This window comes from Enterovibrio sp. FF113 (assembly GCF_041439165.1).
In the GTDB taxonomy this organism is placed as follows: Bacteria; Pseudomonadota; Gammaproteobacteria; order Enterobacterales; family Vibrionaceae; genus Enterovibrio; species Enterovibrio norvegicus_A.
Genome location: NZ_JBGONO010000020.1, coordinates 1 through 57,671, shown reverse-complemented (window position 1 = coordinate 57,671; position 57,671 = coordinate 1). Strand labels below are relative to the sequence as shown.

At 46.6% G+C, this 57,671-nt stretch carries 51 protein-coding genes (1 of these 51 running past the window's edge); 16 read left to right on the top strand and 35 right to left on the bottom strand.

What is annotated here, in order from left to right:
• The 4 genes from ACED36_RS16150 to ACED36_RS16135 all read right to left on the bottom strand — a co-directional run.
• Nucleotides 1-408: the 5' portion of a DUF1513 domain-containing protein gene (locus ACED36_RS16150; protein ID WP_371733535.1), read on the bottom strand. It extends 705 nt beyond the left edge of the window; 408 of the gene's 1,113 nt are visible here — the first part of the coding sequence; its start codon is at nt 406-408; its stop codon lies beyond the left edge, outside the window.
• A gap of 3 nt (nt 409-411) precedes the next feature.
• The gene (locus ACED36_RS16145; RefSeq protein WP_241819084.1) at nt 412-1,446 is read right to left on the bottom strand and encodes an imelysin family protein; all 1,035 of its coding nucleotides are present in this window, start codon (nt 1,444-1,446) and stop codon (nt 412-414) included.
• A 6-nt stretch (nt 1,447-1,452) separates the two neighbouring features.
• On the bottom strand, nt 1,453-2,844 hold the full coding sequence (locus tag ACED36_RS16140) for a di-heme oxidoredictase family protein (protein ID WP_017002934.1): 1,392 nt from the start codon (nt 2,842-2,844) through the stop codon (nt 1,453-1,455).
• Nucleotides 2,845-2,919: 75 nt separating this feature from the next.
• Nucleotides 2,920-4,176, bottom strand: a complete 1,257-nt coding sequence (locus ACED36_RS16135; protein ID WP_017002935.1) for an imelysin family protein — start codon at nt 4,174-4,176, stop codon at nt 2,920-2,922.
• Nucleotides 4,177-4,484: 308 nt separating this feature from the next.
• Between ACED36_RS16135 and ACED36_RS16130 the strand changes: the two genes are divergently transcribed.
• Nucleotides 4,485-4,976, top strand: coding sequence for a MarR family winged helix-turn-helix transcriptional regulator (locus ACED36_RS16130; RefSeq protein WP_016962342.1), 492 nt, complete (start codon nt 4,485-4,487; stop codon nt 4,974-4,976).
• A gap of 143 nt (nt 4,977-5,119) precedes the next feature.
• Here the strand turns inward: ACED36_RS16130 and ACED36_RS16125 are convergent, their stop codons facing one another.
• Nucleotides 5,120-6,010 carry a DMT family transporter gene (locus tag ACED36_RS16125; RefSeq protein ID WP_017002936.1) on the bottom strand — a complete coding sequence of 297 codons (891 nt, stop codon included), beginning with the start codon at nt 6,008-6,010 and terminating at the stop codon, nt 5,120-5,122.
• A 326-nt stretch (nt 6,011-6,336) separates the two neighbouring features.
• Here ACED36_RS16125 and ACED36_RS16120 point away from each other — a divergent pair, with 326 nt between their 5' ends.
• The gene (locus ACED36_RS16120; RefSeq protein ID WP_017002937.1) at nt 6,337-7,563 is read left to right on the top strand and encodes an EAL domain-containing protein; all 1,227 of its coding nucleotides are present in this window, start codon (nt 6,337-6,339) and stop codon (nt 7,561-7,563) included.
• Nucleotides 7,564-7,657: 94 nt separating this feature from the next.
• Here the strand turns inward: ACED36_RS16120 and ACED36_RS16115 are convergent, their stop codons facing one another.
• The gene (locus ACED36_RS16115; RefSeq protein ID WP_035008454.1) at nt 7,658-8,560 is read right to left on the bottom strand and encodes an aldo/keto reductase family oxidoreductase; all 903 of its coding nucleotides are present in this window, start codon (nt 8,558-8,560) and stop codon (nt 7,658-7,660) included.
• Between the two features lie 211 nt (nt 8,561-8,771).
• Here ACED36_RS16115 and ACED36_RS16110 point away from each other — a divergent pair, with 211 nt between their 5' ends.
• From ACED36_RS16110 to ACED36_RS16100, 3 genes are all read left to right on the top strand, one after another.
• Nucleotides 8,772-9,467 (top strand): aspartate/glutamate racemase family protein, encoded by a 696-nt coding sequence (locus tag ACED36_RS16110; protein ID WP_016962346.1) that lies wholly within the window; start codon nt 8,772-8,774, stop codon nt 9,465-9,467.
• A 12-nt stretch (nt 9,468-9,479) separates the two neighbouring features.
• Complete coding sequence (locus ACED36_RS16105) at nt 9,480-9,986, top strand: GNAT family N-acetyltransferase (RefSeq protein WP_017002939.1); 507 nt, start codon at nt 9,480-9,482, stop codon at nt 9,984-9,986.
• A gap of 327 nt (nt 9,987-10,313) precedes the next feature.
• The gene (locus tag ACED36_RS16100; protein ID WP_017002940.1) at nt 10,314-12,629 is read left to right on the top strand and encodes a methyl-accepting chemotaxis protein; all 2,316 of its coding nucleotides are present in this window, start codon (nt 10,314-10,316) and stop codon (nt 12,627-12,629) included.
• Nucleotides 12,630-12,724: 95 nt separating this feature from the next.
• Here ACED36_RS16100 and mukB read toward each other — a convergent pair whose 3' ends face one another.
• Genes mukB through cmoM form a run of 4 tightly spaced genes read right to left on the bottom strand, consistent with a single transcriptional unit; the run spans nt 12,725 to nt 20,028 of the window.
• Nucleotides 12,725-17,185 (bottom strand): chromosome partition protein MukB, encoded by a 4,461-nt coding sequence (mukB, locus tag ACED36_RS16095; protein ID WP_017002941.1) that lies wholly within the window; start codon nt 17,183-17,185, stop codon nt 12,725-12,727.
• Nucleotides 17,182-17,916, bottom strand: coding sequence for a chromosome partition protein MukE (gene mukE / locus ACED36_RS16090; RefSeq protein ID WP_371733534.1), 735 nt, complete (start codon nt 17,914-17,916; stop codon nt 17,182-17,184). Before mukE ends, mukB begins: the two co-directional genes overlap by 4 nt.
• Nucleotides 17,897-19,219 carry a chromosome partition protein MukF gene (gene mukF, locus ACED36_RS16085; protein ID WP_016962353.1) on the bottom strand — a complete coding sequence of 441 codons (1,323 nt, stop codon included), beginning with the start codon at nt 19,217-19,219 and terminating at the stop codon, nt 17,897-17,899. Before mukF ends, mukE begins: the two co-directional genes overlap by 20 nt.
• 26 nt (nt 19,220-19,245) lie before the next feature.
• Nucleotides 19,246-20,028, bottom strand: coding sequence for a tRNA uridine 5-oxyacetic acid(34) methyltransferase CmoM (cmoM, locus tag ACED36_RS16080; RefSeq protein WP_026023799.1), 783 nt, complete (start codon nt 20,026-20,028; stop codon nt 19,246-19,248).
• A gap of 112 nt (nt 20,029-20,140) precedes the next feature.
• On the opposite strand from cmoM, the gene elyC reads away from it, so the two are divergent.
• The gene (gene elyC / locus ACED36_RS16075; RefSeq protein ID WP_016962357.1) at nt 20,141-20,986 is read left to right on the top strand and encodes an envelope biogenesis factor ElyC; all 846 of its coding nucleotides are present in this window, start codon (nt 20,141-20,143) and stop codon (nt 20,984-20,986) included.
• A 139-nt stretch (nt 20,987-21,125) separates the two neighbouring features.
• On the opposite strand, the gene kdsB is transcribed toward elyC, so the two are convergent.
• Genes kdsB through ACED36_RS16050 form a run of 5 tightly spaced genes read right to left on the bottom strand, consistent with a single transcriptional unit; the run spans nt 21,126 to nt 27,184 of the window.
• The gene (kdsB, locus tag ACED36_RS16070; RefSeq protein ID WP_017007254.1) at nt 21,126-21,878 is read right to left on the bottom strand and encodes a 3-deoxy-manno-octulosonate cytidylyltransferase; all 753 of its coding nucleotides are present in this window, start codon (nt 21,876-21,878) and stop codon (nt 21,126-21,128) included.
• Nucleotides 21,875-22,057: a Trm112 family protein gene (locus ACED36_RS16065; protein WP_016962359.1), complete on the bottom strand. Its 183-nt coding sequence runs from the start codon at nt 22,055-22,057 to the stop codon at nt 21,875-21,877. The genes kdsB and ACED36_RS16065 overlap by 4 nt, the downstream gene beginning before the upstream one ends.
• On the bottom strand, nt 22,038-23,069 hold the full coding sequence (gene lpxK / locus ACED36_RS16060; RefSeq protein WP_017007253.1) for a tetraacyldisaccharide 4'-kinase: 1,032 nt from the start codon (nt 23,067-23,069) through the stop codon (nt 22,038-22,040). The genes ACED36_RS16065 and lpxK overlap by 20 nt, the downstream gene beginning before the upstream one ends.
• Nucleotides 23,070-23,072: 3 nt before the next feature.
• The gene (msbA, locus tag ACED36_RS16055) at nt 23,073-24,827 is read right to left on the bottom strand and encodes a lipid A ABC transporter ATP-binding protein/permease MsbA (protein ID WP_016962362.1); all 1,755 of its coding nucleotides are present in this window, start codon (nt 24,825-24,827) and stop codon (nt 23,073-23,075) included.
• Nucleotides 24,828-24,862: 35 nt separating this feature from the next.
• Nucleotides 24,863-27,184, bottom strand: coding sequence for a DNA internalization-related competence protein ComEC/Rec2 (locus ACED36_RS16050; protein WP_371733533.1), 2,322 nt, complete (start codon nt 27,182-27,184; stop codon nt 24,863-24,865).
• A gap of 32 nt (nt 27,185-27,216) precedes the next feature.
• On the opposite strand from ACED36_RS16050, the gene ACED36_RS16045 reads away from it, so the two are divergent.
• Nucleotides 27,217-27,774: a DUF2062 domain-containing protein gene (locus ACED36_RS16045; protein WP_016962364.1), complete on the top strand. Its 558-nt coding sequence runs from the start codon at nt 27,217-27,219 to the stop codon at nt 27,772-27,774.
• A 187-nt stretch (nt 27,775-27,961) separates the two neighbouring features.
• On the opposite strand, the gene lolE is transcribed toward ACED36_RS16045, so the two are convergent.
• From lolE to lolC, 3 genes are read right to left on the bottom strand one after another with little or no spacing between them, the layout of a single operon-like run.
• Nucleotides 27,962-29,206, bottom strand: coding sequence for a lipoprotein-releasing ABC transporter permease subunit LolE (gene lolE, locus ACED36_RS16040; protein ID WP_371733532.1), 1,245 nt, complete (start codon nt 29,204-29,206; stop codon nt 27,962-27,964).
• Nucleotides 29,203-29,907, bottom strand: coding sequence for a lipoprotein-releasing ABC transporter ATP-binding protein LolD (gene lolD, locus ACED36_RS16035; protein ID WP_016962366.1), 705 nt, complete (start codon nt 29,905-29,907; stop codon nt 29,203-29,205). The genes lolE and lolD overlap by 4 nt, the downstream gene beginning before the upstream one ends.
• Entirely contained in the window at nt 29,900-31,096 is a 1,197-nt protein-coding gene (gene lolC, locus ACED36_RS16030; RefSeq protein ID WP_371733531.1) for a lipoprotein-releasing ABC transporter permease subunit LolC, read from the bottom strand. Before lolC ends, lolD begins: the two co-directional genes overlap by 8 nt.
• Before the next feature lie 341 nt (nt 31,097-31,437).
• Between lolC and ACED36_RS16025 the strand changes: the two genes are divergently transcribed.
• The 5 genes from ACED36_RS16025 to ACED36_RS16005 all read left to right on the top strand — a co-directional run bounded on the left by ACED36_RS16025 (nt 31,438) and on the right by ACED36_RS16005 (nt 39,686).
• On the top strand, nt 31,438-32,004 hold the full coding sequence (locus ACED36_RS16025; protein ID WP_016962368.1) for a PilZ domain-containing protein: 567 nt from the start codon (nt 31,438-31,440) through the stop codon (nt 32,002-32,004).
• 10 nt (nt 32,005-32,014) lie between these two features.
• Entirely contained in the window at nt 32,015-35,479 is a 3,465-nt protein-coding gene (gene mfd, locus ACED36_RS16020) for a transcription-repair coupling factor (RefSeq protein ID WP_371733530.1), read from the top strand.
• 36 nt (nt 35,480-35,515) lie between these two features.
• Complete coding sequence (locus tag ACED36_RS16015; protein WP_016962370.1) at nt 35,516-36,328, top strand: peptidoglycan binding protein CsiV; 813 nt, start codon at nt 35,516-35,518, stop codon at nt 36,326-36,328.
• Nucleotides 36,329-36,425: 97 nt separating this feature from the next.
• On the top strand, nt 36,426-37,004 hold the full coding sequence (locus ACED36_RS16010) for a GNAT family N-acetyltransferase (protein WP_371733529.1): 579 nt from the start codon (nt 36,426-36,428) through the stop codon (nt 37,002-37,004).
• 285 nt (nt 37,005-37,289) lie between these two features.
• Entirely contained in the window at nt 37,290-39,686 is a 2,397-nt protein-coding gene (locus ACED36_RS16005) for an EAL domain-containing protein (RefSeq protein WP_371733528.1), read from the top strand.
• A 41-nt stretch (nt 39,687-39,727) separates the two neighbouring features.
• Here the strand turns inward: ACED36_RS16005 and ACED36_RS16000 are convergent, their stop codons facing one another.
• The 8 genes from ACED36_RS16000 to hinT form a co-directional block, all read right to left on the bottom strand.
• Nucleotides 39,728-41,020: an NAD(P)/FAD-dependent oxidoreductase gene (locus ACED36_RS16000; RefSeq protein WP_016962373.1), complete on the bottom strand. Its 1,293-nt coding sequence runs from the start codon at nt 41,018-41,020 to the stop codon at nt 39,728-39,730.
• Nucleotides 41,021-41,413: 393 nt separating this feature from the next.
• On the bottom strand, nt 41,414-41,956 hold the full coding sequence (gene ycfP, locus ACED36_RS15995; RefSeq protein WP_016962374.1) for an alpha/beta hydrolase YcfP: 543 nt from the start codon (nt 41,954-41,956) through the stop codon (nt 41,414-41,416).
• Between the two features lie 137 nt (nt 41,957-42,093).
• Nucleotides 42,094-42,948: a DUF6279 family lipoprotein gene (locus ACED36_RS15990; RefSeq protein WP_016962375.1), complete on the bottom strand. Its 855-nt coding sequence runs from the start codon at nt 42,946-42,948 to the stop codon at nt 42,094-42,096.
• Between the two features lie 21 nt (nt 42,949-42,969).
• Entirely contained in the window at nt 42,970-43,812 is an 843-nt protein-coding gene (locus ACED36_RS15985) for a phosphotransferase (RefSeq protein ID WP_371733527.1), read from the bottom strand.
• Between the two features lie 3 nt (nt 43,813-43,815).
• Nucleotides 43,816-44,406: a penicillin-binding protein activator LpoB gene (gene lpoB, locus ACED36_RS15980; protein ID WP_016962377.1), complete on the bottom strand. Its 591-nt coding sequence runs from the start codon at nt 44,404-44,406 to the stop codon at nt 43,816-43,818.
• 33 nt (nt 44,407-44,439) lie between these two features.
• The gene (locus ACED36_RS15975; protein WP_016962378.1) at nt 44,440-44,826 is read right to left on the bottom strand and encodes a YcfL family protein; all 387 of its coding nucleotides are present in this window, start codon (nt 44,824-44,826) and stop codon (nt 44,440-44,442) included.
• Nucleotides 44,826-46,271, bottom strand: a complete 1,446-nt coding sequence (locus ACED36_RS15970) for a COG3014 family protein (protein ID WP_017007251.1) — start codon at nt 46,269-46,271, stop codon at nt 44,826-44,828. Before ACED36_RS15970 ends, ACED36_RS15975 begins: the two co-directional genes overlap by 1 nt.
• Nucleotides 46,271-46,621: a purine nucleoside phosphoramidase gene (hinT, locus tag ACED36_RS15965; RefSeq protein ID WP_016962380.1), complete on the bottom strand. Its 351-nt coding sequence runs from the start codon at nt 46,619-46,621 to the stop codon at nt 46,271-46,273. The genes ACED36_RS15970 and hinT overlap by 1 nt, the downstream gene beginning before the upstream one ends.
• Before the next feature lie 440 nt (nt 46,622-47,061).
• Between hinT and ACED36_RS15960 the strand changes: the two genes are divergently transcribed.
• From ACED36_RS15960 to ACED36_RS15950, 3 genes are all read left to right on the top strand, one after another.
• The gene (locus ACED36_RS15960; protein ID WP_016962381.1) at nt 47,062-49,065 is read left to right on the top strand and encodes a methyl-accepting chemotaxis protein; all 2,004 of its coding nucleotides are present in this window, start codon (nt 47,062-47,064) and stop codon (nt 49,063-49,065) included.
• 562 nt (nt 49,066-49,627) lie between these two features.
• On the top strand, nt 49,628-50,503 hold the full coding sequence (locus tag ACED36_RS15955) for a glycosyl hydrolase family 17 protein (protein WP_017007249.1): 876 nt from the start codon (nt 49,628-49,630) through the stop codon (nt 50,501-50,503).
• 66 nt (nt 50,504-50,569) lie between these two features.
• Nucleotides 50,570-51,475 carry a glycosyl hydrolase family 17 protein gene (locus tag ACED36_RS15950; RefSeq protein WP_016962384.1) on the top strand — a complete coding sequence of 302 codons (906 nt, stop codon included), beginning with the start codon at nt 50,570-50,572 and terminating at the stop codon, nt 51,473-51,475.
• A 140-nt stretch (nt 51,476-51,615) separates the two neighbouring features.
• Here ACED36_RS15950 and ACED36_RS15945 read toward each other — a convergent pair whose 3' ends face one another.
• The 9 genes from ACED36_RS15945 to ACED36_RS15905 all read right to left on the bottom strand — a co-directional run bounded on the left by ACED36_RS15945 (nt 51,616) and on the right by ACED36_RS15905 (nt 56,577).
• Nucleotides 51,616-51,918 (bottom strand): YkgJ family cysteine cluster protein, encoded by a 303-nt coding sequence (locus tag ACED36_RS15945; protein WP_083248057.1) that lies wholly within the window; start codon nt 51,916-51,918, stop codon nt 51,616-51,618.
• Nucleotides 51,919-52,038: 120 nt separating this feature from the next.
• A complete protein-coding gene (locus tag ACED36_RS15940) occupies nt 52,039-52,791 on the bottom strand; it encodes a DNA alkylation repair protein (RefSeq protein ID WP_017002952.1) in 753 nt (250 codons plus the stop codon).
• Nucleotides 52,792-52,862: 71 nt separating this feature from the next.
• Nucleotides 52,863-53,195: a hypothetical protein gene (locus tag ACED36_RS15935; protein ID WP_017002953.1), complete on the bottom strand. Its 333-nt coding sequence runs from the start codon at nt 53,193-53,195 to the stop codon at nt 52,863-52,865.
• 61 nt (nt 53,196-53,256) lie between these two features.
• On the bottom strand, nt 53,257-53,448 hold the full coding sequence (locus ACED36_RS15930) for a nucleotidyltransferase family protein (protein ID WP_277814530.1): 192 nt from the start codon (nt 53,446-53,448) through the stop codon (nt 53,257-53,259).
• A 174-nt stretch (nt 53,449-53,622) separates the two neighbouring features.
• A complete protein-coding gene (locus ACED36_RS15925) occupies nt 53,623-54,657 on the bottom strand; it encodes a hypothetical protein (protein ID WP_241819086.1) in 1,035 nt (344 codons plus the stop codon).
• Between the two features lie 71 nt (nt 54,658-54,728).
• A complete protein-coding gene (locus ACED36_RS15920) occupies nt 54,729-54,893 on the bottom strand; it encodes a hypothetical protein (protein ID WP_158008859.1) in 165 nt (54 codons plus the stop codon).
• Nucleotides 54,894-55,022: 129 nt separating this feature from the next.
• Nucleotides 55,023-55,340, bottom strand: a complete 318-nt coding sequence (locus ACED36_RS15915) for a hypothetical protein (protein ID WP_016962390.1) — start codon at nt 55,338-55,340, stop codon at nt 55,023-55,025.
• 130 nt (nt 55,341-55,470) lie between these two features.
• A complete protein-coding gene (locus ACED36_RS15910) occupies nt 55,471-55,851 on the bottom strand; it encodes an MmcQ/YjbR family DNA-binding protein (protein ID WP_016962391.1) in 381 nt (126 codons plus the stop codon).
• Nucleotides 55,852-56,202: 351 nt separating this feature from the next.
• Entirely contained in the window at nt 56,203-56,577 is a 375-nt protein-coding gene (locus ACED36_RS15905) for a VOC family protein (protein ID WP_371733526.1), read from the bottom strand.
• Between the two features lie 451 nt (nt 56,578-57,028).
• Here ACED36_RS15905 and ACED36_RS15900 point away from each other — a divergent pair, with 451 nt between their 5' ends.
• The gene (locus ACED36_RS15900; protein WP_371733525.1) at nt 57,029-57,454 is read left to right on the top strand and encodes a transposase; all 426 of its coding nucleotides are present in this window, start codon (nt 57,029-57,031) and stop codon (nt 57,452-57,454) included.
• The last annotated feature ends 217 nt before the right edge of the window (nt 57,455-57,671 follow it).

The following is a 57,671-nucleotide window of genomic DNA, read 5'->3' as shown; positions in this document are numbered from 1 at the left end:
AGTATTTCCGAGCACATCACCATGACCATAGAAATATCGATTAATATCGGAAAGATAGGTCGAGATTGTTTGTCCCGTATCAATAGATAGCACTTGGACAAATGCCCCGGGTCGACGTGCGAACACAAAGCCGAACCGAGTGAGAGGATCGACCACCAGCCCATGCCCCCGAGAAGGCAGTGGCGAGGTATAACATACCTCCCCCGAATCATTCATTGCCATCACGGCGAACGTCCCATCGCTTTGCCGAGCACAGCCAATATAGGCGGGCGAGGATTGTGCAGCTGACGTTCCGCGAAGGGTTAACCCGCCCGCTATACTCGTTGTTGCCATTACGCCAAGCGCAGACAGCATTACTCTTCGGCGTTTTTGGCTTACTTCTGTTTGCTCTTCATTGTTCGGGCGCACGAGCTAATCACCATCCGTCGAATTAAAACCAACCACCATGCCAAGTGCAGGTGCCGCTTCATCGGCCAACGCGATCTTCAGGTACTCCAAATTGTTCGAAAGCGTCATTAATTGACGATAACCCGTTTGGTTGGTCAGAATGGGTTTCATGCCATTACCTGTCGGCACACTCTCTTGCGCGGCCTTCCAATGCTTAGTTAATCTATCAGCTAACTCAGACTGATCCCTATCACGAAGAAGCGTATCGAGAGTGACAATATAACGCGCATTCAACGCTTCAATACTGCTACGCAGCAAAGCCAATGATTGCGATGAACGCCAGGCTTGCGCTTGATACGGCTTAGGGAAACCTGGTTTCCCCATAGGGAAGGACAACGTTTTGATGGTGGCGTCTAGCTGCCCCGCCAAAATGCTGAGTGCCGCTTTCTCACGTTGATCTTGTGACGAAGTTTCCCAAGGATTAGTTTGCCAGATAGCCTCCATTTCAAGGGTTGATTGCTTCAAACGTGCCGCTACCGCTTGCATCACTTCGCAACGGGTGGCCAAAGCAGAAACATTTGCTTTATCAAACAACAACCATTCCAACGCACCAAGCCCCTGAACCGCAACACTGCTGCCGGCTAAACTCTCTGGCGTGACGTCACCAGCGCTATCAAGTAGCTGCGTAAGTTGTCTACCTGTGGTGTTTTTCTTGTCAGGATAGAATTGGATTTGCCAACTCAAAGACATGGCGGCTTCGTGACCAAAATTGGCGCCTGCTAACGGTTGCCACGCCCTCATGGTTTCCGTCCATTGTGCTTGTGCGTTCGCTAACGTCTCTGGTGTTGCTGTTTTACACAAAGACGACACGTCTGCTTCTAGCTTTTTGGCGTGCAAAGCAAACGTTAACGCAGACTGTTTTTGCATATCCCAAAGCAAACTTGAGGATATTCCAGAATTCGCTGGATTATCACAACCCGACAAAAGTGACAGCGTCATAATTAACGCGAGCCACTTGGTACCATCCGTGTATCCGTTCATCAAAAGACTCTTCATCATTCGTTCCTATAACGACTTTAGAAACGCAATCAAAGCTTCGCGCTGTTGTGTGTTAAATCCCAACACGGCTTGCTTGCTAGCTTGCGCTTCACCGCCATGCCAAAGGATCGCTTCTAATTCATTTCGAGCTCGGCCATCGTGCAAATACTCGGTATGACCGTTCACTTCTTCGGTGTAGCCAATACCCCATAGCGGCGCGGTTCGCCATTCGCGGCCATTCGCAATGAACTCACCGCGGTTATCTGCCAAACCCTCTCCCATGTCGTGCAACAATAAATCCGTGTATGGGTGAATGATCTGATCACTCAGGGCTGGTCTGTCTTTTCGCTCACCGGTTTTTAATGAAGATTGATGACAGCTTGCACACCCTGCACCTAGAAATAGTGCCTCCCCTTCGATGACACGCGGATCATCGATATTTCTGCGCATGGGTACAGCGAGGTGTTGAGAATAAAACTCAACGAAATTGAGGATTTTCTCACTGACTTCTGACTCTCCACCATTGGGGAGCCGCTCACAAAGATCTTGTGACGCTGAGCAATTTTCCTCTGGGAATAATGTGCTGGTTAAGCCTAAATCACCATTGAATGCAGCGGCATTTTGTTGCATTAATGACGGTTGACCCGCTTTCCAGCCAAAACGTCCGATCACGGTCTTAGCTTTTTCCACATCCCAAACGTAGTTGGGTCGACCCGACACACCTTTGCCCGCGTCTTCTTGCGCCACTGCTATCGCCAGTAGCGTCGAATCAGGAATGGATTCCAACAATCCCAACCCAATCATCGGTGGAGCAATGCGTGCCGACATTTCAGTGTCTGGGTCCATTTCACCGTAGTTTAAATCTTGAATACTAATAATTGGCTTACGCAACGTGACAGCGTGACCATCTTTAAACGTTTCGGTGTGGTATTCGTAGTCGACCACAATACGGCCTTCTGGCTTTTCACCAGAAAGCGCAAAATCTTGAAGCTGGCCGCCATAAATAGGCTCAGAGATGTTTCCGGTCATAATCAGCTGTTTTTTCTGCGCATGGGTGATTGCCGGAATACTCAAGCGGATCAACAAGGAAACCGCATTCTGATCGCCCTTCTGCGGCAGGTGTCCGCGACCATCTTTTATGTGACAGTTCTGGCATCCGTTGGTATTGAACAGCGGACCAAGTCCATCTCTTGCATCGGTAGATGCAGGTGAACTCACCCAAGGGTTGCGAAAGAAACTGTTACCGACACTGAAATCAATGCGCTCACTCATCGGTAAATTAGTCGCGGGTTGGGAAAAGGCATTCGCGCCTTGTTTGTTCGTCGTGGTATCGCCGCCAGTTTTAATCGCACTCGCCGCTGACGAAAAAGAGAATGATGAAAAGACAACGAAAGTGAGGAGTAAAAGCGAATATTTCATAACTACAATCCATACAAATAAGCGCGCAGCCAACACAACAGATACTTTGCGTTGGCGACGCCCTAATTGGCGTGACTAAAACTGATGATCAGCGCTGTCTGGGTTTAAGTTGCTAATCTCTAGCAAGCCAGCGATAGACTCAATGCCTCGCGTTTGCTGCACTAACGCGGCAATCGCGTCATTGATCATTTGATGTCCAGCCGTGTTGTTTGAAGCAATCAGTTGGTCAAAATGAACATTGTTCACTTCAGCTGATTCCACCAACTTAAACACAGCGCTTCGGGCTGAATCAAAATCTGATTTGATCGCATTCGCTTTTTCTGGATTGGATTGTTTAACCATGTCGAACAATGAAGGGCCGTTCAAGGTCGAACCATCTGCACGGGAATATGTCCCAGTGAAGACGTTATAAATGCCTTGTTCGTTGTAGTAGTGAGAGTTATGCGTATTGTCAGAAAAGCAATCATGCTCATCTTCAGTCGAATTCGCTTCTAACGCGACTTTCATACGCTCACCCGCCAATTCGCCTAACGAAAGTGAGCCCATACCAAACAACATCTTACGCAGGCCGTTTTCACTGCTTTCACTCAATAATGTTTGACGATAATTATTCGACACGCCCTCTGCCCATTGATTTTCCATCCATGCCAAATCCGTGATCAGCAATTCTGAAGCGGCCTTTAAATACGCTCTGCGACGGTCACAGTTATCATTTGTGCATGACGCTTCGTAAGCAAAATCAGTATATGAGCGATTACCCGCGCCGCTGTTTGTACCGTTAAGGTCTTGCCCCCAAAGTAGAAATTCGATGGCGTGATAACCCGAGGCTACATTGGCTTCAGACCCACCCAATTCGTTTAAGGAAGCAATCAACTCCGGCGTTATCTGCTTAACATCCAGCACGTCATGACCAATGCGAAGCGAATCATTCGCCACAATGTTCGCCACAGCGCCGTCATTACCGAGTTCATATTGATAATCCTGTGCAACATAATCGATCAGCCCTTCATCCAACGGCCAAGCATTTAATTGCCCTTCCCAGTCGTCCACAATGGCATTGCCAAAGCGAAACACCTCAGATTGCTGATACGGCACGCGCGCCGCAAGCCATGCAAGTTTTGCCGTCGCTAGAGTTTGCGCTGAAGGTTGCTCAATGAGCGCATCGATAGCGACATCGAGTTGAATCGCTGTTGTGTGTGAATCACTGTAAACAGCATGGGCAACATCTGCATAATGCTCGACAACCTGCTCGGGCGTTGCAGCCGCGGCATTGAATGAAACAAATGAAAGTGAACATACGGAAAAGGCAAAAGCCCGTGATGAAGGCGTCATAATCTATCCTTGATGAGTGATGTGTAACAAGTTATTGCGAATGAGAGTGATTATTACACTCAACAATGCATTAGTTCAAATGATAATGAGATAAAAAATCATTTAGATACGCATCTAGTGACAAGGAAACACTAACAACTCTTTATCAAAACGGATAATTCGACATCAAAATAGATTCTTTGACGTAGCAACATCGCATCTTTGGTTTCCGGTGTGTAAGGTTGTTTAAAAAGCCTTTTAATATTTGCTTTTTACACAGATAATTTCGCGGAATTTCACACTCTGCACAAGGTTAAGGAGACGCTTCGATGGAGAAGCACGAAGAGGTACTGGTTGCGCTTAGGCAAATTATTCGAGCCATCGACCTGCATTCACGTAAGCTCAACAAAGTCGCTGGTCTCACCGGCCCTCAACTCGTGTTAATGCGAGCGATTCATGATTTGGATGAAGTGACTATTCGTCAATTGTCGAATCACACCAATATGAGCCAAGCCACTGCAACAACCATTCTCGATCGCCTTGCTAGTCGTAACCTTATCGTGCGTGTAAGAAGTAATCTTGATAAGCGAAAAGTGCATGCGCACCTCACACCAGAAGGCGAAAAAGCGCTTGAGCAAGCGCCAAAGCCATTGCAGGAAAGTTTCATCTCTCGCTTTCAATCGTTGGAAGAGTGGGAACAATCTTTGCTGATTTCTTCGGTGCAGCGTATTTCATCAATGATGAATGCGGAAAATATTGATGCTGCTCCTCTCTTAGAGGTTTCAGCACTGACCACCGCCGAGTCAGAGAAAGCCGAATAAGTATTTTTCTTTAAGTCATGAAACCATGATTTTCTCAACATGCTTATCTAAAACAAAGAGCCCTTTTAGGGCTCTTTGTTTTTTTGAACTCTCTTACTTTTTCTTATCAATCTAACTTAAACTCCGCATCGGCACTTCGTCGTCTAAATACTTTTGGCCGCTTTCCTGCCTTTTAACATCCCCGTAGCCAGTGCCGTACCTGAGAAGATGGCTAACGCCCCGATCAGCATTCTTACCGTGATGGTTTCATCGAGGAACATTGCCCCCCAAACGGCCGCAAATAGCGGTATGAGAAAGGTCACCGTAATGGTATTCGCGGGCCCAACACGGCTAATCAATCGGAAAAAGATCACATACGCAAAACCTGTCGACGCAAAACCAAGTACCATGGCAGACATCCAGCCAGCAGCACTTGGCATTGTCTCAGGCCAAAACAGAACACCGAATGGCAACAACACCAGTGTTGAACCCAACTGACTGCCCGTTGCGGTAACAAGTGGCGGAACACCCGTCAAAAAGCGTTTCGTGTAGCTTGCCGAAATACCATACATTAGCGTTGCCCCTAATACTGCGAGAACCGGCCACCCTAGACCTTGGTCACCAAAATCCAACTTACCCCACACCAAAATCACAACACCGACCACACCCATGAGAAGACCAAGTATCCGGTTTTTCGTCATGGATTCGCCAAGCCAAAAATAAGCAATAATCGCCCCCCATATTGGGGTTCCCGCATTAACAATCGACGCAAAACTACCTGACACACTGATCATTGCATATGCGAATAGCAAGAAAGGAAAGGCCGAACTGAACAATCCAACGACACAAGCATGAAACCAATGTGTTTTGAATTCACCTAATTGGCCTTTCACGATAAGAATGGGTAAAAGAAGCAACGTCGCTAAACCAACGCGAACCAATATCAGTGCAAACGGGCCAAAGGATGGCACGGCATAACGAATCAGAATAAAAGCCCCCCCCCAAAGTGCGGCTAAAAGCACTAAGTCAAACACATCTTTCCGTTCCATTTCCATTATGTATCCTGCATTTGTTTGTTACTTGTCTTGAAGTCACTCGGTGTAATTACCACTAATGTAATCGCTCAGATGAATATCATTCGCCGAAATCGGCCATTGCAGCGAGATCAATGAGCTTAATGAGCTTAATGAGCTTAATGAGCTTAATGAGCTTAATGAAAATTTACACATTTTTTGGATGAGTGACTGAGCGCTAAGCGCATCAAAAAACTCAATAAATCACAATTTTTGCCACTATGTCGGTTTTTTAGGATGAGCGATAGATTGTAAATTGATGGGAAGCATCTAGTTTTAACATTGAGACATATTTTTAGGACAATGAGATGAGCAAAGATAGACGTATTTTGATCGTTGATGACTCGGCCGCCATTTTAGAGTTGATTGGTGGCATGCTTAATGATCTCGGATACAAGTATGTCACTCGCTTCTCATCATCAGTCGATGCAATAAATGAAGTGCGTCGGTTTCCTGCTAAATATGACATTGTACTCACCGACCTAAACATGCCAGACATTGATGGAATGGGCGTGATCCGAGAGCTCGGCAATATGAGTTTCAAAGGTGGCGTTTGCATTATTTCTGATCTGGATGTGCGGATTATTGAACTCGCGGCGGAAGTCGCTCGCCAACAGTTTATTTGCCTGCTTGGTAACGTTTCCAAGCCGCTAAAAGTAGAAGCTTTGCAGCTGATCATTGACAGAATGGACCAAATCGAAGAACGCCGATTTACCAACTTTAAAAAAATGCGCAAAGAAGAGTTGCTCAACTGTATCATGAGCCACCAAGTCATACCCTACTATCAGCCTAAATTGAACCCTCAAAATAACCGCGTCGAAAGCCTCGAAGTCCTCGCACGCATTCGACTACCGGGCGAAGCAGATGCCGTGCTGCCTGGTCGCTTCATTCCCACCGCAATCAAACATGATTTGATGGATTTAATGACCATGCAATTGGCCGAAACGACCGCCAAAGATATGTCAAAGCTGTCAGAGATATTCGGTGACAAGGTCAAAATCAGTATTAATTTGTCTGCGCAGCAATTGGCCGACTTAGAGATCCCCAACCGCCTCGAAAGTCTCTTTGAAGCAAGGGGGATAGAGAAGACACGGGTGGTACTGGAAATTACAGAGGAATACGCTCTCAAAACGTGCGAACAGATGGAGTCACTCAATCGACTTCGCATCAAAGGCTATGGATTGTCGATGGATGATTTCGGCACGGGCTTCACCAATATTCAACAGTTACGGAGTTTGCCTTTTACGGAAGTCAAAATTGATAGAACACTGATCAATCACATCCATCAAGATCTATTCAGTCAAGTGATCGTCCAATCACTGGCAGAAATCACTAATTCATTTGATGTGGATTTGGTCGCTGAAGGTATAGAACATTTTGAAGATCTGGACTATCTCTATTCCAGATACCCCGGCATTTTACTGCAAGGCTTTTTGATTTGTCGGCCCAAGCCCATTGAAAGCTTGGGCAGCTGGTACAACAGCTGGTTAAAAGGTGTTGGTGCAACTCTTGCAACCAATGGAACAAGCAGCTAAGCCCTTTAAGCTAAACACTGATTGTTCCGGATAATCACGAATCAATCCATTGACGTCTATACATGCAATATGTCGGCGCAATCTCTTTCAGCGTTTATGGCACCCCAAACCCTTTGCTGGCGACCCAAATGCGATACCACTGTTCGCGACTAAGCGCCAAAGACATCGCTTCCAGCGCCGATTTCACTCGCTCAATTTTACCAGACCCCACGATCGGCAAGGGTTTGCTAGGTAAGCGATGTACAAATGCGTAGATCACCTGCTCTAGCGTGGCATCCAATTCTTGAGCAATCTCACTCAACGTCTCTCTCAAGCGAACGGCCTGCTCTGAATCAGAATGGAAGATTTCTCCGCCTGCCAAACAAGACCATGCCATTGGTCTTACGCGTAACTGCTGCATCAAATCCAAGGTGCCATCGTGGGCGACATCAAAGTTGATAGGGTTGATTTCCACTTGGTTGGTGACCAATGGCTTATCAAGTCGTGACTGAAGCAATGAAAATTGACTTGGCGTGAAATTAGACACACCAAAGTGTTTCACTTTGCCAGCAAGGTGCAGCTTTTCAAACGTTTCAGCCACTTCATCGGCATCCATCAAACAATCTGGGCGATGAATGAGCACTACATCGAGGCTTTCCACGCCAAGGCGTGACAAGCTATTGTTCACCGACTGAGTGATATGAGACTCACTGGTGTCATAGTGATTAATCTTACGCTCGGGCGCCGTTTTACTCACTAAATGTATATCGCATTTAGAGACGATTTCCATTTTATCGCGTAGGCTTGGCTCCAGTTTTAACGCCTCGCCAAACAACGTTTCACAACGATAATCACCATAGATATCAGCATGATCGACAGTGGTAATACCCATGTCTAGGTGCTGCTTAATAAATGTGAGTCTTTCTTGAGCTGACATGTTCCATTCAGCCAAACGCCAATAACCCTGAACCAACGCAGATAGCTCTGGTCCATTTGGTGCGATGACTACCCTTTCCATTTTCGCCACACTGAATACTCCTACATTGACCTACAAACCTAGGTCCAAAAAACAACGCATTGTCGAGAAAAATGCAATCGGATACGTTTCGCAGACTATCAGTGTCTTTTCGGAAATTATATGGTATTTACTACGAAGTGTGAGCTTCATAATCACACTCGAGCAAGGAATCATCAAGGGTTCGCCTAAGCAGAACATAGGGACGCGCACAATGAAAATAATTGGTTTGATAGGCGGCATGAGTTGGGAGTCGACCGCGACCTATTATCGACTCCTCAATCAGATGACCAAAGACACACTGGGCGGCCATCATTCGTCGAAAATAGTGCTCAGCAGTGTCGATTTCGCAGAAATTGAAGCACTCCAGCGCGCAGGAGATTGGGATGCTTCCGCTCAGATTTTGGCGAAAGAAGCGCAAAAACTAGAAGCTGCTGGTGCTGAGTTTGTCATGATTGGCACCAACACCATGCACAAAGTTGCGCCTGCCGTGCAAGAAGCCATTACTGTTCCCTTACTGCACATCGCCGACGCAACCGCGGACAGGCTAAAAATCGACGGCATTCAACATGTAGGATTGCTGGGCACACGATTTACGATGTCTCAGCCTTTTTATAAAGAACGGCTCATTGCGCAAGGGATTAAAGTCACGGTGCCACCGGAGTGGCATCAAGACATCGTTCACGAGATCATCTACCAAGAACTTTGCCAAGGTAAGGTATCAGCGCACTCGCGCAAGCAGTACTTGTCTGTGATGGATGACCTCAAAGCGCAAGGGGTTGAAGCCGTCATTTTGGGTTGCACAGAAATTGGCTTGTTAGTACAACAAAAACACACCTCAATGCCGCTTTATGACACGACCGAATTACATGCAGCAGCGGCTGTAAAGCTTGCGCTAAAAGAACGCTAAGGGAGTAAGAACGTGACAATTAGAAATGCGACTATTGCCGATCTCGACGCGATTAACGCGATTTACAACCACTATGTGTTAGAGACTGCCATTACGTTTGACTATGACACTTGGTCACCAGAGCGACGATTAGCGTGGTTTGAAAAGCTTACGCATAGCGATGGCTATTACCATGTATTAGTGAAGGAAGATCCTGAAGATGAGGTTATCGGGTTTGCATATAACGGCGAATTTCGTGAAAAACTGGCATACAAAATCAGCAGCGAAATGACTATTTACCTCCACCATGAATGTCGTGCGAAAGGGTCAGGTTCTGAGTTAATGACAGCATTGCTGGAAAAAATGGATGCCTCACCTATTCGCCGCGCCTATTCTGTGATTACCCTCCCCAACCCTGCCTCCCTGCGTTTGCATGAAAAGTTTGGCTTTAAACAAGTGGGATTATTAACCGACACTGGCTATAAATTTGAGCAATATTACTCTGTCGCAATATTAGAGAAATCAACACATCATCAGTAAGTTAATTCCTACTTGTTTTAATCTCTTTTATTTCATCAGGCACGTACACTGTAACGTGCCTATTTTAATTGACGACACCACCCAGATTTATCGACAAGCACACAAACAACCCGCCCTCAAAAAATGACAAACTCATATTATTTGTCATTTAAATTCTCATATTGCAATTTTAAAACTCTCACTCATAAAAATAAACACCATGTAATTCATGTTGTTAAATTTCTTCTGTAAGAAAAACCATTGAATCAACAATATTGGGGTAAAAGTTCCCTACAATTACAGAGTGTCACATCTGCAATTTTTGTTTAATTATTAGGGCATGGCAGCATGAACATATCCACAAAAATTAAAACCGCTTTTGTCGCCATGAGCGCTGCAGCCGTCATTGCAACGGCAGCATTACTAACAATTACGGCAAGCGAAACATCAAGCGCTGCGCTTGAACATCAAATCCAAAATCAATTGATGTCCGCTCGTGAAGTAAAAAAATCGGAAATAGAACGCTACTTCAACACCATCTCTCAGCAGCTAACTAACCTCGCGAATTCCACCATGACAGAAGACGCGATGATTCAGTTTTCGACGAGTTTTCAAAGCGTCACGACCGAAGCCGAATTAGTGCCAGATCAAGCCGATACACTTAAAAATTATTATGTGAATGACTTCGGTAGTACCTTCACAGAGACGAACGGTAAGCCATCTAATGCACTTGCAAATCTAGGTGCTATTGGTCTCAATGGGAAGCTGCTTCAACAAGCTTATATCGGACTAAATTCGCACCCTCTAGGTAACAAGCATTTACTGGATAAAGCTGCTGACGGTACGACGTATAGTGAAGTTCATGATGTTTTCCACTCCAATTACCGCACCTTCCTTGAATCTTTCGGTTACTACGATATTTTCATGGTCGACAATTCGGGCAATGTCGTTTATTCGGTGTTTAAAGAACTCGACTACGCCACCAATCTTATTGATGGCCCATACAAAACCAGTGGATTAGCAGAAGCCTTTGCAGGCGCAAGAAACCTTAATAAAGGTGCATTCAACTTTGTCGACTATGCACCTTACTACCCTTCATATGACAGCCCTGCTTCGTTCATCGCCACCCCAGTCGTTCGAAATGGCACCAACATTGGTGTGCTGATATTCCAAATGCCTATCGACAGCATTAACGCCATCATGACCTACGACGGTAATTGGGAGCTCGACGGTATGGGAACCACTGGCGAAAGCTTCATTGTTGGTCCAGATAATCTAATCCGCTCGCAAGCTCGAATGCTGGTAGAAAACAAAGAACGCTACCTCGACATGCTCCGTACTTCGGGTGTTCCCGCGGAGACTGTCAATCGCATCGGTTTAACTGAATCTTCTTCCGGGCAACAAAGTATCCGCTCAGTCCATACCAATGCTGCTTTACAGGGCGAATCAGGCTTTATTTCAGGTCTGAATCACGCCGGGAAACATGTATTCGCTGCTTATCGTCCTATATCGATACTAGGAAAAAACTGGGCGCTAGTAGCTGAAATTGAAACGGCGGAAGCCCTGTCCAGAGTCAATGAGTTGCATACGTCATTGGAGAGAATCGCATTGATGGTTGGAACAGCATTGATACTGCTTTCTCTCATCATTGCCTGGATGATTTCAGGGAGTATTAGCAAACCTATTACTGAGTTGACCACGAGTATTTCACACATTGCCAAAACTCACGATTTGACGATTCGGCTGAAGGAAACAGGAAAAGATGAAATTGCTGAGTTGTCGAAATCCATGAATATGATGTTGGAAGACTTTCTCGACGTCATTAAAGGCGCTGATACCGCAGTCAAAGCCCTAGGGATGGCTTCAGATAACATTCAGAATAACATCAATACCATGCGGAAAGAGGTCGACCTACAAGCCGCTAATTCAAATCAGGTCGCGACAGCCGCCACACAAATGAGCGCGTCGATTACCGAGGTGGCTAGTTTTGCCAATAACGCCTCTGAATCATCAGAAAACGTGGTTCAATCAGTTCGTCAAAGTGCTGATGTGGGGCAGCAATTAGTCAGTGAGATTTCGCAGCTATCTAATCGCATGGGTGATGCGACTGAGTCCATGGAGCAACTGTCGGCGGAAAGTAACTCTATCGGGTCTGTGCTCGATGTGATCCAGGGAATCGCAGAGCAGACAAATCTTCTTGCTTTGAATGCGGCAATCGAAGCCGCCCGCGCCGGCGAACAAGGCAGAGGGTTTGCTGTGGTGGCTGACGAAGTGCGCTCATTAGCTATTCGTACACAAACATCCACAGAAGAGATCCGCGCAAAGGTCGAATCGTTGCAGAAAGAAACCAACAAAGTGGTTACTGGCATTAGTGGCGCCAATCAGTTTGTCGCCAGCAGCGTGGATAATTGCAATAAAAACAATAAGATGCTTGAAGAGATTGCGAGTATGATGACGGGCATTAATGACATGAACACGCAAATTGCCACTGCCGCCAATGAGCAATCTACGGTCACGGAAGACATCACGATTAACGTGAATAATATTGCGCGTTCAGCGGAGTCCGTCTCTGACCGAACCCACGATACCGATAACACCGCTCAAAGCATTAACACGCAGGCGCACAAGTTAACTGAGCAGATTGGTATGTTTAAAATTGCTTAGTCCTAACCAAGAAAATTTAGGACTACGCCAAAAAAAGATGAAAAATAGATAAAAAAAGGCCAGCATCGATGCTGGCCTTTTCGATTTCTAGTGGTCTAGTCAACCGCTTCTAAGGTTTCCTGTATTGGCGAGTTCAACTTAGAGACCTCACCAAAACCGCGCAGGCCCACCACATGTACATGTTCTTTATCGTTAAAGATCTTACGCACCAATTTGTACGTTGTACCTTGCTCTGGGCTGATGTTTTCAGGTGCTGCGATAAGAAGCTGCATGTCTAGACGATGGCATAGCTCGAACAGGGTCGAGATAGACTTCGCATCCAAACGGGCTGCTTCATCAAGGAATAGTAGACGACAAGGAATAACATCTTTACCGCGTAGACGGCGAGATTCCTCTTCCCAACTCTGTACCACCATCAACAAGATGGCCTGACCCGTACCAATCGCTTCACCGGTCGACAACGCACCGGATTCAGCACGTAACCAACCGTCAGTGCCACGGTTAACTTCAATACCGAGCTCAAGATAGTTACGGTAATCCAGCAACTCTTCGCCTAGGATCTGCGGCGAACGCTGACCCATATCGATATGCGGATTCAAACGCTGGAACAACTTCGCCATCGCTTCCGAGAAAGTCAAACGGTTGTTGCCGAACAAATCTTGATGTTGTTCGGCATTTTCAGCCAATCCAGCAAGGAGTTGTGCGTGAGTATCACGAATGGATACGTTAAGACGTACGCCTTTGACCTGACCAAAACCTATGTTCGACAAACCTTGGTTCAACAAACGAATGCGGTTCTGTTCACGCTGAATGGTTTTACGAATAATATTCGCCACCGATTCAGAGCTGATCGCCAAGCGCTTCTCGCGCTGGGTAAGCTCTTCAGTGAGGCGACCCAGTTCCACTTCCATTTCTTCGATCGCTTCGACAGGATCGTCTGTACGGATAATGTCGTGGCGAATGCGCTCACGAAGATGCTGATAAACCGCCACGTAGAACAACACTTTTCGCTCAGGACGTGCCATGTCTTCCGACGCGCGCAATGCATCACGCAATGTTTCATTGTCTGCAACAGCGAGACGCAACGCACCGAGTGATTTATCTGACAATGAACGCAGTTCATCGGCTGACATGTAAGCCATTTCACGGCGGTTAAGTTGCTTTTCAACGCCGCTGCTACGCGCAATTTTAAGTACTTCCACCCAACCCGCTTTGGCGTTAACCACGAAAGTACGCAAGTCAGAATACTCTTTGCTCACTTTCTTCAGCGTTTTGAGCAGCGACTTCATTTCCAGTTCAATGGAAGTGAGGCCTTTTTCAAGTTCACTCTTACGTTGACGAGACTGAGACAGTTGCGCATTCAATTCATCACGACGAATGCGGGCACGTTCTTCTGCTTCAACATCGGCGCGAACACCAAGTTCAACCAATTCACGCTTGAATTCTGCCACCGTTTCTTGCTTCGCTTGATGAGAGCTTTTCAGTGATGCTAGCAGTTGGTTGTATTGGTTAACTTGATCGCGAACCTGTTTAACGTGCTCACGTGAACGAGCACGCGCACGTTCAGCATCAATCAATTTCGCTTTCAGCTGTTCATTCAGCTCACTGCTCTTATCAAGCAGTGCGACGGCATCTTGATAACCGAAGTGATGACGACGCTCGACCAAATCAGACAGCGCAAACAGCTTCTTCTTGAGAAGTTGCAACGCCTGATCAGCCTGCAAATACGATTCATTCAGTGCATCAAATTGTTCTGGGTCAGCGTCCAGAGCCGACACTAGCGGCTCTAGCTCAGCCAGCGCTTTACCGTGTTCACGGGTAAAGTGACGCGCTTCGTCCGCTTGCGACAAACGCAGTACCAACTCTTGAAGGCGCGCTTCAATCGTTTCGTCTTCCAGTGCATTCACCACATGCTGAAGCTTGTTCAGCAGCGCGATGGCTTCTTTTGCACCAGTTAGCTGACTACGAACCTGTTGTTCGTTATCACGCAGTTGACCTAATTGACGCTGAACGCTGTTGCGTTGTTCGCGCAATGCTTTCAATGCGGCTTCTGGATCTTCGTTAAACGCCACGTTCATGTGGTGAGAAACGAACTGGTTAAAACTTTGGCTCAAACGCTGTAGCTTCTGCGCATCAAAAGAGGCTTTTGCGTAGTCTTCTACCAACTCTTCACGCTTCTCACGCAGATTCTCTAGGCGATGTTCACGCGCAGCGCGACCAAACAACGGCACTTTCGGGAAACGAGAATAGCGAAGCTGGCGGTCATTAAGGTGAACGCAAACCGCCCCATCCATTTCGTCTGCATCAAAAACGTTATCGTCAAAACCGTCAGTCTCACCTTCAATCACATAAAGATCATCTGGGCAATCATCGATATCAACCAGTTTCTCTTTAATGCCTTTCAGATCAGGAACCACAATGGCATGACGCGCCGGGCCGTACAACGCAGAAAAGTACGGCGCATCTTCCATCGTGATGTCATCGTAAATCTCAGAAAGCAGCGTACCACCCAGGGTGTCGGCCAGTGATTGCAAACGCGCATCGCCGCTGCCACCCGGTTGTGCCAAACGTTCAATTTCCGCTTCTAGTGCTTGTTTCTCAGCAGCCAGCTTGTCGCGGGTATCCAATGTTTGACGCTCTTTCACCATCACTTTTTGCATGGTGTCGAGAACGGCTTGGTTGTCGTACAAGGTTTCGCCAGACTGATCCGCAAGCTTTTCTAATGCTTCTTGCGCTGCGATCCATGCAGGCGCGACTTTTTCGAAATCAGCGACTTTGACGTTAATTTCGTTCTCGTTTCGTTGCAATTCGCGTACTTTTTCAGCTTGCTCGCCAACCGCTTCTTCAGCTGTCTCTAGACGTGCTTGCTGACGCGCCATTTCCAACTCGGCCAACTCTTCTGACTCAACCGCCGTATTAAACTGACGCTGATATTGCTCAGACAGTGTTTTTGCCTGCTGGAAGCTACGCATTTGACGCTCAAGGTCGCGATGCTGTGCACTCAACTGATCGGTATTGTTAGCAAGGTTTGCAAACTCACGGCCTTTGGTCATCACTTCACGCGCTTTAACACCCGCATCTTGACGTGATACATCACCCGCAATGCTGCGCACTATTGCTAAACCACGTTCAAATTGTTTTGCTGCCGCCGATGACAAATCCAGCTTGTGTTTCAAGCTAAGCAGTTCGCTGGTTTGCGTTTCTTCGTCGGCTTTAAGTGCACCCAGTATTTCAGCGGCATTGTGCTGCTGAAGTGCATCATTGCCTGTCAAATCTTGCGCTTTCTCGAGCGCTTTAACAGCCTGTTGATACTGAAGCGCACGGGTTTGCTGCATATCCAGCGCTTGTTGATAATCCGCCAGTTGCGTTTTTAGGCTATCAACTTCTTCTTCGCTGAGATGGGCTTGCTCTTCGGCGATCGCCAGTTGTTCAGTGGCTTCTTCCACCACCATCATTTGTTCTTCAAGACGAACCGCAAGCTCTTCCAAATCTTCTTGGTAGCGCTCGACTTTCTCTTGTTGGCGAACGGCTGTCTGAACCAATTGCAGGTGATCAGACGCCGCTTGATAATCTTGCTCTAAGTGAGCTTGACCGTCTGTTAACACATCAAGTTCGTCGGTCATGCGACCAAACGTACCTTGAAAATCATTAAGCTGACGACGAGAACCCAGTAGCTCACCACGACGTTGCAATGCCAGCTCGAGTTTCTTACGACGCTCGTTGGCATGACGCATGTAGTCAGACGCCACATAGTTGGTCGATTCAGTGATCAGGTGCTTGAACAAATCACGGTCACGTTGCGTCAGCTTGATGGCTTCTAGCGTCATGCGGTTTTCGCGAAGCGCCACTTCCATATCTTGGAACGCTTTCTTCACACCACCGTTTTGCGGCAACAGATAATCACGCAGTGATTTGGTGATCGCACTTGAAATACCACCATAAAGCGAGGCTTCAATCAGGCGATAGAACTTAGAACGGTCGGTTTGATTACGCAGCTTTTTCGGCAATGCGCCAAGCTCAAACATTTGCGCGTGATAATCAGTCACAGACGTAAACGCTTTGTAGTGCGCGGTTTCGTATTCTGCTAACGAATCTTTGACGTCGTTTAACTGGCGCACACGCACCTGATTAGCCGACACGTTCTCAATCAAAATGTCGGTTGGCTTAACGTGTGAAGGCAAGCCTTGAATGATGAAAGGTTTAATATCGACCTTTTTGTCACGACCCGCTACTTGCTGCAAACGCACACCAAACAGAACGCGTTGATTGCGTGAGTTCACCACATCAAGCGCTGCGTAACAGGCACCCGGTTTGAGTTTGCCGTGTAAGCCTTTATCACGAGACGCCGTTGAACTGCCCGCTTCCGTGGTGTTACGGAAGTGAAGCAGGCTTTGGTCTGGGATCATGGCTGTGATAAATGCGGCCATCGTGGTCGATTTACCGGCACCGTTACCCCCTGACAGCGTGGTGACCAGATTATCAATGTCAAAGGTGCGGGCAAAGAAGCCGTTCCAGTTGACCATGGTCAGCGATTGAAATTTACCGCGCTGGATCATGCTTGAACCTCCTGATCATCGATTGTTGATTCGTCGACTTCAAACTCATCGTTCTCTTCATCATTGAGCAGGCTCGACTGCGCATGTTCTTGCAAGTGAACAACGGCTTCGCCATCTCGAATCAAACGCAATTGCGCTTCACGAGCATCATCACCAGAACGTACGTCTGCACCAAAGCGGAATGTGGCTTCACTAACGCGGAATTTTCCGCTCTCACCAATTGGCACAATCATGCCGAGGCGACGAAGACGGCGCAGTGCCGTTTTCACCTTGTCATACAACTTGTCACGATCAAGGTCTGAACCGCTGGCGCGCAATGTCACCAACTTCATCAGTTTTTTCTCATCCGCCAAGCTGAGGAGTTCATCAAATAACTCTTGGGTGGTGAAAATACCTTCCTGCGCCAAACGTTCAGGGCTCAGGTAAAGGAAACACAACACCTTACCCACCAGCATGTCTAGCTCAGACAGAACACTTCGGCCTATCAATGAAGTAGAACGAGGACGCAGGTAGAAAAAGCCTTCTGGCGCACGCACTAATTCAGCGTTGTAGCGCTGATAAAAATGCTGCAGCGGCATTTCAAACTCAATCAGATAAGCGTGGTTATCCAAATCTTCGCTGGCAATATGGCGGCCAGCACGCAGCGCGCTATCCAATGCAGGAAACAAAGGGTTGGCAATTGCTTTTGCCAGTTCCTCTGGCATAAATTCTTCAATATTTATCGATGACATTCGCTTGTACCTTGGCTCCATATTCGTTAATTGCCTGCCAATCCGGTTGGATCGCGTTTAGATCAGATTGTGAATAACCCAGACGTACGGCCTGATTAATCACGATTCGAGCCAAGTCAAAATGGCGTGCTTGTGGGTGTTGAGCCAGATAGTTTTTCAAAACAACGCCCAAATCGATGCCTTCGCCTGTCGTACGATGGCGAGATAACATGTCACCGATTTGATCGCCCAATTGGTCGCTAACCACAGTGAGTTCTTCAAACTCGACCTCTGCGGGCATTTCGCCCATCACTTCGTCATCACGAAGCACTAACGCCTCATCACGCATATCACGTAGGCGCTCGGCATCCGCATAGGTCAGGAACCACGGGCTATCGAAGTATTCTGTCACCGACTGACGTAAACGCTGGCTAAACGCGCGGTTTTTGTCCATGTCGATGGCATTACGAATAAATTTGTGTACGTGGCGGTCGTAACCGATCCACAGGTCAATCGCTTGCTGGCCCCAGTTAATAATACGATCTAGCTTCATTTGCAGGTTGTAGAGCATGGCATCAACGAAATCGAGATCGTCGCGACCGAGCACTTGTTCCTGAATATTCAGAAGCTGGGTTTGCAATTGATCACCCGCAGATTGCAAGGTGTCTTGCAGTTCACGCAGCGTGCTGGAGGTTTCATTCAGCAATTGCTCACAGTTGGCAATGGCGGCTTGCCAATCTTGGTTTAACAGCTCAGCAATATCGCTTTTTACTTTCTGCTGCTGTTCGTCCATGGTGCGCTGATTCAAGTCGATACGGTCGAAAATCTCGGCCACAGAGTACTTGAGCACGCCATAAACATTTTTGCGCCAAAAGTCTGCATCGCCATCTTCAGAAGCCGCCGACAATGCTTTGTCGATCTCGTCTGCAACCATTGAAAGCTGAATGGACAGCTTCAATGAGCTGTATTCGCGATGACGCGCGTAATAATCGCTGATACCCAGTGCAAGCGGTGTAAGACGATAGATGCTCGCACCGTCTGTCAGTTCGCTGGTAAAGCGACTGATCAGGCGGCTACGCACCAAATCGTTAATGGCATTGTTCGCGCGAAAGGCAATCGTTTCGCTAGCTTGATCGAATTGGTCACTCACAATGCGAAATGCATCGACAAGTTCCCCTTCCCCTAGCTCCTCCTCATATCGCTCGCTGCTTAAGACTGCAACGGCAAGGAGAAATGCCAGCCGTTCCGGCGGCAGATTGAGAGAGAAGTCGTTCTGTTTCACCCAACCAACCAACTCAGGAACAGTCTGAGAGAATTCGCTCATCCGTAATCCTTGTTGTCTATTTCTAATTATTTATCGAGAGGTCTTTGCGCCCAAACATGGATGTAGCGACCTAACGATATAAAAGGTTCCTGACGGCAGAGCTTTTGCTCCATCGCCACAACCTGTTCAAAGGTGTATTCGCCCATTCTTGTGTCTTTCATATAGTCATGGAACGTGCGTACACCGCTTTTTCCCAAAATAGTAAACCCAGCCTCTTCTATCCACTGGTAAACATCTTCAGGTGGAAGACCTTTTTGAGGCTGAAGCTTGAAGCGTTTTCTGTGCGGCATCCCCTCTTCCACATGGGTGAGGTTGCCGCAAATCAAATTCTTGAACAGCAGGCCATTTTGGTTGTAGAACATCACTGACGCAATGCCACCAGGCTTTACTTGCGAAAGTATGACATTCAGCGCTTCATGCGGATCAGCCAACCATTCCATCACTGCATGAAAAAGCACCAAGTCGGCCTTTTTATCCATATGCTGTGCGATTTCCTGCACGGGCGCATGAACGAAGCGATAGTGCGGCAGAAGCCCTGCCGCATCGATATCTTTTTCCGCCAACTCGAGCATCTGTGAAGAAAGATCACACAAGGTGACGTGATGACCGCGCAGGGCGACTTGCTGCGAAAGCTGCGCCAACCCGCCTCCGGCATCCAAAATGTCCAGTGGTTTGGATTCACCCAGCCGTCTTAAAATTGATTCGAGATCTTGCCAAACAACGGCTTGGCGGATTTCTCCCTTGCCGGAACCGTAAATGTTTTTAACAAATTTGTGGGCAATGTCGTCGAAATTTCTATCCTCAGTCACAGCGCCTTCGTTATCATATTCAGTAAGGGGGTTATTTTCGCATAAGACTGCCGTTAATAAAGGTTTGTTGTACTTATTGGCCCCTGTTTGACTATATTTCGGGCGACATTTCATGTTTGAACTAAAAAAACTCGTATCAACTTTACTGATGCCCCTGCCTGCGCTACTGCTTATCGGATTTTTTGGCCTTTTTTTGATTTGGTTCACGCAGCGTAAAGGGTTCGGCTCGTTCTTAGTATTTGTTTCACTATTGTTAATCGGACTGGTGTCTTTCCAGCCATTATCTTCATCGCTGTTAATGAAGTTAGAAAGACAACACACCCAGTTTCTCGCCCCAGAAGAACCTGTCGAATACGTCATGGTGCTGGGACACGGACATGTTGTAGATGATGAGATACCGCCAACGTCAGAATTGTCACGTGTGGCACTGATGCGATTGGTGGAAGGTATTCGTATTCACTTTATGTACCCAACGTCAAAACTGATCCTATCTGGCTATGATGGCGGATATGAAGTGAGCCATGCTCGCATGCTGGCCCGCGTTGCGATGGCAATGGGTGTGAATAAGAACAATATTCTCTTGCTGGAAACCGCAAAGGACACGTGGGAGGAGGCATTTCAAGCAGCGTCGGTGGTCGGTCAAAGCAATTTGGTGTTAGTGACATCCGCGAGCCATATGCCTCGTGCACTGTATGACTTCCAAACTGCTGGCCTAGATCCTATTCCGGCGCCAACAAATTACATGGCACAGAGAGAGATTCAGCAACCTTGGATAAAATACAGTCCTCGTGCGCAGTATCTCGAACAATTTGAACGCTTCTGGCATGAGCGCTTAGGGCAGTTATGGCAACGTCTACGCGATAAAGTCGCGCAGCAGCAAGATGAGTTTCAGGGTGACCCTGTGACCTCTCCAGAGTCTGCACCTGATCTTCAACTTGAATCCGTGCCAGCGAACTAAATGGTTATAAGAAACTGTAAACGAAAAAAAGAGCTGCCCTGAGGCAGCTCTTTTTTATTGTTAGGCTTGCTTGTGGCTGGCGCGTTTTACGTGTCACACGTTACCCAAAACCTGTTACCCGAAACCTCTGCTGCAGCCTCTAAAGGTTTGCAACGAACTCACGCACTGCTTCAAGATCTTCTGGCGTATCTACCCCTGCTGGCGGCACTTCAATCGCGACATCAACGTGGATTTTTTCGCCATACCAAAGTACGCGCAGTTGCTCCAAACACTCAATGTGCTCAATCGGGCTCGGTGCCCAGTTGATGTAGGTGTTAATAAAGCCTGCACGATAACCATAAATACCGATGTGGCGTTTCAAGTTATGGTGGATTTCCATTGGTACTTTCACGAAGTTGTCGCGATCCCATGGGATAGACGCACGGCTGAAATACAATGCATAGCCGTCTTTGTCCGTCACCACTTTCACCGCATTCGGATTGAACACGTCATCGGCGTGATCAATGTTCACGGCAAGTGTGGCCATCGGTGCTTCGCTTTTGGCAAGGTTCTCTGCAACCTGGCGAATCACGCTCGGCGGAATGAGTGGCTCATCGCCCTGAACATTGATAATGATCTCGTTCGCATCGAGATTATATTTTTCAATAACTTCAGCAAGACGCTCAGTACCAGATTGGTGATCTTCACGGGTCATGCACACTTCTGCACCAAAGGCATTTGCAGCATCAACAATACGCTGATCATCGGTTGCGATAATCACTTTGTCGGCACCCGACTTCATGGCTTGCTCGTAAACCCATTGGATCATGGGTTTGCCGCCAATATCTACCAGCGGCTTTGCAGGTAAACGACTGGACGCATACCGAGCAGGGATCACCACGGTGAATTTCATTGCTTAACCTCGTCCGATGACATTTCACGCGCTTCCGTCGTTAGCATCACAGGAATGCCATCGCAGATCGGATACGCCAAACGGTCAAACTTACAAACCAACTCATTCTTTTCTTTGTTGTAGTTGAGCTTTCCCTTGCACGCTGGGCAAGCTACGATTTCAAGCAGTCGGTGATCCATATCCATCCTTCACTTTCTTAATGGTATTTATTACGTTGGCAGTATCGTCCGCATTGAAACTCGCATCAACGGGCAAATACCACCAATTCTCAATTTCTGGGTGCTGTTGCAACATTGCGCGGCATTTGACGGCATCTTTTTCTGTCATCAGTAAATGCTCGCCTTTCTGCGCTAACGCCGCGAGTTGATCAAACTCAAAGGCTTTGTGGTCTGCGAACGGCTCACAATGAATAGGTGTCAGCCCTAGCTCGTTAAGCGTATTGAAAAATCGTTGAGGGTTACCAATACCGGCCATCGCCACCGCATTATTGATACTGCTGGCGACGGTGCGTTGACCCGTTTTCAGGTTAACCAACTCGCAGGGGGCTAACGTCATGGCTATTTCACCAGACGATGCCGAAGTGCCATTGCAAATGACAAAGTCTACCTCGTTTAGACGATCCGTTTGCTCTCGCAGTGGTCCAAGCGGCATGTAGTAACCATTGCCGAAGCGTCTCTCGCCATCGACAACCACAAACTCAATGTCTCGCGCCAATTTATAGTGTTGAAGCCCGTCATCAGTGATCACGATATCAACACCAAGAGGCAGCAGCGCTTTAACGGCATCACTACGAACAGGTGAAATAGCAACCGGTGCGCCAGTGCGTTGATAGATCAACACAGGCTCATCGCCGGCGATATCGGTGCTGGTTTTATCATTGAGCACTAATGGATAATGCGTTGCTTTGCCGCCATAGCCACGAGACACCACGCCCGGATTCATTCCCAAGGCTTTTAGTTGCTCCACCAGCCAAATAACAACAGGGGTTTTTCCATTGCCACCGACTGTAATGTTGCCCACCACAATGACAGGAACAGGGGCTTTATAAGCCCCATTGCTATCATCAAGAAATGCCTTGCGACGCTGGCGAGCAATGGCACCAAACACCTTACTCAGTGGCCACAGCAGTGGCGCGCCAATCCATCCTAGCGGGTGGTTTTCAAACCAAATTTTCTCTACCAAACCCGCCAAGCGTTAATCTCCAAACTGGATTCGGTATAGTTGCGCATAAGCACCGTCTTTTTCCATCAACGCGGTATGGTTACCGCGTTCAACAATTTCGCCTTCATCGACAACCAGAATTTCATCGGCGTTTTCAATGGTCGACAAACGGTGTGCAATCACCAATACGGTGCGATCTTTTTGCAGCTCGTCAAGGGCTGCCTGAATCGCGCGTTCAGATTCCGTATCCAGTGCTGAGGTCGCTTCATCGAGGATCAGTACAGGTGCATCGCGTAACAAGGCACGTGCAATCGCAATGCGCTGACGCTGACCACCAGATAAGCTCACCCCATTTTCACCAATAACCGTATCAAAACCTTGTTCCATGTTTTGAATAAAATCACTCGCGTAAGCCAGCTCTGCGGCGCGTTCTATTTCTTCCCGCGTGTATTCGCCTGCTGCGGCATACGCGATATTATTGGCGATACTATCGTTAAACAAGTGAACATTTTGAGAAACAATGGCTACCTGATCACGAAGGTTATTCAGGGTGTAATCCTCAATTCGCACGTTATCAATCGTGATATCGCCGCCATTAATATCATAAAAACGCGTCAGCAAATTGGCGATGGTACTTTTGCCTGAACCTGAGCGCCCAACTAGGGCTAAGGTTTTGCCGGCTTCCAGCTCAAAACTCACTTTGTTCAATGCTGGGGTATCTTTGGTTGGATAAGTAAACACCACATCTTTGACATGGATGTCCCCTTTCACACGTGCAACTTCATGGCTACCGTTGTCTTTCTCAGTTTCCATTTCCATCAATTCAAACAAGCTGTTACACGCCGCCATACCGCGTTGGAACTGTGATGTCACATTGGTCAGTGCCTTCAAAGGGCGCATTAAACCAAACATCGCACCAAACACCACTGCAAATGTACCCGCAGTCAACTCTGAGCGAATAGCCTCAGTGTTTGCCAGCATGAGAACCACAACAAGCGCAAAAGAGGCGATAAGCTGGATAACAGGGTTAGCAATGGCCTGCGCTGACACCAACTTCATGGTTTGCTGACGCATACCATTGCTGACATCTTCAAAGCGTGCTTTTTCAACTTCCTGACCGCCAAAGCTCAATACCACTTTGTGGCCTTTCAGCATTTGCTCTGCTGACGAGGTCACTGACCCCATGGCTTCTTGCATATTGGATGAAATTTTACGGAAGCGTTTTGACACAAAACCAATCGCCCACGCTACCACAGGTGCGATGACGAGTAAGATCGCCGAAAGTTCCCAGCTGTAGTAGAACATCAGGGTCATCAAACCAATGATTGACGCACCTTCACGAACAAGGCTGACCAATGCGCCACTGGTGGCGTTAGCAACTTGTTCTGAGTCATAAGTGATGCGCGACAGCAATGCACCGGAAGATTCTTTATCAAAGAAGCTCACAGGCATCTTCATAAAATGGTTAAACATGCGACGGCGCATCACCATCACGACGTTACCGGACACCCAAGAAAGACCGTAGGTGGAAACGAAACTGGATGCGCCTCGAATGAGCATTAGGCCAACAAGATAAAAAGGCATCATCTTAAGGAAATCACCATCAACGCTGTCGTAGGTAAAGCCTTCATCGAGCAACGGCTTTATCATAGAGAGCATCAAGGTGTCACTTGCCGCGTTGATCACCAACGCGATGATGGCAACCACCAACCCTAGTTTGTAATTGGCAATATAGGGCCACAGTGCTTTGAACGTTTCCCGAGTGGTTTTATCTTGGTAATTTGACATTTTATTTGCTTATATTTCTGCAAGTAGCGGGCATTCTACTCTTTTCTTTTGGGTGCTCCAAACTTCTTACGGTACCAATATGGCTCCAGATCAAGACGATGACTAAGAACACGCCACCCCTTGCTGGAAAAACGCACACTCACCTGACCATGCTTACCTGTTTCGTACCACGCGATATTTCGCTGATGATAGCGGGCGACAACGTCAGGATTTGGCAAATTCCAGGGTGTATATCGCCCCGTCGAAGCAATAGCTGCCTTTGGGCGAACATGGTCAATGAATAATGCTGAAGAAGAGGTTTTGCTACCGTGGTGGGGAACGATGAGGACTTGAGCATCCAGGTCATCATTTTGCTCAACCAAATAGTCCTCACCTTTGGCCGGTAAATCTCCCGTCAACAAAACTGCGTTCTCCCCATCCGAGACACGAATAACACAGGAGTCGGGATTTCTCGCCTCATCGACAAGCATCAGTGGATACAACACGTCGAAATCCAGCCCTTTCCAACGCCATGTCTCTCCACGTTTACAAGGCAGAAACGCCGCGTTATTTTCACTGGCTCTCACCCATTGAGGGACTATTTGAGCGATCACCCATTCAGCACCGCCCGCATGGTCATTATCACGGTGACTTAGAATAAGCCCCACCAACGCGCTTCCTCGGGATTGCAGAACGGAATAAACAACACTTTCTGCGATGCTGCTCGATGTCCATGCCGCGCCTGTGTCGTACAGAATTGCCTCGCCGTCTTTTTCAATCAATACCGCCAAGCCATGACCAACATCAAGTACATCGACGCGCCAATCAGCATTGTTGTTAGAGCTTCTGCCCCATGTCAGCAGAATCATAGCGACAACACCCAATAGCACCAAAGACCGCCTCACGTTCAACATCGTGACTAACACAACAAAGAGAATAACAACCATCAACCACATACCTGACAGTCGCCCAATCTCCAGCCATCCCAAGGCGACGGTATCTAAAGCCAACAACAAAGGAGACAAAGAAAGGTCAGCCGCAGTCCATACCCAAGTGGCAGGCATAAACGGCGAAAGTATCAGCGCTATCAAAATAAGAGGAACAGTGACCAAGCTAACGAGAGGCACTGCGATCAGGTTGTAAACAATGGCAGTCATGCTTATGCCACCAAACCATGCCCACATAAACGGCAACATGCCGAGCGTGAGAAAAACCTGCATGCGCCACAGCAAAAGAAAATAGCGTTTAATCAACGCACACGATGTTGGTAACCCCCCGCCTTTGCTTCCATCGAGGTCCTCACCTGTCATATCTGTATCTTCACGTCTCTCGCCAGTCAGAGACATGATACAAAGCACAAACACTGCGCCAAAAGAAAGCCAAAAACTGGCAGAAAAAATCGATAGCGGATCGGAAACTAATACCACCGTCAGCACAATCAAGAAGGTGTTAAAAGGACTGACGCTGAACCCGGTCTGACGAACCAACGAAAAGGTCACTAGCGCAATCAATGCGCGCTGTGCCGTCATAGTAAAACCGGCCACCCATGCATATCCGAATGCACACAATAGCCCCACCAATGCAGCTAACCACAGCGCATTGTCACGACGACGGACAATCGGCAATAACAGTTTAGTGACCCTGTCACCAAAAAAGAATGCCAGTCCAATATGGAGGCCAGAAATAGCCAACAGGTGCGCAAGCCCTGTATCTCTGAGTTGTGTCCAATCAACGCGTTGAAGCAACGAACGCTCACCAAATGCAAGTGCCACCAAATATCGCGACGACGGTAAATTCCCTAACTCAATTTGTATTTTTTCAAATAGCTGCTGCCGATATGAGGAAGTATCGTCTATGATCTGTGCGGTGAGCACGGTGCCTTTGGAATGAATGTGTCGAGACAAAAAATAGGTCTCTGCATCAAAGCCTGCTTCGTTCAAGCGTCCATACGGCTCTCGCAATCTTGCCGTGATTTCCCAGCGCTGTCCTTGCTTTACAGGTTCTTCACTTCGCCAGTAAAGTCGCACCCGAAACGTCTCAAAAGTGGTCAGTTTGCGTCCATTCACTGTGTCCACATCAAAGATTACACTTGTTTGCAATTTTTCAGCGGTAAAAAGGCTGCCAACTTTCCCTGCTATGGTAGTATTCTGAGCCACTGTCAGAGCGGAAATGGTTTTGTATTTAAACAGTGCCGCAGAGCTGGATGCCACTAGACAGCCAAGGGTGAGACCAATGAAAAACACGGAAACGTGCTTTCTTAGGGCGAGCAGAATGACAAGAAAAAAGAAAGAAGCCACCGCCAAGGTGCTGATTTCTGGAATGTCTGGCCACCATTTGAGCGTGACTATAGCCACCACGATACCGAGCAATACTTTCATGCTGGTATCGATTCCGTGTGAAAAGAATACCTATGCCAAGAAAAATATTTAAAAAGTTTCTTCCCAGACACGACGTGATTCGCAAACAAAAAGCGCTCGCGGTCTTTGGCAATCTGCTTTATGACCCGAACCTTTGGTGTTTGAATCGACGCTCTGCATCCGGTGCATTCGCCGTTGGCCTTTTTATGGCTTTTATTCCCCTTCCCAGCCAAATGATCATGGCGGCAGGTCTTGCCATCATGTTTGGGGTTAACTTGCCCCTGTCGATTGCGTTGGTTTGGATCACCAACCCCATCACCATGCCTGTGATTTTTTATGGCTCGTACAAGGTGGGAGCATGGTTGCTGGGAACACCCAATATTCATTTTCATTTTGAACTGACGTGGGATTTCCTGTTTAGTCAAATGAATCAGATTGGCCCTCCATTCCTACTCGGTTGTTTAGTCTGTGGGATTTTCTTTGCCATCGTTGGCTATTTTGGTGTTCAAGGGCTTTGGCGTTATTCAGTCGTAAGAAGCTGGCAAAAACGTCGTTTGCGATTACCAAAAATGAAATCACTAAAGAGAAAGAGCCGAGACATACCTGAGTAACCTCACAGTCAATGAGCACTCAGCAGCAGATACAAAAATACCCCGCAATGGCGGGGTATTTTTTTAATTATTCATCGGCTGCGACAGATTAGACGCTGTTATATCTATTCTCTGTAACTTGATGATATATCAATGGGATATCATCGAAGTAATCAAAAGACTTGGTGCATAATCTATTCACTAAACACTATCTCGCACTCAATACCGATGCCGGTTGTAGTTTGCAGGCACGTTGAGCCGGATACCACGTCGCCAAAAGACTCAACACCACCGCTGTCACAGACACCATCAACACATCGCTGTAATGCAGTTCAGTCGGCAAGAAGTCCACAAAGTAGATGTCGCCTGAGAGAAAGTCTTGCCCCGTTAAGCGTTCAATGCCGCCCACGATAGTGGTGAGATTAAGCGCAATCAAGCACCCTGCCACTGAGCCAATCAAGCTACCAAACAAACCAGACAGCAAGCCATGCCAGACGAAAATAGATCGAATTAATCCATCTTTTGCGCCCATGGTACGCAACACTGCCACGTCTGCTGCGCGGTCTTTCACTGCCATCATGAGCGTCGAAACAATGTTAAAACAGGCGACGCCGATCACGAGCACCATGACCAGATACATAATGGCTCGCACCATTTGGATATCGCGATAAAGGAAGCCGTATTCCTGCGTCCAGTTTTTAAGGTACACATACTCTTTCAGCGTTTGGCCCACCTCACGCACAATGCTTCTGGCATCCAGAGGATCGCTCAGTTTCAACGCCACGCCAGATACCGCTTCACCCATGCCAAGGTATTGCTGTGCATCTTGAATTGGAATTAAGGCCAGCCCGTGATCGACCTGTCCTCCCAAGCTCAGAATCCCCGATACTTGGAGGCGAATACGTTTTGGCGCTCGCAGCTTAAGCTCAGGATCAGGAGAAGGCACCAGCGCGGTGAGCCAGTCGCCTTTTTTAACCTTCAACGCATCAGCAATGCCTTTACCCAGCACAACTGAATTATTTCCTGCCGTGAGCGACGCCCAACCATCCCCCAGTACATAGTCGCTAATACTGCTGACGTTGGCTTCTTGTGACGGATCGATCCCACGGAGCTGAACGGGCTTAAGGTTTACGCCTTTTTCCAACAGCGCCGTCAAGGTGACATAAGGCGCTCCCGCCACCACTCGTGGATTCGCAACGGCGGTTTCTTGCATTTCTTTCCATGCATTGACGGGTGTATTCACGCCCTCAAGTTGCGCATGTGGGATCACGGCTAACACGCGATTATTCAGCTCGCGCTCAAAACCATTCATGGCTGACAGCCCAACAATGATCACCATCACGCCCACCGAGATACCAATCATGGAAGACACAGAGATAAATGACACCAGCTTGTTGCGGCGCTTCGCTTTACTGAATCGACGCCCAATAAACAGCGCTAACGGTTCAATCATGGTGCGACGGCCTCTGGCTGTTGCTGCTCAACAAACTGACCATCCAACATCGATAACTGCCGATCCATCTTGCTCGCCAGTTCCTTATCGTGCGTGACCACCAAGAATGCCGTATTAAATTCACGATTTAGCTGACGCATCAAATCATAAATATCTAACGCCGTTTTATGATCGAGATTGCCGGTCGGCTCATCAGCCAGCACCAACGCAGGACGATTAACCACGGCGCGCGCAATCGCAACACGCTGGCGCTCACCGCCAGACAGTTCGGAAGGTCTGTGCTCTGCGCGATGCGCCATACTCACCGCTTCCAGTATCTCCAATGCACGGCGCTTTGCTTCCACCGGTTTTTCTCCGCCAATCATCAACGGCATCGCCACATTTTCCAACGCGGTAAAATCCGCCAAAAGATGATGGAACTGGTAAATAAAACCGATATTACGATTGCGCAGCGTGGCCTGCTCAGAGGCGCGCATTTTGATCAAATCTTTCCCATCAAAATGCACCGTACCTTCAGTCAAGGTATCCAATGCACCCAATATGTGGAGCAAGGTGCTCTTACCTGAGCCAGACGCACCCACAATCGCTACCAGTTCGCCTTTATCAATCGAAAAAGACACACCTTTCAACACCTGAGTATTCAACTCGCCTTCTTGATAGGTTTTAACGACGTTTGAACAGGTTAACAATGCATTACTCATAGCGAAGCGCCTCAGCTGGACGAACAGAAGCCGCCTTAAATGACGGGAACAAAGTAGCAAGAAGACTGAGCACAATCGCGCCCAAGACAACAGATAGAATCTGTTCAGGTTTCACAACAACAGGCAGTGCTATGCCGTTACCTAGCAAGCTAACATTAAAAAGGTGCATAATTTCATTGATGTTAATGGCCAACAGCGTACCCGACAGACCACCAAGCATGGCGCCAATCACACCACTGCTCGCCCCCTGAACCACGAAAAGCGCCACGATGTTTTTCTGGGTCATGCCTTGTGTTTTCAATATCGCCACTTCCGATTGCTTTTCCATTACGACCATAATCAATGCTGAAATGATGTTAAATGCCGCCACCAAGATGATCAGGCTTAGCATTAAGCCCATCATGTTTTTTTCCATCTTCACCGCTTGGAATAACTCGCCGCGCAGTTCTCGCCAATCTGACCATTCATAACCCATGGTTTCTGCCACTTGCTTAAGAGTTGGCACGTCGAATGGGTCTGTGATGAAAAGACGAAGATCGGCAGGTTGTGAGCGAGGTAGGCGCATCAATCTCGCCACATCATTCAAGTTGGCAAACATAAGTTGACCGTCAACATCCGTTGCAGTGTCATAGATACCAGTGACAGTAAAATTTCGCTGAGAAGGGATACGGCCCACAGGCGTAAACTGACTTGCACTCGTGATCATCACACGGACCTTATCGCCGACTGAAACGTCAAGCGAGCGCGCGGTTTTTCGCCCCAGCACAAGGTTATAACTGCCCGGAAGCAACTGATCAAATGAGCCTCGAACCATAAACTCTCGAATAGGTTCAGGACTACCAGGGTCAACACCCAACAAGCGTCCTGCTCCGATAGATACAGGGCTTTGCACCACCGCATCCGTGCTCACGATGGGCGCAGTATCAACCAAACTCTCCCACTTAGCGATCGTATTAACATCCGGCGCTAACTCTGAGTCACCAGAAATAACCGCTTGAGGAATGACCCCCAAAATACGGTGTTTCAATTGCCCTTCGAAGCCATTCATCACGGATAACACAGTGATCAACGCCATCACACCAATTGTGATACCTGCGGTCGACATGTACGACACAAACCGCCCAAACTTATCACCTGATCGCCCGCGCAGATAACGCAGACCAATAAACACCGATAACGGGTGAAACATAAATTGAATTCTCAACGAGTGATTCAGTCTGCTTGGTAGACACCCAAGTATAAACACCGCAGCAGACCGTTAAATTTCGAGTGTAATGAGTTGCAAGAATACCTTTTAGGTCAGCGGATTGCCACGAAACGCCGACTCACAATCAGCGGTTAGGCGCTTTTTCGGGCAAATCGTTCCATTCTTCTTAAACCTTTGGCCCCATCCGCTCTTGCGAAACAAAACGAAAGCGGCATATACCCGATTTCTTCCCTCAAAACTGGAAACGGCGTTATTCGCGTAGAAACATGCATAATGGGTCAGTTTGGGTATAATCAACAGATTACAAAGCATTAGGATACATCATGAGTCAAGAGCAATACTTTTCCGTGCATGCGCACCTAAAAATCAATGTTGAAGAATTAGGTGACGGCGAGCAGGTGCCTTCAGAGGTAGAGTTTGGTCGTGAAATCCCCGTTGCGTTTCGTATCGCCAGCCAATGTGGCGACATTGACAGTAGCGTCGAAAAGGAAATTCACGCGCTACGCCATGATGATGGCCATGCACTGAGTAAATATCTTATTGCTCAGAATGAAAAAATTAATTTGCTCCTCGGTTTTATGCTGGCTCAACAAGATAATCCAAAACTGCGCTATCAAACCGAAACCTTCGGTGCGAGCAGCCTGACTTTCATTGCAAAGAAAGCTTTTCAAAAAGGCCAACATATTCGCCTTAAACTCTTTCTTGAGAACCCACCCTCAGCAATTTACTGTTACGGTAGCGTTTATGGCTGCAAAGAGAAAAATGGTAAATACGCCGTGGGCATGAAATACATTCGCCTTCAAGAAGAAGACCGAGATGTGCTGATACGTGCTGCATTGCATCAACAGCAGAAACTCCTCCGACAGCGCGCATTAGAACGAGATAATTAAGCCCCGACTCATGACAGACAACGCTTTATTTGATTTGCCTGCACCAACCAAAGCAGGTGACACACGTGTTATTGCCAATCTTCTTGGCGCTTCACTGCCTTTAACCATTGCCAATCTGGCTGACCAGCAGCATAGGTTCATGCTGCTCGTTGTACCAGATAACCAAACGGCCCTTAGATTACAGCCCGAGATCCAACAATTCACCGGGCAAGCGTGCCATGTGTTCCCCGATTGGGAAACGCTGCCTTATGACAATTTCTCGCCGCATCAAGACATTATTTCAGATCGTATCGCACGCCTTTATCAATTATCCCAGCAAACCGCTGGCATATTGATTATTCCCGTTTCCACTTTGCTGCAACGCGTTATGCCACGCTCCTTCTTGGTTCAACATGCGCTCATGGTGAAAAAAGGCGATGTACTTTCTCTTGAGAAATTGCGCTATAAGCTCGAGCTTTCTGGCTATCGCCACGTTGACCAAGTAATCCAGCACGGCGAATATGCAAGCCGCGGTTCGATACTTGACCTGTTCCCGATGGGCTCAAACCAACCGTATCGTATCGATTTCTTTGATGATGAAATCGACACCATTCGAGAGTTCGATCCTGAGAATCAGCGTTCGACGCAAGAGCTTGAGCACATTAACTTACTTCCCGCTCACGAATTCCCAACCGATGACGACGCCGTTGAGCAATTCCGTGTGCGTTGGCGAGAGCGTTTTGAAGCGCGACGCGAACCCGAATCTATCTATCAACAAGTCAGCAAGAAAACATGGCCCGCAGGTATCGAATACTGGCAACCTTTGTTTTTTGAACAGACAGAAACGCTGTTTGATTATCTGCCTGACGATACGCTACTGCTCACCAAAGGTGACCTAGAAGCTGCAACAAAACAATTCCTGACCGACGCCGAGTATCGTTTCGATCAACGTCGCGTTGATCCGCTTCGCCCTTTGCTTCCGCCGATCGATATTTGGCAAAACGTTGAAGAATTGTTTGGTGCGTTTAAAGCCTACCCCCGTATCAAACTCGACATTGGTACAACAGAGCAAAAAGCAGGTCGATTTAATGCCCCGGTAAAACTGCTGCCTGAACTGACCGTCAATCAGCAACTCAAAGAGCCATTGGGTACACTGCGTAAGTTCACAGAAGATTTCAAAGGCAAGATTGTGTTCTCAGTGGAAACGGAGGGACGCCGTGAAGCCATGCTGGATCTGCTCGCGCGGATCAAAATTCGCCCACTGGTTTGCACCACATTAGACGAAGCGCTCAATGCGCCAACGCCTTACGCCATGATTGTCGGCCCTGCCGAAATAGGCTTTGTCGCTGAAAGTCCAGATTTTGCGCTGATTTGTGAAAGTAACCTGCTGGGTGAACGCGTCATTCAACAGCGTCGCCGTGGCGACAAAAAAACCACTACCAACAATGACACCATGATCCGAAATCTAGCAGAATTGCAGATCGGACAGCCAGTTGTTCACCTTGAACACGGTGTTGGGCGCTACTTAGGCTTACAAACACTCGAAGCGGGCGGCATTGAAACCGAATACGTCACGTTGGAGTACCAGCAAAGCGCGAAACTTTACGTGCCTGTCGCTTCATTGCACCTGATCAGCCGCTACAGTGGTGGCGCAGAAGAAACCGCCCCACTGCATCGCCTTGGTGGCGAAGTATGGGAAAAAGCACGGAAAAAAGCAGCAGAGAAAGTCAGAGATGTCGCCGCAGAGCTTCTCGATGTTTATGCCAAGCGCGCGACCAAAGTCGGATTTGCGTTTAAACATGATCGTGAAGCCTATTTAGATTTCTGTACCGGCTTCCCGTTTGAAGAAACGCCCGATCAAACCCAAGCGATAAATGCTGTTTTATCAGACATGTGCCAACCTCTTGCCATGGATCGCTTAGTGTGTGGTGATGTCGGCTTTGGTAAAACCGAAGTCGCAATGCGTGCAACTTTTCTCGCCGTGAATAACGCCAAACAAGTCGCTATTCTCGTGCCGACTACCCTGCTCGCTCAGCAGCATTTTGAAAACTTCCGTGACCGCTTCGCTAACCAGCCCGTTCGTGTCGAAGTGCTTTCACGCTTTAAATCCGCGAAAGAGCAAAAAGCGATCATGGCAGATTGTGCAGAAGGTAAAGTCGACATCTTGATCGGCACACACAAGCTCCTACAAAGTGATGTGAAATATAACGATCTGGGTTTACTGATTGTCGATGAAGAACATCGATTCGGTGTACGTCAAAAAGAAAAAGTGAAAGCGATGCGCGCAGATGTCGATATCTTAACGCTCACCGCCACGCCAATCCCTCGCACCTTAAACATGGCCATGAGCGGCATGCGTGATTTGTCGATCATCGCCACACCACCGTCACGCCGACTGGCGATCAAAACCTTTGTTCGTGAGCGGGACAATGCCACGATCAGAGAATCACTGCTTCGCGAAATCATGCGTGGTGGCCAAGTTTATTTCCTTCACAATGATGTCGACAGTATTGAAAAAACCGCCGACGAACTTGCAGAACTCGTACCAGAAGCACGCATTACCGTGGCACATGGGCAAATGCGTGAACGCGAACTCGAGCGCATCATGTCGGATTTCTACCACCAGCGTTTCAATGTATTGGTGTGTACCACCATCATCGAAACGGGTATTGACGTCCCGACAGCGAACACCATTTTGATGGATCGCGCAGACCGTTTAGGCCTCGCGCAGTTGCACCAATTGCGCGGGCGTGTCGGTCGTTCACACCATCAGGCCTATGCTTACCTGCTCACCCCGCATCCAAAACGCATGACGAAAGATGCTGTTAAGCGTCTTGAAGCCATTTCATCGTTGGAAGATTTGGGCGCTGGTTTCACCTTGGCAACCCATGATTTAGAAATTCGTGGGGCAGGTGAATTACTGGGCGAAGAACAAAGCGGACAAATTCACTCGGTAGGTTTCACGCTATACATGGAGATGCTGGAGCAAGCGGTAGAAGCACTCAAAGATGGCAAAGAACCGTCTTTAGAAGATTTGCTGAACCAACAAACCGATGTTGAATTACGCCTACCTGCGTTACTACCCGACAGCTATATTCCTGATATCAATACCCGACTGTCGCTTTACAAGCGAATTGCAGGCACACGCTCTCAGGATGACGTTGAAGAATTGCGCGTTGAACTGATCGACCGTTTTGGTCTTCTACCGGATGCCGCATCGAACCTATTAAAGGTGCAGCAAATCAAACTAGATGCAGCGAAACTGGGTGTACGTAAGATAGATGCCCACGACAAAGGCGGTGTGATCGAGTTTAACCAAAACGCCCAAATTGATCCCGGCTTCCTAGTGGGTCTGTTACAATCGCACCCAACTCGATATCGCTTCGACGGACCTACCAAGCTCAAAATTGTCGAATCATTGACTGATCGCAGAGCACGGGTCGAGTTTGTCGAAACACTACTGATTCAATTTGCTGACAACCTATTGGTCGCCTGAGAACAGGCGACGAGATGCTATTAACGGAGTAATGCTTTGAAGAAGCTAATTTTCCTGCTGCTGTGCACCATTAGCTGGCCATCAATCGCAGAACGTTGGTTTGACGTTGAAGTGATTGTATTTAAACGCAACCAGAGCCCTGATAACGTTCAGGAAAACTGGCCGGATTCGCAACCTAACATCAATTTCTCTAATGCGGTTTCTGTGTTCGACTCGGCCACACTATCAGCAAGAGGGATCCAATTGCTGCCAAAGAGTGATTGGCAATTGAATGCGGAATACAACAGATTAGCCAATCATGCTGGTTTCAAACCTCTCTTGCATACCGCTTGGCGTCAGAATGACGGCAGCAAGAATGCCATGCCAAAATTGCGTTTCACCGCAGGCAAAAACTATGGCAAGGAATACTACACTGATGGCACAGCCAAAGATGCGCCGCTAAACACCACTACTGGCTACGCGGGCGAAGAAAAACAAAGCGGCTCGATGTATGAGCTAGACGGTTTTATTCGTGTTTACGTTCAGCACTATCTGTTCATTGAAACCGACCTCGTGCTTCGCGAGCCTGGTGAGCGAAAAGTCCTGCAAGATGTCAACGAAGTGGCTGCACCGCTAGCAAACCAGCCAGAAACTGAGTTGGACGGCATCATGACTGATGGCACTCAAATCACCGAAACGGGTGATACTAGCCAATTCGCTGGCTTCCAGAAGCTTGAGCGTACTTATGCAATTGAAAAATATCTCAAGCCCTATTCCTTCGAGCAAAAGCGCAGAATGCGCAGTGGTGAAATCCACTACCTTGATCACCCACTTATGGGACTGATTATTCAAGTTACTCGCGCCGAATAAACACCGTTAACAACGCCCTCTCATGAGGGCGTTGTTTTAAAGCACCAATCTATACTGATCTATCTCTGCTTTAACTTGGACTCCCCATTGACCATAGATGACTGCGGTATACACCATGCAAGCTAACTTGGAATTTCAAACAGAGCGCCTTCTTCTGCGTGCGCTAAATCGAATCGATGTCATTGCTTTGCGCGATGCGATTAGCCAATCTTCAGATACCGTGGGGCCTTGGCTTGATTGGTGCCATGAAGGGTTTGATGATTTAGATGCTGAGGCTTGGATAAACCGAAGCCGTCAAGGTTGGCTCACGGGCAGCAGCTTCGAACTGGCTGCATTTGAAATAGAGACAGGCACTTTCGTTGGTTGCATTTACATCTCGAGCATAGACAGCGTCGCGAACATGGCAAATTTAGGATATTGGATAGCAACCGCTTCTCAAGGCCGAGGCTATGCACATGAAGCCTCTGAAATTGCTGCAACCCTCGCCTTTAGCCATTTGTTGTTAACCCGACTCGAACTCGTGATGGACCCTGCTAACCAAGCCAGTATCCGTATTGCAGAAAAGCTTGGTGCGACTTACGAATGCAAAGCAAGAAATCGTTACATGTATGACGGGTCGCCTAAAGAAGGCTTGGTGTATAGCTTGATACCCGAAGACATTTTGTGTTCTCACTAAATCTCATTTGCGCTTTAACCTTCTATCGTGCCAATCAACATATCCCCTTCTATTAATATCTAAGGATTCTCGGGCATTGCGCTTCATCGCAACTTCTCACTACAACGTCCAAAGCGTGATACATCGCCCCCTCCAGAATTATTTACAATGCACTGATTTATATAAATAAAAAATAGAAAAATAGAAAAGTGGAAAACGCTGTCACGTAACTGAAATCATATCTGAACGAAACTGTCACAGTGATTCTTATAATTGAGAGTATCAGCACCACTTGGTTCATGTTCGATGAAAAATATATTCTCTAAAAAGCTTCACTGGATCATCTGCGCTATCGGCACCGTTATCGCCATATGCAGTGGCATTTCAGTCAACTATCTTGAAGCCGAAAAACGTCAAAGTACGTTCAATACATTGATAGAGCAAAAGCTCAAAGTACTCGAGAAAGCGTTTTTCTCCTTTAATGAACTGCAGTTAACCGCACAGTTGTACTTCCAGAGCAGTGAAAGTCTAGATAAAGAAAAATTCCAGCAATTCCTTGCCAGCAGCACCCGAGAAGGGTCTGGCATTCATTCGGTTTTCTGGCTTCCGAAGGTGGCCAAGGTTTCCAGCTCCCAATTTGAAGACCAAGTGATAAACACAGAAGGCCAAAGTTACGTCGGGTACAAACTGTTCCCCCAAACCACCGACAATTGTTCATGGTCTCTGAACGATTTCACCTTCCCAGTGTTGTATGTGTCACCGCAAAATCAGGCAGAAAACTACATAGGTTGGCGAGCAGAATCTACGTGTCAATTTGCTTATGCGATGGAAAGAGCTTTCTTTCAGCGACGACCTGAAGCCAGTTTTTTTGTTCAGGACACGGGAAGCGGTGTTCGTCTTTTTTCCGCGGTAATGAACAACGAGAAACTACGTGGCTACCTTGTTACTTCCATCTACTTTGATTCATTCTTTGCCGCCATCTGGCCTGACTATAAGACACTCGATAATCTACATATTTCGGTGATGCCTCAATTTAGCGCTAAAGGTGACGCATCTTCGCTTCTCTTTTCATCCGGCGATGAGTCAACATCATCTCCGGATCTTCATACCGAAACCGTGCGTCATTTAGTTAAAATCCCCGGCAGTGAAGAGGGACTTTGGATTGCCTTCGCTCATACCAATCAGAACTTCATGGGGTATCGATACAGCATTATCATGACAGTACTTGGTATCCTATTAACGTTTGCGACGAGTGTTTGTGTATGGTCGTATTCCAGCCGGCTTGAACTGGCAAATCGATTGGTTAAGGAGCAAACCAAAAAGCTGCGTTTTCAGGCCTATCACGATAACCTCACTTCACTCAACAACAGACTAGCACTTGAAAAGAGACTCAAGCAGGAACAATTGCAGCTACAACTTGGTGAAAGTGACGGCTTTTCAATCCTTTTCATCGACCTTGATAGGTTCAAACAGGTGAACGATTCTCTTGGGCATCTTATCGGTGATAAGCTTTTGCAGGCGGTGGCAGAAAGAATTTATTTTGCAACGCCAGAAAAGCATCGCAGTTTCCGTTTTGGTGGGGACGAGTTTGTTGTTTGTTTAAGTGGCATCGTCGACCAAGAAAGCGCCCGTCGTTTCGCCAACACATACCGTGACGCGCTCGATCAGCCCTACATGATTGACGGACATAACATTCAGGTCGGTGCAAGTATCGGCATCTCAAGAATTACCGAATATCGATTTACCTTGTTGGACATTATTCAACAAGCGGATATCGCGATGTATCACGCGAAAGCAAGTGGTGAAGCTATCACCTTTTATAACGAGAAGATGCTCAAGCGCATTCAAACTCGTTTCAATATTGAACAAGAACTCTCTTATGCCATCGATAACAAACAGTTTTCTCTCGTCTTCCAGCCAATATGTAGAGGGGATAATGTCGCCCATTTTGAGGCACTACTTCGATGGAACCACCCAACGCTTGGCAATATCTCTCCGATGGATTTCATCTCAATTGCCGAAGACACTAACCAAATTCATGCGCTTGGTCGCTGGGTACTGAACAACGTTTGTGGCTTGTTGGCCCAATGGAAAAAAATCGCCGAAAATGATCACTTTCCAGGGATCACGGTGAACGTATCGCCAAAACAACTCAATGACCCTACATTTATTGGCTTCGTTAAGACATTGCTGGAAACACATGCAATACCCCATAAAAAGCTGGGCATTGAGATTACCGAATCCATATTGATGGAAGATGGAAAAACCACTGCTGCGTCGCTATCTGAGCTAAAACATATCGGAATACGCCTTTATCTTGACGACTTCGGCACTGGGTACTCGTCTCTCGCGGTGCTACAACAATATGCATTTGATGTACTGAAGATAGACAGGCACTTTATTACCAGCATCCACGGAGAAGAAGATAAATCATCCACCTTATGTGCCGCTATTATCCAGTTGTCGCGAGTATTGGGACTAGAGGTCGTTGCCGAAGGCGTTGAAACTGACGAACAGTTGACTTGGCTCAACGCGCAAGGTTGTGAGTATATCCAAGGCTACATTAAATCCAAACCATTGCCTGTTGAAAAATTATCCGCATGGCACCCAGCATGCCAAGCAATAGAACCTAGCAGTCTAAAAATCAGTCGCCCAACACACCCACGCTTAACATCGCTGAACCCAGCCAACAATCAGGTATAAAAAAAGCGGCTAATCAGCCGCTTAATATTCAATATTAGATTTTAGTGCAGTTTCAACGACGGTCGAAGCACGCGGTTAATTCGACTCACAACCATCATCAATCCGGTTTTTAACACCCCATGAAGCGCGATTTGATGCATGCGATATAGCGAAATGTATACCAGACGCGCAAGCCGCCCCTCAACCATCATTGAGCCACTAGTCAGGTTACCCATCAAGCTACCCACGGTAGAAAAACGACTGAGTGACACTAAAGACCCATGATCTTTGTAGATATAAGGTTTCAACTCACGGTCGGTGATTTTCGCTACGATGTTTGAGAAACAACGACTGGCCATCTGGTGCGCTGACTGAGCGCGCGGAGGCACCATGGTGCCATCAGCTTGCTCGCATGCTGCACAATCCCCTAACACGAAGATATCGTCGTCACGCGTAGTTTGCAGTGTAGGTTTCACCACTAACTGATTAATACGGTTAGTTTCAAGCCCTGCGATCTCTTTCAGAAAATCTGGCGCTTTAATGCCTGCTGCCCATACCATGATTTGCGCTGAGATCTTGTCGCCATCTTTGGTCGTCAAACCATCTTCTTCCGCTTTCACAACCATGGTCGCGGTGCGCACATTTACACCTAACTTGATCAATTCTTGCTGCGCTGCACCTGAAATTCGCGGTGGCAATGCAGGAAGAATGCGCTCGCCCGCCTCCACCAAGGTCACGTTCAGCTTAGAACTGTCTAAGTCTTTGAAGCCATAGTTGTGCAGTTCTTTAATCGCATTGTGAAGTTCTGCTGAGAGCTCAACACCCGTCGCGCCACCACCAACAATCGCGATATCCACAGAGCCATTGCCAGATTTTGCATGAAGTTTTAAGAACTCGTTGTTCATTTCATTTCGGAAACGACGTGCTTGTTCTGGGCTGTCTAGGAAAATGCAGTGATCACGAACACCTTCCGTGTTGAAGTCATTGGATGTAGAGCCAATCGCCATCACAAGAATGTCATAACTTAACTCACGCTCAGGCATCAACAGTTCGCCATCTTCGTCATCGTGCAACGCTGCCAATTGAATGGTTTTATTGTCACGATCGATGTTAGCCAAACTGCCTAACTGAAAGTCAAAGTAATGGTTTCTCGCGTGTGCACGATAGCTGATCGCATCCACGCCTTCATCCAATGAACCAGTCGCTACTTCATGCAACAGAGGCTTCCATAAATGGCTTGCCTTACGATCAACAAGAGTGACCTTGGCGCGTCCCTTACGGCCAAGTGTGCGGCCTAGTTTGGTTGCCAATTCCAGGCCACCGGCACCGCCACCGACTACGATAATTTTGGTCACGATTACTTCCTCACCATGATTTTAATACGAAAAAATTGTGCTACATCCCGCGTTAGTGACGCGTGATGAAAGAAAAGGTGTATGTAGGAGGTGAGGTAAAATCTTGATCGCATGAGGTGGTGTGAGTAACAGATTTTTTATTCATTTTGGTTCTGTTCTCGCGCTATTTGCTTTTAGTGTTTTGCGCTCAACGTCACGATCAATAAGTCGAATCCATTATACAGATCACTTGATCTCAATCAATTTTTATATCTGTGAATGCATGCCAAATGCAGTGAAAACGTTCAATTCAGTTGGTATTAACGATGTTTGATAACGTGATGAAAACACAAAGGACATGAGCTGTAACAACTCATGTCCTTTGTGTGAATGTCCCAAAAGTAAACCTGAATATTAAGCTTGCTCTTTAAACGCTTTTATTGCCTGAAGATGATGAGAAATGCTCTTGAATTTGTGCCCCTGCACTTCATCCCAAATAATTTCATAATATGGACTAAGTGTGGATTTGCTGCGTGAATTATCCAGTAACTCGTCGTGTGTCGATAAAACGACTAAACAACGACCTGCATTTTTAACACGGAAATCTTCAACACATTTTGTGCCGATATCAGCATACTCTTCGGGCCTATCAATTCGGCCTTCCATGTTCTCTTGTGGGAACAGGTTTGGGTTGAATATCACCTGCTTTAAACCAGTAAGAAAACCAATACGTTCAGACCAATAACCACCAAGACCCACGCCGCATATTATCGGATGCTTGTCGTCAGACAGTTCAATGTGCTTGCTGACTTCTTTGAGCAAATGCTGCATATCGTGTTTGGGATGAAGTGTGCTGTAGCTAATGAAACGAACATCTGGGTCAATGAACTGAAGTTGCATGACCTTTTCGTGGTTTCCTGGGCTTGTTGAATCAAAGCCATGAAGATAGATAATCACTGAAACTCCTTCTCACACTCGTATGGCAAACGCCAGTTTCTGCCTTGCTGATATCACAATCTATCACGCATTCACACACATTAGTTAAGGTTAAAGATCAAAGCCTCGAGAGGGTCAATAAATTCGTCATGCATTGGTTAAGGTTTCGTCACGCTGGCGATATCATCACTGAGCGAAGTCAATTTTTCCCTTAACGCCTTCCGCTGCTTATCGGTGAGATTACGATCGATTCGCTGAAGCAATTCATAACGTCGACCTATATAGATAGCCATATCATTCTTATATTCATCACTCTGAAAATGTATCAGCCGAGTGAAATAGGCATTGAGCCGCTGCGCTAGATCTGGTGCTTTTCGGTTGGTGATAATATTGGCGAATTCCGCCACCAGCTCGTCACGAATGTCATAAAACACCGGACGCATTTCTATCTGATAGGTTGCCATTTCAAGCAACTGAAGCTGTTGCTTTTTGTTGACCGTATCAACCCAAAATTCCGCACGCTCCACTAAGCGATCTTGTCGCCGCTCTCGTTGTTCTCCCAACGTTCCCTTCTTCGCTTCTTCTACACCTTCGTCAATTTTGTCATTCATTGTGCTCAGCCACTGAGCGGCCTGCTCATCACTCAATGAACGAATAAGATTAACGAGCGCAGGCGTTAAGCCTTCTACTGATGCATTGACCCTTTCATTCGCGCGCTGATGGTATGCGCCTATCTGCGAATAAGACAGCGGCTTGACCGTGTCGCGCCTCAGTTGATTCAGTAATGCTTGAATTTGTGGCAGTTCAGTCTGACGGTGCCATTCATGGAAAGCGTCCAGATCTTGATCGAGCTGTTTTTGCTGAGAAGATGTCATGTCCACATAGTCAGACAGATAGTAGTCAATCCAAAACGGCAGCGTGTTGTAGGCAAACTGATTGGTACAGGCAGCAAGAGAAAACGCTGCAAGAGCAGCGAAAAACAGATTTCGGATTGGATGATGTCGTCGTTTCATCTGTACCTCTTTGGTGCGCGTTTACTGTAATAGACTGTCTTTCAATACAGAGGTAAAACGCAACGCTCGGTCTTGATAAAGGGGCTGTCCATATAATTGGTAGCCCAGTGAAAACCACAGTACGCCTAGATAATATGCCACAGGTAGCCAGCGGGCACAGGTTTCCTGCCATAGCGCCACGTTATCCATACGTCGTATTCGACAATAATGATTCACCAAGGTTTCAAGTTCGATATCATTGGCCAGCGAAGTCATCACCAAATCTAGAGCAGGATCGCCTAATGCTGCGTATTCCCAATCAATAATTTTTAGTTCACCTGCTGGGCATTTAATCAGATTGTAATAGCCCAAATCGTAATGACAGGTAGTCAGCGCAAGTTCACTTTTGAATGCATGATGCTGAAAGTGACAATGAATAGCCTTGATGTCGTCTGACATCAACGTGGGGGAAAGATGACTGAAGTAGTGGAGACCTTTCTCAAAGGGGTCGAATCGATTGGCTAGCAGCGGGAGATCGTGGACCTTTGCCTGCAATATTGCTATTGAATCCAGCGCAATGCCATCAAGCACCTCACCTTGTACCCAAGCATTAAGCAAACCATCCGAATACAGCGCGATGGGCGATGCGGCAAGCCCACTTTCGGACGCAATCAGCAGAGCGTCATGCTCATGCTGACGGCTCAAACCAAACACCTTGGTGGCTTCGCTTTTTGGCCGCCAAACAAACTGCCGACCATCTGACGCAGAAAGTTTCATACAACGGTTACTCAGACCACCATCAAGCAATTGGGCGTCGTGAATAATAAAATCAGGCCGCAGTCTTTGAATAACTGCGGCCTTTTCTTGTTCAGCGTAAAGCGACAAGGACTACCATCCAATCAAAGACTTTGACTGTTTTTTACGGATTTCTGTCTCGTCAGCCCATTCGATCAAGCCAGACTCAAGATCCATCAAACGCATGGTCATCTTGTAATAAACATCTTGGTCGCTACCCGCGCTCTTATTGATGCTTGATAGATTGCCGTACAGCATGTATTGCGCGCCGACCATTTTACCAAACTGAATCGCCGTACCTGGGTTTACCAGAGCATCGTTATTCTGGAAATCAAGCTGGTCACGAACCGCTTCAACACGGGTCATATCAACAAAACGGAACTTGCCCGACTTCAACATACGCGTGCTGATAGAATCAGTGATGGATTCCGTGTCGATGTGCTCGGCCGTTTTGTTCTTAATAGATTCGACAAACACAATCGGTCGGCTATCACGCGTAATCGCTGCAACCGCACCAGAAGTCAGCATGCTGTCTGTCATTTCTACAGCGATTTTTTGCAGATCTGTCGAACCAAACTCAATGGTGGTTGTTTCCACTTCTTGAGCATCACCGTAGCTCACCTTTTGTGAACACCCACCCATGATGAGTGCAACACCCATCAGCGCAATCACGCTTTTATTCATTCTACTTACCTGTCAATTTGATTAATGGACGTTTCACTGCACGTTACGCAGTGACACGCGAAAATTCTTCGCATCAGGGTTCAATGCCACACCTTGAAGTGTGATCGAATCACCACCGTAAATGGTGAACTGTCGCCACGGCGATTTACCGCTGTCGACTTCCAAGCCTTGTGCGTCATACCAGTTAAAACGGTATTGAAGATTCTGAGCATCACCGCTTTTGTTGGTCACCTTTACCTGTGCCAATAAGCGCTCGTTCACTTCGCTGGTTTTAGCATTGCCAAATTCCAGTGATTTACCCAGCACAGCGTTACCCAAAACCACATTCTGGTTACTGCTATCTATGCTGATTCCGGATGTATTAGCTGCACACCCTGACAATACTAACGCCGCTGATAGCAACATCACCGCATATCGCATCATATTCCTCCTAAAATCCCTTGCCAATGAACCACTTTCCCACCTTGTCGGGACAGCCATACCAAGGTTGTTTTACCCGGTTGAAGCGAGACTTCGATAGATTGACCATCAACCGTCATAGCATGTTTGCCGGCCGAATACATGCCACTGTATACACCCGCACTTTCAGGCAACGTTTGCCAACTGCGCGTATCCGGTTGCTCACTCAACACATTAAAAATGTTGGCGACCAAATTGCCAACACCACTTTCGTCCTTTTCAGACAGAGACTTGCGCATTTCGTTTTTCGCCACAACCCGCAAAATCTGTCGAACACTCATTGCAGGCATCGCTTCATTCAAGGCTTGTTGAGCCATGGCATTTACATTGACCACCGCCTCTGGCATCACATCTGATTCATCAATGTGAAATGACTTCTGAGGCCTAGCACTAAAAGAAGTGTAATACGGAAGTGCCAAGCTGTAGGTTTCTAGGTTGCCATTTCGGTCTGAAAACCAGATAGGTAAACGCCAATCCTGACGAGCATTAACAATACCTTGCTCATTAATCACCACGAGTTGAGATTGGCTATTCAAAGGCCGTTGGTATTTCCCATAACGTTGTTCAAGCAGTTTAAGGTCGTTTTTACGCCCCTGCTTGAACGCAACACGCATAGCGGCACTGGCGACAAATTGATTGTCAGGTGCAACTGCCAACGCTCGGCTGAAATCAATGAACGCGCCGTTAAGGCTCCCTTCCGCTTCATACAACAATGCTGACAGATAAAAAAGATACCCATTTTGCACTGCACCAAGCATTGAGCCAGCATCAGGATAGCGAGATAACACTGCGCCAACATTATCAGAAATGCCGTTTTTCTGGGCCGAAGCCGTCGCATTCTTCAATTCTGACTCTCGAAGTTTACGCGCGTCTTCTTGAACCTGATTAGCACGACGAGCTTCCACCAACGCTGCCGTTAAATCACCTTGCTGCACATAGCCCAGCATCATATACAGATGCAAGAACCCCAGCTCGTAATCCGGCGGTGAATACGTCAACATATTGTCGTTGGTCAGCAGTGACCCCGCTTGATTAAACCCTTCAGAAATTTGAATCATCGCTTGCTGTTGTTGCTCTCTCGCCGCGAGATCTGCTTGGTCAAATCCACCTTTACTAGCAGCACTATCCCCTGCGAGCAAGGCCAATCGACCGCGCTCCATACCATCCAACAGTTCACCATCGACGGACTCTGGCAGGGTTTCCAACGCTTGCGCATATTCCCCTTGAGAAGCCAATAAATGAGTTTGCTTTAAGCCGGCAGAGTAATGACTGAACAAGCCTTGGACTGACAAATTGGCACAGCCAATTAGCCCAACACTTAGTAGGCCAACCAAAATATGTTTTTTATTCAATGCGCTAAGAGCCCTGAGCAATACGACAGGGGCTTGCAAAATTCGATGAGTCATTAGCCGAGAAGCAACGGGCCTAATGGACGACCGCCTAGTAGGTGCATATGAATATGATACACCTCCTGACCACCGTGATTATTACAGTTCATGATGAGGCGATAGCCATTTTCAGCAATGCCTTCTTCTTCTGCTAGCTTGCGAGCCACGGTAAACATACGACCCATTGCCGCTTCGTCATCCGCTTCGATATCGTTCACGGTTGGGATCAGTTTGTTTGGGATAATAAGCATATGGCTTGGCGCGCGGGGATTGATGTCACGGAAGGCAGTAACAAGATCGTCCTGATAAACGATGTCTGCTGGGATTTCCCTACGGATAATTTTACTGAATATTGTTTCTTCAGCCACGGGCAGCTCCAAATGAATGATTTCATGAAGATGTCAGTATGCTAGAGACAAACACATTGAGCAATAATGAACAGTGTTTTTATCCAATTCAATCGAGGCGTCTGTCCCGATTTTTACTTTTCGTTACAAAACGGCGTGATTTGATGATGGGTAGCTAAATGCACCTATCAATCATCAGTCACTTATTAACCACTTTCTCAACAAATTTGCGTCGCACTTCAAAGACTCGAAATGCCGACACATTTTAATCATAAAGTTTTTGAAATACTTGCGGATGATAAGAATAGCGATGTGTTAGAAGTCATCAATCAACTTTTTTAGTAATGGAAGAAAGTATGGTTAGCGACCATCAATCACCTTCTGTTGTAACACTTTAGCGGCTCGTAATTTTGGGCAGCATTTCTGGGAGACATTAGCCTGTGGCTAGTGGGAGGAAACAAATGGCTAAAAAACGACAGAGTTCTGTCATTCGTCGAATGTATGCAGGTTTCGCGGTACTGGCCGTCAGCTTAATCGCAACCAATACATTGAACCTAAACAGTTCTCAAAATATTCACGAACAACTCGAGGTCGTCACTTCGAAAGCCTTGCCCTTAGTTTCAATGTCGAACGAAGCCAGCGTTAGCCTTCTCGCCGCAGACAAGGTTTTTAAAGACTATCTAACCAGTGGCAATAAAACCGATAGTCAGCAAGTGCTCGACAAATTTGAAGCCGCCAGACAAAAATTCGGTGTAGCACTTGGTAACCTGTATCAAGCAACCTCAAGCCAACAAGGATTGGGCGACCAACTCGAAACTCTACGTGAGATTGAAAAACGCTATTTTGCTGAAGCGTCCCTGGCTATGAGTAACTTTCAGCGCCAACAAGCGGCAAAAGAAAACGGTATAAAAGCGGCACGACAATTCCAGCGAATGAACACAGCCCTTGCGCTTGGTATGCAAGACTTTGTCGCAAACAATGGCTCAACCACCCTAAAGATCATTTCAAAAACGTACTTCAAGAAACTACAAGAAACTGAAACTCATACCTCAGATGCGCTAGCAAGTAACAAGTTAAACGATGTCACCAAAGCCATTTCAGGCAACAAACGTAGTGTGAAACAGCTCAACTACTCGTTCAAATCCCTGACATCTCAATTGCCAGATCTCAAGGAGAAATTCCAAAAAGACCTCGATGCGTTTACTTATGACGTCAGCCGTGAAGGCGGCGTGTTGGATCAACATTATGCCTATTTGGTGGCAACCAATGAGCTTTACGACAACATCGGTAACTTAGCCCTTGAAGTTGATAATGCCATGTCCATTCTCGACCAATTTCGTGAACAAGCCGACGGCGTAATGCTCTCTTCTATCGAACAGGCCAACGCTTCGTTCCAAAACGGCGTACGACAAACCATCTTTATCGGTGTGTTGATTCTAGCTATTACCTTCTTTATCGGCTGGCATATTGCCCGAAGCGTTCGTAAACCACTGAGCAGCACGCTAGCCGTTCTAGAAGCCATCACTGAAGGCGACATGACCCAACGCATCGAAGTGAAAGAACACAATGAGTTTGGCCAATTAGCGGATCACATCAATACCTTGGCGGCGAACCTTCAAGGCATCTTGAAACAACTGAGGGATGCGGCAGAAGATCAAGCGCAAGTGGCGGCGGAGAACCAATCCACCACCCAAACAGCCAAGGCACAACTCAACGAGCAACGCCAACAAACAACGGCCGTTGCGGCAGCGATGACACAAATGGAACACTCCGTTCGAGATGTGGCAAGTAGCGCGCAACAAACCATGGACAAAGTGATGGAAGTAAGTGATGCCGCTGCGAAAGGTCGTGAAATCATGACACGCAGTATCAGCACCACTCACCAGCTTTCAACTCGCTTAGATGACTCGGTGAACGTCGTTTCTTCTTTGCAAGAGATGACATCCAATATCGAAACCATCTTGGATGTCATCAGCAACATTGCTGACCAAACTAACTTGTTGGCCCTTAACGCCGCCATTGAAGCAGCGCGAGCCGGTGAGCAAGGGCGAGGCTTTGCCGTTGTTGCCGATGAAGTACGTGTGCTTGCTAAACGAACATCAGACTCCACGTCTGAAATCGAAGAGATGATTAGCAAGCTACAAACACAATCAAGTGAAGCCGTCGCCGTAATGCAGGAATGTGTCGATGAGATGAGCCACAGCGTGACACAGGCTTCAGATGCTAACTCTGCCATGGAAGAAATTGAATCTATCATCATGATGATCAGTGACATGAGTAGCCAGATTGCACAAGCTGCAACAGAGCAGCGCACGACGTCTGCAGATATCGCACGTAACGTGGAACACATCAGCTTCATTGCCGATAGCAGTTACAGCGCCATGCAAAACGTTGCGGGGGCCAGTGAGCGATTGGATAAACAAGCCGTTAGCCAGAATGAACTGGTGCATAAGTTTACGGTGTAGCATTTATAGCGGGCATGGAAACGTGCCCGTTCTTTTCGCATTAAATTCCCTTTCTCCCCTTTCATTGAAATAAATTGAACTGTCTGCCATTCATCTCAACAACTTCGTTCACACACTAAACAAATACAAGTCCAATATTCGCGTTAGCCAATCTCATCTTTGTATAGATACCTCATCATTTCGGTCAGTTAGCTGTGCATAGAAACCCGCTATTTTTGATGATTTTCTAAGCGCTTTTCTGCATAAAATTCACCGCTGCACCGCCATAATTAACTCTATGTTTTTCAAGCATTTTCACCAATACATATGCGCCCAAACACTTACCAGCAAAAGTTAACATCAATAAAACAACAAATGTGATCCATGTTTACCTTCGCAATATTGTTGGTTGTGTTATGTGCAGCTTGTGGCAAAAATCAAAAAGAAAGCGCTTTCTTTTGCTGTTCTAATGCAACACGTTGAATTGCTCATAAGATAAAATCTGCGCGTAAACAAAACATAAGTCGCTGAAAAATAATGCGATATTAACAGTAGGATAGCGATATCCAGAGGGAGTCAGACAGTGTCCAGCAGAATCAGCCACCTTTCGTATCACCACAGCGATGGGTTAATTGAGTTGAAAAAGAAAACGCGCCAGATCGTGGATAACAAAATTCATGGTATTTCCTTCAGTCCATACATCGATGGACAAGGTCCGGGTTCTGAGATCAGCGAAGCGCAGATCCACGAAAGATTGAAAATTATTGTTCCCCATGTGAATTGGGTGCGTTCATTTTCCTGCACGGAAGGACACGAGAACATTCCCAAGATCGCCAAAGAATATGGTCTAAAAACCATGGTCGGCGTATGGATTGATCACGACAAAGAAAAGAACGAAATTGAATTTATTAACGCGATTGAAGTAGCGAAAGCGGGTCATGTCGATGTTTTAGCCATCGGCAATGAAGTGTTGTTGCGCGGTGACCTGTCAGAAGACGATTTGATTGATTACATCAACCGTGCAAAAGAAGCACTGCCCAATGTAGAAGTGGGATATGTCGACGCCTACTTCCTGTTTGAAAACCACCCACGCGTGACTGACGCTTGTCAGGTGGTCATGACCAATTGCTACCCTTTCTGGGAAGGCTGTCCGGCAGACTTTGCTGTGCCTTACATGAAAGAGATGTACCACCGCGCAATGAAAGTTGGAAATGGCAAACGCGTCATTGTCTCTGAGACAGGTTGGCCAAATCAAGGTGTAGCTGAACGTGGCGCCATTCCATCCGAAATGAATGCAATGAAATACTTTATCGACACCTTTGCTTGGGCAGAGGAAGAAAACATCGAAGTCTTCTATTTCTCATCTTTTGACGAAGCATGGAAAGTTGAAGACGAAGGTGCAGTCGGTGCCTATTGGGGGCTTTGGGACAAAGACGGCAATTTTAAGTACAACGCTTAATCAATGCATTCTCCGAATCGTCTTGTTCTATCTAACTATAAGTAATAAGAGAAAAGGTAAAATGCTATGGAATACAGAAACGCTATTTGTTATTCAGGATATCGTGAAGGGCAAAACCCGCGCGAAGGGATTTACCCGTCGTATAACCAAGTGAAGGAAGACTTGTTAATTCTCTCAAAGAACTGGTCTGCCCTACGCCTTTATGACTGCAGCACACATGCGCGCTTAGTCTTAGATGTTATTCAAAACGAAGGTCTGGATTTTAAAGTCATGCTGGGCGCAGATGTCGCCGCAGAGATGAATAATCCAGGTTGCCCTTGGGGAGCGCAATTCAGCGAAGAAGAATTGCAAGCAAACCGCGAAGCCAACGAGCAAGAGATTGAACGACTGATAGATCTTGCTAACGCTTACCCAGATACCGTTGGCTACGTGTCTGTCGGCAATGAGGCGAGCGTCGAGTGGACAGACCATTTGATTTCAGTAGAGAAGCTGGTTGAACACGTAAAGCGTGTGAAAGCTGAAATTTCACAGCCTGTCACTTTCTGCGAAAACTATGTTCCTTGGACATACAAACTGGATGAGCTAGTTGCAGAGTTGGATTTTATCTCCCTGCACACTTATCCGGTTTGGGAATACAAAACCATCGATGATGCGCTGGGATACACAAAGGATAACTACTTTGCTGTTGCAAACCGCTACCCTGACAAGCCAGTGATCATCACAGAAGCAGGTTGGGCGACTGCCTCTAATGGCCGTGGTATAGAGGCATGGAATGCATCTGAGGAAATTCAAGCCGCTTACTATGAGCAATTATTGGATTGGACACGAAGCGAAAAGATCCTGACTTTCGTGTTTGAAGCTTTCGATGAACCATGGAAAGGCGATGCACACCCTGAAGAGCCTGAGAAGCATTGGGGTTTGTTCAAAGAAGACCGCACGCCTAAGTTGGTCATGCAAGGGCTGTTTGGCTAAATACACGGCTTACAGCTGCAACTAAGCGACATATTAAAATGGGCAGATTATTCTGCCCATTATTTTTGCGCCTATTTGTTGCGCCTATCAATTCGTGTAATTCGGCTTGGCGTTTAAAACCTGTGCAAAGGACATCGACACTATAGAGAATCCAGTTCTGCCCTTTCGTCTCTGCATTCCCAAGAACCCATTTCAAACTCTCGACAAATCCACGGGCGATTTTCATAAATCGTGCACATATATGTCTCGCGGTCTAATGCTGAACACCAGCCATCATCCAAGCGCAACATCGTTTCACCCCCCCATTTATCGAAAGCAATATGCTCTTCAGGAACGCCCGTGTCAGTGATGATCATGACCTCCAAGCGACAGCAACAAGCTCGACAGTTTGAACAGGAAACTTCGGGGGGATTAACATTCTTAATTGGTATAGTCGTGGACATGGACATGGACATGGACATCTTCGTACAACTCAATTACGGCATAATACTCCAAAATCGAGCCCATTTTTCGAAATTCGTGGTTCAGCAGCACTAGTAACAATAAGTGCATGAAAAAAATGATTATTTAGTCAGTGCAAGTAACCTCATTCTACTTTCAGCATCTAATTTCTCGATTGCATAGCGAATGGTTGGCCTTGTCATTTTGGCAAAATTGTTCTCGATATATGTGATGACATCATCTTTATGGTGCATAGATGTCACCTTAAGCAACCATCCAACGCTTTTTTGAACAAAAACATCGTCATCGCTAAGTAACAGATCACACTGCTGAAAGATAAGATCTTTATCTAAGCAGTAAACAGACTTACCCACCTTCCGCTTAACAAACTTCACCCAAGCCACATTACTTGCACGTCTACACCAAGATACGTTCGAATGCGCCCATCGCTGTGTTGTCACAATCAAATGCGGCCGAGCTAGCATGAACTGGTAAAGCGTTTTAATGCACAGATCATCGACGTGAGACCAGTTTGACGCGTAGTTTTCTAGCCAAAATTCAAAACGTAATATCAGATCGTCGTCATAATTTTTCTTGACGAGTTTGTTTATCAACCCAAAAGCCACTAACACGTCTTCACTGTACTCTGCGTTTTCTAACAAATACTCAGTAACACACAGTACTTCCGCCGCACTCAACGCCTTATGCTCAACGTGAAAATCATCAATAACACGCTTTATGTCTGATGCAGACGCCCCGATGCAATGAATTCCTTCGGGGAAATAGCGGCGACTTGATTCCGCTTTTTCAGGCGAACTTAAGCATTTGAGCGCCCTCTTTAATTCTTCTACATATGACAGATACGGATTCTTCATTTCTTAAGGGCAAACCATCAAATTAATTCCTAGCAGTAGGCAACATTTTCAGGCTAACGAATGGTCAATACTCAGAGCCTTTCCGCCCATCTGCCATTGTTATCTCTGCTGCAATTCTCTTCCGTATCATATGCGATAAAGTTAGTGCCAACATTGATACCAGCACCAGTCAGACTCTTTTGAATCAGAGCATTAAAGCGTTGAAAATGGTTGCTCTGCTCAAAATCATTTAGGCTACTGTTTGTATCGAATACACAGACCACCTTCAGGCTTTTAGGGAAATTTGAGTAATCCACCAAATGCGTTAACCACTGAAACCCCGCCAATTCTTGAAGTGCGGTGTCACACACATTGGTCAGCACTTCCCTAATCTGATTATCTAATTTTTTGTCGGTTTTACGCATATCTACATCATGACCTTACGCAATTGAAAGAGTTATACCTAAGCAACGTCAACCTGCTTGCTCAGCGAGAGGTTGTTTGGGTATAACACCTCATGATTTTATCTATTTCACCTACCCGGCACTCGTTATTTAGAGGGGTTGGAACAGCTTCTTGATGAAGATGATCCCAGACCAAATTGCGAACAAAACCCGCAGGCAGAAAGCAATGCGCAAGATTGCGATTGTGGACGCAATTGATAGCCTTAACCCTCAACGCATCTTCAGGTATTAGCTTGACTCTTTTCTTCGCAAACAAACGAAACTCACCCAAATGACAACGATATCAAACAGGACAACTTTAACACGAAAACAAGCAATCATCTGTGCGCTGAGAGTAACAAGATAACCTCAAAGAGCACCATTCAGCGTCGTTCATCTCGCTCAAAACTTAGTAACGCGATGCATCCGTTAATTGTGTTGTCATCCATTGTGAGTACAACGAAATGACAGTGTCTATATCCTTCGTGGTATAAAATTTTTTTTCAACATCATCTAATACACATTCCAATTCGTTTGCTCGACACAGATGTAGCGTCCAGAAGTAGGCGAATTTTCTCACATGAGGTTCAATGACATTTTCCACTGATAAATTAGATACCGTATATTCATTTTTCGATTCTTCAAACTTTATATCGGTGGCTTTCTCATAATAATCAAAACGATTTTTGAAATTCCCCTGATAGTAAAATTCAACCCTTTGACTGAGAGACATACCCCCGTCTATCGATTGATGAAAAACGCCATATCCATCAACATCACCATATAAATCAGACCCACTAGAATAGCCATGAAAGTATTGTTGCAACGAATCGAAATGAGGTCTCGTTTTGAGGCCATATTCTGATAAGACACTACCAATATCACCAACCCAACTAATTGAATCTGCCACAGAAATACCACTTAAATCATCAATACCTGTATCAATTGATGGATATGATAATGCGTTAATTAGTGCCCATACATGCGTGACATCAATAGCGTTGCCGTGGGGGTCCTTGAAAACAATGTTCCCTTTCTTCAAGATGCTGATCACAGAAGGCGAAACCCCCTTATCAACTGATGCTGGTTCTATGTCAATGGAACCAATGAGTAGAAGGTCCCATAACTTACTGTTGTAATGTGTTTTTCTCAGCCGTGCAGCAGTTACTTTCCAATCGTCATCAGGATAAGCACTTTCAACCGCCTTAATGAGATCAATAACCTCTTCAAGTGATTTAGTTTCAGGAGCACTCATAAGGTGTGCTTTGCTATCGCTAGGCATCCCCCAAACTCTATCTATTGCGTTATGATTATGCGTGTTACTCCCTTTAACTTGACTCTGAATTTTCTCATCAGCATTAACACTTGTTACTACTAGATATATCAATGTAATGATGACTCGTCTTGTTAACACACGAACCGTGCTTCTATTTGTCATCACCATTATTTACTCCTTGAGTTTTTACGCTAATAGATTTAACGCATCTATGTACAAACAATGACTGTCACAATACTTCAATCATGGGTGTCATGCTGCCTACCGGAAGAAAATAGAATGCCACCGTACTTAACCTCTTCCGATACAGATGGAATCGTTTTGTTAATGCGTTTTCTAACAGACTCAACCGTAGCGTATTGGTCGCCGTCTTGAAGGCGAATATCATCCAATTGCTTGAACACTCTTTGTCGTCATGGTGCGGCCCACTCTAACGAAAATCCAACAGTAGACGATAACTTAAAGATAGCTAAAAGGCTGACACTCACGCTGGATCTAAGCATTGGTAACATGCCCTGAACGCTTTGACATACTCACTTTTCTAAAGACAGCACAACTTGCAGGACGACGGTTTCGGGTTGCTCTTCAAAAACTGTCCGAAGTGATTTGTTTACTTGCTCTTCAAGCGATGAAATGGTTTGGCTACCAACATCTGAAGCACTGACATTCACGGTGACTTGTTGAAGCACGTCATTGCGAATATTCCAACCGACCTGAGCCTTCCAGCCATAATTGCTTTGTATAAGACGCTCTAGCTTGGCCTGTTTTTGTGACATTTCTTGTACATGCTTCGCAAGATCGCATCCAGATAAAGCCAATATGAGCATTAGAACCATTGAAGTTTTCTTCATGTGAAATCCTTTTGAACACAACGTCGCTTTAGGGGCGAAAAATGCTAGATCCATTCTGAAAAGCCACTTTAAACGCCAAAGGTTGAAATGAAAAATTGCGGGGGTGACACCGTTCATCTCGAAAACATAGTCATGAACATGGTTGATTTGACTGACTTATACCTAACTCTTGCTGTTTACGCTTACTTAGACCACTAGCAACAATCCGGTAGGATTCTGATAGGTAGTACTTCAAATCGTCGTCTAGCTCACCAGATGTTTCTGTCTGCTGTATCCACTTCATGCCCCGGCTAGCAAAATAAGGCGCAGGTCGATACCCATCGTAATGACTCAGAAATTCGTAGTTCAAGTTTGATGTTTTAAAGGTGAACGCTGCTTGAGAGTTGCCACTCCAACCACCGACAGCGAATACTTTATCACCCACCTTCCATACATCCGAATTACCCCATTGAACAACATGACTCGTCCCTGCGAATGAGCCACAAAAATGGTTGAATTCATCATAGTTCATTCCAACTTCCCTCTATAAGCACATAACTTCCTTTTTTCGCGACCTTAAAGACACCGTTAAACATACCTTGATACTCATTGACCCATGCCCGCCAGCTTAACCCGCTGGCTTAACTGGAAAGTGAACAACCAAGTTGCTGACGCCTAGTCTGGCCCTGTCACATGAATGACAGGCAGCCGTGAGACCGCAGTAAGAGACCCTCTATATGTGTTTGCCGTAAGCAACGACTTAATGGCTCAAATAACGACGCAAAGTGAATGACTTTGTTGTTCGAAAGCAGTGACTGCTTACGCAGTCATAAAGACAGCCATGCCTCTTGACCGGAGAGGGGCTCATATGTGTTAGGTGTAATCACTCAGACTCCCAAGGTGAACAAATGTCAATTAGGCAACCATTTGGGTCTTTTACCAGAAAGCGGCGTTGCCCGTAAAATTCATTGCGAGGTTCTTGCAAAATAGGTAACCCCATAGTTAATGCAGTCTGGTAAGTGGCATCAACATCCTTTACTACGAAGGTGACGTACATACCGGTTGGGGGTTTTTGATAATCTCTGGGTACAAGATCGTGATTCCTCTGAATAATTCCATATTCAATTTCCGAATCTTCTGGAGAGCAAAGTTGCACATACCAATCGCTGTCGTACTTCACATTGAAGCCAAGTAGCTCAACATAAAATTCTTTGCTTTTTTGTAAATCGTCAGAGCATATATTTGTCAGTATTCTCATAACTATCCTTTGACAGCTAACGTTGTGATCTAGCAAATCCCCTCATAATTCCTTTTCTAAACAATGAGAAAGACGCGCATCGACCCTTTTGATCTAATGAATTTCGCCAAAACCACATTCCAATAAAAGGAATGAACAATGCGCGATATTCAAATTCTACAAGATACTCTACAAAATCAGTGTCCCACTATTCATAAAAAACGACTTCACTCTCTGATACTTGCGAGTCGACCGATTGCTTGGTAATGCCATAAAGAACTCTATCCCAATGCAAACAACAAACCCGCCTATCTGGCACTTGCCAACTTGCACGCCGCTCTCCACTGGCTTGTCATGCTCATCATGTTAAACAGGCACCGAAAGGACGGACAGCGCAACGTCATACCCGCACCAGCAAGAAGCATAGGCGTCTCGTCTGTTTGCCAAAAGCGCAAACGCGCCGTGGCTGCTGGTGACTAATATCCCCAATGACACGCTAAACGCGATTCAGATAACACGCTTATATGCAAAGAGAATGCAGATAGAGGAAGCGTTCCGCGACTTAAAAAGTCCCGCATATGGGCTGGCTCTTCGGCATAACCGAACCCGCTGTATCAAGCGCCTCAACATCTTGTTATTGATTGCGCTGCTGACAGAGGTACTGATGTGGTGGAAAGGTCTCATTGCGACAAAAGCTAAATGGCAATACGACTTTCAAGCCAACACCATTAAGCATCGGCGTGTTCTCTCTATTCCACGCTTGGGGAGAGAGGTAAGAAAGCATCGACGATATTGCATCAATGAACAGCAATATCAATGGGCTATGCTCGAATATCAGGGTTGGAATAATTATGAGGGGATCTTTCAGCGCCTGCGTAACATGTTTACTACCATGTAAATCAAGCTGAATTTTACGGCCACAAACAGCGAAATAAAGACAAACCTACAATGCCGGATGTCGTTCATCGTGTTGATGCATTTGTTGAACGAAGCCGCTATGCGGCAGAATAGAACATCCCGTCTACGTTTCTTCCAACCCTGCCAGTCCGGCAGCGGACAGGAGAAACACCATGAACCGTCAACAACAGCAGCGCTTCGATGCGCTTTATCAACAG

Bases quoted from the DNA above. Each gene is read 5' to 3' on its own strand.
- ACED36_RS15945 (WP_083248057.1), bottom strand. From the start codon at position 51,918: ATGTCCACGACTATACCAATTAAGAATGTTAATCCCCCCGAAGTTTCC.
- kdsB (WP_017007254.1), bottom strand. From the start codon at position 21,878: ATGAAATTCACCGTGGTGATCCCTGCTCGGTATGCGTCCAGTCGTTTA.
- mukF (WP_016962353.1), bottom strand. From the start codon at position 19,219: ATGAGCGAATTCTCTCAGACTGTTCCTGAGTTGGTTGGTTGGGTGAAA.
- ACED36_RS15925 (WP_241819086.1), bottom strand. From the start codon at position 54,657: ATGGTGATGACAAATAGAAGCACGGTTCGTGTGTTAACAAGACGAGTC.
- ACED36_RS15910 (WP_016962391.1), bottom strand. From the start codon at position 55,851: ATGAACTATGATGAATTCAACCATTTTTGTGGCTCATTCGCAGGGACG.
- ACED36_RS16145 (WP_241819084.1), bottom strand. From the start codon at position 1,446: ATGATGAAGAGTCTTTTGATGAACGGATACACGGATGGTACCAAGTGG.
- ACED36_RS15915 (WP_016962390.1), bottom strand. From the start codon at position 55,340: ATGAAGAAAACTTCAATGGTTCTAATGCTCATATTGGCTTTATCTGGA.
- lolE (WP_371733532.1), bottom strand. From the start codon at position 29,206: ATGATTGAACCGTTAGCGCTGTTTATTGGGCGTCGATTCAGTAAAGCG.
- ACED36_RS16125 (WP_017002936.1), bottom strand. From the start codon at position 6,010: ATGGAAATGGAACGGAAAGATGTGTTTGACTTAGTGCTTTTAGCCGCA.
- mukB (WP_017002941.1), bottom strand. From the start codon at position 17,185: ATGATCCAGCGCGGTAAATTTCAATCGCTGACCATGGTCAACTGGAAC.
- elyC (WP_016962357.1), top strand. From the start codon at position 20,141: ATGTTTGAACTAAAAAAACTCGTATCAACTTTACTGATGCCCCTGCCT.
- ACED36_RS15950 (WP_016962384.1), top strand. From the start codon at position 50,570: ATGGAATACAGAAACGCTATTTGTTATTCAGGATATCGTGAAGGGCAA.
- ACED36_RS16140 (WP_017002934.1), bottom strand. From the start codon at position 2,844: ATGAAATATTCGCTTTTACTCCTCACTTTCGTTGTCTTTTCATCATTC.
- ACED36_RS16115 (WP_035008454.1), bottom strand. From the start codon at position 8,560: ATGGAAAGGGTAGTCATCGCACCAAATGGACCAGAGCTATCTGCGTTG.
- ACED36_RS16135 (WP_017002935.1), bottom strand. From the start codon at position 4,176: ATGACGCCTTCATCACGGGCTTTTGCCTTTTCCGTATGTTCACTTTCA.
- ACED36_RS16010 (WP_371733529.1), top strand. From the start codon at position 36,426: ATGACTGCGGTATACACCATGCAAGCTAACTTGGAATTTCAAACAGAG.
- mfd (WP_371733530.1), top strand. From the start codon at position 32,015: ATGACAGACAACGCTTTATTTGATTTGCCTGCACCAACCAAAGCAGGT.
- lpoB (WP_016962377.1), bottom strand. From the start codon at position 44,406: ATGAATAAAAGCGTGATTGCGCTGATGGGTGTTGCACTCATCATGGGT.
- ACED36_RS16100 (WP_017002940.1), top strand. From the start codon at position 10,314: ATGAACATATCCACAAAAATTAAAACCGCTTTTGTCGCCATGAGCGCT.
- ACED36_RS15905 (WP_371733526.1), bottom strand. From the start codon at position 56,577: ATGAGAATACTGACAAATATATGCTCTGACGATTTACAAAAAAGCAAA.
- mukE (WP_371733534.1), bottom strand. From the start codon at position 17,916: ATGTCATCGATAAATATTGAAGAATTTATGCCAGAGGAACTGGCAAAA.
- msbA (WP_016962362.1), bottom strand. From the start codon at position 24,827: ATGTCAAATTACCAAGATAAAACCACTCGGGAAACGTTCAAAGCACTG.
- lolC (WP_371733531.1), bottom strand. From the start codon at position 31,096: ATGTTTCACCCGTTATCGGTGTTTATTGGTCTGCGTTATCTGCGCGGG.
- ACED36_RS16130 (WP_016962342.1), top strand. From the start codon at position 4,485: ATGGAGAAGCACGAAGAGGTACTGGTTGCGCTTAGGCAAATTATTCGA.
- ACED36_RS15960 (WP_016962381.1), top strand. From the start codon at position 47,062: ATGGCTAAAAAACGACAGAGTTCTGTCATTCGTCGAATGTATGCAGGT.
- ACED36_RS16120 (WP_017002937.1), top strand. From the start codon at position 6,337: ATGAGCAAAGATAGACGTATTTTGATCGTTGATGACTCGGCCGCCATT.
- ACED36_RS15940 (WP_017002952.1), bottom strand. From the start codon at position 52,791: ATGAAGAATCCGTATCTGTCATATGTAGAAGAATTAAAGAGGGCGCTC.
- lolD (WP_016962366.1), bottom strand. From the start codon at position 29,907: ATGAGTAATGCATTGTTAACCTGTTCAAACGTCGTTAAAACCTATCAA.
- ACED36_RS16050 (WP_371733533.1), bottom strand. From the start codon at position 27,184: ATGAAAGTATTGCTCGGTATCGTGGTGGCTATAGTCACGCTCAAATGG.
- ACED36_RS16005 (WP_371733528.1), top strand. From the start codon at position 37,290: ATGAAAAATATATTCTCTAAAAAGCTTCACTGGATCATCTGCGCTATC.
- ACED36_RS15990 (WP_016962375.1), bottom strand. From the start codon at position 42,948: ATGAAACGACGACATCATCCAATCCGAAATCTGTTTTTCGCTGCTCTT.
- ACED36_RS16065 (WP_016962359.1), bottom strand. From the start codon at position 22,057: ATGGATCACCGACTGCTTGAAATCGTAGCTTGCCCAGCGTGCAAGGGA.
- ACED36_RS16045 (WP_016962364.1), top strand. From the start codon at position 27,217: ATGCCAAGAAAAATATTTAAAAAGTTTCTTCCCAGACACGACGTGATT.
- ACED36_RS15975 (WP_016962378.1), bottom strand. From the start codon at position 44,826: ATGCGATATGCGGTGATGTTGCTATCAGCGGCGTTAGTATTGTCAGGG.
- ACED36_RS16110 (WP_016962346.1), top strand. From the start codon at position 8,772: ATGAAAATAATTGGTTTGATAGGCGGCATGAGTTGGGAGTCGACCGCG.
- ACED36_RS16025 (WP_016962368.1), top strand. From the start codon at position 31,438: ATGAGTCAAGAGCAATACTTTTCCGTGCATGCGCACCTAAAAATCAAT.
- ACED36_RS15935 (WP_017002953.1), bottom strand. From the start codon at position 53,195: ATGCGTAAAACCGACAAAAAATTAGATAATCAGATTAGGGAAGTGCTG.
- ACED36_RS15970 (WP_017007251.1), bottom strand. From the start codon at position 46,271: ATGACTCATCGAATTTTGCAAGCCCCTGTCGTATTGCTCAGGGCTCTT.